Here is a 56,674-nt window from a genome sequence, read left to right as displayed (position 1 = left end):
TCGGGGCGGCCCGAGCGGAGGTTGGGCTCCGTACCGTGTCCCGTCGAGCCGTGCTCCACGGTGCCGTCGGCCGCCGTGCCCACCTGCATCAGCCAGCGGCGTCCGGTGAACGCGTCGTCCAGGCCGTACCAGGGGAACGACGCCTGCACATAGCCGTCGACCGGGCGCCGGGCGCCGGACGCGCCCGGCGGAGCGCTCCCCTCCGCGCCGACCGCCTCTCCGGCGGGTGCTCCCGCCGCCCCTGCCCGACTCGTGGTCTCCATCTGCGCGGCGCCTCCTCGTTGCCCCGTCGTGCCCGGCCGGCCCGTACCGCGGGCACCGTCAACCCGGACAAGGGGAGGATAGCCACCCCCGTCAATGGGGCACGGCAGGCGAGGCTCAGGTGGCGTCGGAGTCGAAGGGGGGCCGCTCGCCCGGCTGGAGCCGTTCCTTCTTCTTGAGCAGGTCGGGTCCGCCGGCGGAATGCGGGGCGGGCTCCGGGTCGCGGCCGTTGACGGCGTCGGTCACCTCGGCCATCTCGGACTTGAGGTCGAAGCCGTTGCGGATCTCCTTCAGGCCCAGCTCGTCCTTGTCCAGGACGTGCTTGCGGACGAAGGTCTTGGGATTGAGGTCCTCGAACTCGAAGTCCTTGAACTCCGGCCCCAGCTCGGAGCGGATGTCCTCCTTGGCGCTCTCGGAGAACTGCCGGATCTTGCGCAGGGTGCGCGACATGTCCTGGATCACCTTGGGCAGCTTGTCCGGCCCGAAGATGAGCAGAGCGAGGACGACGAGCGCGATCAGCTCGGGAAGTCCTATGTCGAGCACCTGAAGCTCCTTGATGCGGGGGCGGCCGAAGGTTCTGGCCGTCTATCACGGTACCTGGCCCGGGCGGATGCGCGGGAGACGCCCGGACCAACACCGGGCCAAGGGTCAGCCCGAGCTCGCCGACCCCAGGGTCAGCGGCACGGCCCGCTCCTTGCCGCCGCGCTCCACGGTGAGGACGAGCCGGTCCCCCGGACGGTGACTGCGGATCTTGACGATGAGCTCCCGGCCGCTGTGGACGGCCGAGGAATCGATCCTCTTGATGACGTCGCCCGGCTCGATGCCGGCCTTGTCCGCCGGGCCGCCCCGGGTCACCGGCGAGCCCCCGCCGCCCTTGGGGTTCACCCGGGCGCCGTCGCCCTGGTACGCCATGTCGAGCGAGACGCCGATCACCGGGTGGGTGGCCCTGCCCGTGTTGATCAGCTCCTCGGCGACGCGCTTGGCCTGGTTGATCGGGATGGCGAAACCCAGCCCTATGCTCCCGCCCTGGCCGCCGCCCGCCTCCGAACCGCCGGCCGAGCGGATGGCGCTGTTGATGCCGATGACCCGGGCCCGGGAGTCCACCAGCGGGCCGCCGGAGTTGCCCGGGTTGATCGGGGCGTCCGTCTGGAGCGCGTCCACGTAGCTGACGTCGCTGCCGTCCTGCTTCTTGCCGCCCGCGGTGATCGGGCGTTCCTTGGCGCTGATGATCCCCGTGGTGACCGTGCCCGCGAGGTCGAAGGGCGCGCCGATGGCCACGACGGAGTCGCCGACGTGCACGGAGTCGGAGTTTCCCAGGGCGAGCGGGGTGAGCCCCGGGACGCCCGAGACCTTCACGACGGCCAGGTCGTAGCCGCTGTCGCGGCCGATGACCGTGGCCTTGGCGGTCCGGCCGCCGTGGAAGGTCACCGCTATCCCGCCGCCGTCGCCGGCGGGCTCGACGACGTGGTTGTTGGTGAGGATGTGTCCCTTGTTGTCCAGGACGAAGCCGGTGCCGGTCCCCCGCCCGCCGCTGCCGCGCACGTGCAGGGTGACCACTCCGGGCAGCGCGCGGGCGGCGATCCCGGCGACGCTGCCCGGGTCCCGCTCGCTCCTGTCGACGGGCGCCTGCGGCAGCGTCACGTGCCGCCCGCCGCCGTCCCGCTCCAGCCAGGCCCCGATCCCGCCGCCCACGCCGCCGGCGACCAACGCCACGACGAGCGCCCCGACGACGATCTTCCGCCGCGCCACGCCCTTGCCCGCCACGGGCTCGTCCCGCCGCTCCACGGCCCAGGGGTCGTACTGCCAGGGCCCTTGCGGCCCGGCGTAGGGGGATCCGGCATAGGGGGAGGCGACGCCGAGGACGGGGGGCCGGGCGGGGGCGGGGTACGGCTGGGGGCCGTACGAGGGCGCGGGGGTGGCGGGGCCGCCGGGCCGCCCGTGGCGGGGTGCTGGAGCTGGGGGGCACCGGCCGCCGGGCCGACGGGCTGCTGCTGGAAGCCGTCCGCAACGGGGTTGTGCGGCTGCGGACACCCGCCCGCACCGGGCTCCGGCGGGTGCGGGGCGGCCGCGGCCGCCATCGGGTCGCGGTCGGCGGGGGCGGCCGGGTGCCGGACCGGCGGAGCCGGGGCCCAGGGGCCCGGGCGGCCGTACGGGGGCGTGCTGTACGGGTCCGGGCCGTGCAGCGGCGCCGGCGGTTCCCCCGCCTCGTCGGCGCTGCGGCGCGTACGGCTCCACCAGTGCGCCCTGCCCTCGTCCATCCCGGTCTCCCCCCACGATTCGTCGGGGGCCGCGGCACCGTCCCGGACGCCCGGCCCACCGGCGATTCAACCAGGTCCGACCGCAGGTGAGCAGGGCAGCCCGCGTCAGCGGGAGAGGGGGGTCTGCAGGGGCATCCGGAACGGGACGGCGACCGGCAGGGCGGGCGGGACGGCCGGCGAGGGCCGGTGGACGACGGCGTCGCGCGCCGTGCCCCCGCCCTGGGAGGAGCCGAGGGCGAGCGCCGTCGTGGACACCCGGGGATCCTCGGCCCGGGCCCGGGGCACCTCCTCGACCGACCCCAGCGGCTGGGCGCCGACCAGGGCGAAGGCCGCGATCGTGACGGCACCGGCCGCCGCGATCCCGAACCGCCGCCCGCGCGACGCCCCCCGCCCCATCTCGTGGATCCGGAAGCCGTGCTCACGGGGCGTCAGGCCGGCGAGGGGCACCAGCGCGAAGGCGTCGGCCCGGGGGTCGAGCCCGCCGCGCCACCGCGTCCGGCCCTCGTCGCCGTCGCCGTCCGCGGCGGACGCACCCGGCCCGGCAGGGCCGTCCATCCCCACGCCCGGCAGGGCCTGGAGCCGGGCCAGCAGGGCCTCCGAGAGCGGCGGAGGCGGGGCCTCGGCGAACACGCTCTTGAGCCGACGCTGGGCGTCGGCTTCCGCTTTGCACTTTCCACAGGTGGCGAGATGGGCGAGCACCCGCTCCCGCGATTCGTGTCCCAACTCCCCGTCGACCAGGGCCGCGAGGCGGTCGCCGAGATGCTGCTCGGCGGGGGACTGACCGCCTGAACCGCTCACGCGATCCCGACCTCCCCACTCAGCCGGGGGGCGGCGCCCGCCCCCCCCCCCGCGCGGTGCTCGGCCCGCGGCGCCCCCCCGGCGGGGGGGGGCCGGGGGCGGCGCGCCGTGGGCCGGGGGGGACGGCCGCGGGGGGTGGGGCGGCGGGCGGGGGCCCGCTCCCGCTATTCGTGTCCCAACTCCCCGTCGACCAGGGCCGCGTGGGGGTCGCCGATATGCTGCTCGGGGGGGGACTGACCGCCTGAACCGCTCACGCGACCCCGACCCCCCCACTCCGCGGGGGGCCGGCGCCGGCCCCCACCACGGCGCGTTGCTCGGCACGCTGCTCCGCACGGGCGGAGGGGGACCGGTGCCGGAGCGCCTTGCGCAGGTGGGAACGGCCGCGGTGGATGCGGCTGCGGACGGTGCCCAGCTTCACGCCGAGCGTCGCCGCGATCTCCTCGTAGGACAGCCCCTCGATGTCGCAGAGCACAACCGCGGCCCGGAACTCCGGGGCGAGGGTGTCCAGCGCCTGCTGGACGTCCGCGTCGAAGTGCGTGTCGTTGAAGTGCTGCTGGGGGGACGGCTCGCGGCTGGGGAGCCGCTCGGCGGCGTCGTCGCCCAGCGCGTCGAAGCGGATGCGCTGGCGGCGGCGGACCATGTCGAGGAACAGGTTGGTGGTGATGCGGTGCAGCCACCCCTCGAACGTCCCCGGGGTGTAGGTGGACAGCGAGCGGAAGACGCGGACGAAGACCTCCTGGGTGAGGTCCTCGGCGTCATGCTGGTTGCCGGTGAGGCGGTAGGCGAGACGGTAGACCCGTGCGCTGTGCGTGCTGACGATCTCCTCCCAGGTGGGAGGGGTCCACGCCTGCGAGTCCGCGTCGCTGGCGAAAGTCGCGGTTGCGGAATTCCGGGTGGCGGAACGGTCAGCGGTGTCGGTCACGGATTTCGGCTCGTCGGCGGTCCGCCGGAAGCGCCTGAGCACTCCGCGGGGGCCGCTGCACGTAGCCGCACCTCCCCTGTCGGCTCTGGTGGTGTCCAGTGGAGCCCCTACCATATCCACCTCGCCCGTTAGCTCCGGATAAGGAATTTTGACCTGCTTTTGGGTTTGATCCGTTTCCGGACCGGCCGGGGACTCCCACCGGGCCCCCACGGCCCCCTCACGCCGTCTCCTCATCGCGTCAACGCACGGTCCCATCTGCGGGTTCCCGACCGCAGCGGATACAGTCACCGTTGCGTCGACACATGGGGACAGGAGAGGGCCATTACCGGCAACCGGCAGACGAGCTGGGCGTTCGCCGATGCGTACGGCGTCGAGCACATCGACGACCCGGCACTGCTCTGGGCGCGCGACCGGGCCGACGAGGCGGGCCTGCGCTCGGTGTCCTCCGGCACCGGCTCCGCGCTGCGCCTGCTCGCCGCGGCGGTCGACGCCAAGGCCGTCGCCGAGATCGGCACCGGCACCGGGGTGTCCGGCCTGCACCTCCTGCACGGCATGCGCCCCGACGGCGTGCTGACGACGGTGGACAGCGACCCCGAGTGCCAGCAGTTCGCCCGGCAGGCGTTCCGCGCCGCGGGCTTCGCCGGCAACCGCGCCCGCTTCATCCCCGGCCGCGCCCTGGAGGTGCTGCCGCGCCTCGCGGACGGCGGCTACGACCTGGTGTTCTGCGACGGGGACCGGCTCGAGTACCTCGACTACCTAGCGGAATCGTTGCGTCTGCTGCGGCCCGGGGGCCTGGTGTGCTTCGAGGGCGTCTTCGCGGACGGCCGCACGGTGGACTCCGCCGCCCAGCCCGCCGAGGTGCTCCGGCTGCGGGAACTCCTGCGGGCCGTACGGGAGTCCAGCGTGCTGGTGCCGTCCCTGCTGCCGGTGGGCGACGGGCTGCTGTGCGCCGCCCGGCGCAGCGGCTGACCCGACGGCCGCCGAGGGCGGAATCCGGCCACCCGCCGGGCGGGAAGGGCCGGAAAAGCCCTTGCCCCAAAACACCCTTGCCCCGACAGCCGTGAGGCTGCCGGAGCAAGGGAAGTCGGCGAAGGACCGTGGTCCGTGCGTCAGACTCAGTCAGACTCAGACGACGACGTTCTTCAGGGCGTCGGCAAGAGCCGCCGCCTCGTCCGGGGTCAGCTCGACGACGAGACGACCGCCGCCCTCGAGCGGAACCCGCATGACGATGCCCCGCCCCTCCTTGGTCACCTCGAGCGGGCCGTCGCCCGTCCGCGGCTTCATGGCCGCCATGCTCGTTCCCCTTCCTGAAACCAGCTCATCGTCAGCCGACAACCCCTTTCAAAGGGCACGTGTCACCGGCATCGAACACATTGCTTCCAGGCCATTATCCCGCATCGCGCGACCCAATGACCAACATCGGTCGGCATCCCTTCGGCAACACGCTCCGGCAAAACCACCCAATTCGGGGATTGCTCCGCAGTTGCCCACCAACGTCGTACCCGTACGGACGCCCGATTCTTTGACGCAGCTCACATGCCGCCCGTCGGAGATCTGCGGCAAGCTGGCCGCGGACCGCAGCCGATCGAGGGAGGACGCACCATGGCCGACACCGTGCTGTACGAGGTGAGCGACGGGCTCGCGACGATCACCCTGAACCGGCCCGACGCCATGAACGCGCTGGACACGGACACCAAGATCGCCCTCCGCGACGCGCTGCGGCGGGCGGCGGAGGACCGGGCCGTGCGCGCCGTGCTGCTCACCGGCACGGGGCGGGCCTTCTGCGTGGGGCAGGACCTCAAGGAGCACACGGCCTCGCTGGCCGCGGACCGCGAGCGCGGGACGAACCGGACCTGGGACACGGTCCGGGACCACTACTCCCCCATCACCCTGGCCATCGCGGAGATGCCCAAGCCGGTGGTCGCGGCGGTGAACGGGGCCGCGGCCGGGGCCGGCGCGGGTTTCGCCTTCGCGGCGGACTACCGGGTCGTCGCCGACACGGCGGCCTTCAACACGGCCTTCGCGGGGGTGGGGCTCGCCGGCGACTCGGGCGTCTCGTGGACCCTCCCGCGCCTCGTCGGCCACGGACGGGCCTCCGATCTCCTGCTCTTCCCCCGCAACATCTCCGCCGAGGAGGCGCTGGAGCTGGGCATCGCGAACAAGGTCGTCCCGGCGGGGGAGCTGGCCGCGACGGCCGAGGCCGCCGCCCGGCGGCTCGCCTCGGGGCCGACGGTCGCCTACGCGGCGATCAAGAAGGCCCTGGCGTCCGGGGCGGAGCGGTCGCTGCGCGAGACGCTGGGGGTGGAGGAGGAGCTCCAGGCGGTGGCGGGGGCGTCGGAGGACCACCGGGCGGCGGTGGAGTCGTTCCTGAAGAAGGAGCGGCCGACGTTCCTGGGCCGCTGATCTTTTCTCCCCGCCCCGCCCTTTCACCGTTTCCGCGGGGCTGCGCCCCCGTACCTCCACCGGGGCTCCGCCCCGGACCCCGCATCGCGGCTCCGCCGCTCGTCCTCAAACGCCGGACAGGCTGAAGTGCGCGCCCGGCGCTTGAGAACAGCGCCCGAAGGGCGCTTCGGGGGTGCAGGGGGCGAAGCCCCCGCGTCCGGGCACGCACCGCGCGCCGCGGGGTTACGAAGGGGCGCAGCCCCTGCGGAAACGGTGAAGGGCGGGACCGGGGCACCCTCCCCACGAACAGCACCGCCCCCTACCCGCGGCCCCGCCGCACATGGCACCCGGCCAAGTGATCGTTCACCAGCCCGCACGCCTGCATCAACGCATACGCCGTCGTCGGCCCCACGAACCGGAACCCCCGCCTCTTCAACTCCTTCGCCAGCGCCGTCGACTCCGGCGTCACCGCCGGCACCTCCGCCGCCGTGCGCGGAGCGCGCCGCGCACCGGAGGCGGGGGCGAACGACCAGACGAGCTCCGTCAGTTCCCCCGGCGCCCACGCGGCGGCGACCCGCGCGTTCGACAGCGCCGCCGCGATCTTCGCCCGGTTGCGGATGATCCCGGGGTCGGCCAGCAGCCGCTCCGCGTCCGCCTCCGTGAAGGCGGCCACCTCCGCGATGGAGAATCCGGCGAAGGCCGCCCGGAAGCCCTCGCGGCGGCGCAGGATCGTCAGCCAGGACAGCCCGGACTGGAACGCCTCCAGGCATATCCGCTCGAAGAGGGCGTCGTCCCCGCGCACGGGGACGCCCCACTCCGTGTCGTGGTACGCGCGGTAGTCCGCCATGGACTCCGCCTCCAGCCCCCAGGGACAGCGCGCCAGCCCGTCCGGCCCGAGGATCGCGCCGCCGCTCACGACTCCTCCCCCTTCGCGTCCTCCGGAGCGGCGGCGTCGTCCCGCGCCGCCGCCGCGGCCGCCGCCCGTGCCCCCGCCAGCGCCGCCTCGAGCTCCGCGATCCGCGCGTCCCGCTCGGCGAGCTCCGCCGCCAGCCGGTCCAGCACGTCGTCCGTCTCCGTCATCCGGTAGCCGCGCGGCGCGACCGGCAGCCGCAGGGCCTCGACGTCGGCGCGGGCCAGCGGGCGCCCGGCGGGCAGCGGCCAGGCGATCCGGTCGGGCTCCGCCTCGGGCAGCACACCGCCCCTGCCGCCCAGCACCGCGAGCGTGACCGCGGCCACCACCACGACCAGCGCGATGAGCAAGAACCAGAACACGCCGTCTCCCCGAGAGTTTCCCGTCAGTCGATCCGTCCACCCCGATCGTGCCATGCGCCACTGACAGCTAAGGTCACTGCGGACCATGGAGAGGGAGTGCGGGAAATGCTGCGGCTGGGACGACGCGAGTTCGACGCTCACGAGCCGGTGATCATGGCGATCGTGAACCGGACACCGGATTCCTTCTACGACCAGGGCGCCACCTTCCGGGACGAGCCGGCGCTGGCCCGGGTCGAGCAGGCCGTCGCGGAGGGCGCCGCGATCATCGACATCGGCGGGGTGAAGGCCGGCCCCGGCGAGGAGGTGACGGCCGAGGAGGAGGCGCGCCGGACCGTCGGGTTCGTCGCGGAGGTGCGCCGTCGCCACCCGGACGTGGTGATCAGCGTGGACACCTGGCGGCACGAGGTCGGCGAGGCGGTGTGCGAGGCGGGCGCCGACGTGCTCAACGACGCGTGGGGCGGCGTGGACCCCCGGCTGGCCGAGGTCGCCGCCCGCCACGGGGCCGGTCTGGTCTGCACCCACGCGGGCGGCGTCGAGCCGCGCACCCGGCCGCACCGGACGGAGTACGAGGACGTGATGGCCGACGTCCTGCGGGTCACCCTGGGCCTGGCCGAGCGGGCCGTGGCCCTGGGGGTGCGCCACGACGGCATCATGATCGACCCGGGCCACGACTTCGGGAAGAACACCCGGCACTCGCTGGAGGCGACCCGTCGGCTGGACGAGATGGCCGCCACCGGCTGGCCCGTCCTGGTCTCGCTGTCGAACAAGGACTTCGTCGGCGAGACCCTCGACCGGCCGGTCAAGGAACGCGTCCTGGGCACGCTGGCCACGACGGCCGTCTCGGCCTGGCTGGGGGCCCAGGTCTACCGGGTCCACGAGGTCGCGGAGACCAAGCAGGTGCTGGACATGGTGGCGTCCATCGCAGGCCACCGACCCCCCGCAGTGGCCCGACGAGGCCTGGCCTGACGCCAGAACCACCACCCGGCGGACGGAGTCCGACGCAGTCGGCCGAAGCCGGCGAGGCGCCCGGCGCCGAACCTCGCGAGGCCGGCATCGGGAGGCACAGCCCGAGCAGGTGCTGGACATGGTGGCGTCCATCGCAGGCCACCGTGGCTGACAGGGGCTGGCCTGGCGGCGGAACCGCCACCCAATGAGGTGCCCGGCGCCGAACCTCGCGGGACCGGCATCGGGAGGCACAGCCCGAGCAGGTGCCGGACGTGGTGGCGTCCGTCGCGGGCGGCCGGCCGTCGGCCGCGGCCCGGCACAGGCCCGTGGCCGGGGCGCCGCCCCGGCCCGTCCGGGCCCGCGGGCGTCAGGCCCCGGCCTCCTTGGTGACCAGCCCGATCGCCTCTTCCACGTCGTCGGTGAGGTGGAAGAGCTGGAGGTCGTGGGCGCTGACCTTCCCCTGGGCGACCAGGGTCTCCTCGACCCAGCGCACCAGCCCGCCCCAGTACTCGGAGCCGAACAGCACGATCGGGAACCGTGTCACCTTCTTGGTCTGCACCAGGGTGAGCGCCTCGAACAGCTCGTCCAGCGTGCCCAGTCCGCCCGGCAGCACCACGAAGCCGCTCGCGTACTTCACGAACATCGTCTTGCGGACGAAGAAGTAGCGGAAGTCCACCCCGAGGTTCACATAGGGGTTGATGCCCTGCTCGAAGGGCAGCTCGATGCCGAGGCCGACGGAGACGCCGCCGGCCTCCATGGCGCCCTTGTTCGCGGCCTCCATCGCCCCGGGCCCGCCGCCGGTGATGACCGCGAAGCCGGCCTCGACCAGGCCGCGCCCGATGGCCTCGGCGGCCTCGTACTCGGGACTCTCGCGCGGGGTGCGCGCCGAGCCGAACACGCTGATCGCGGGCGGCAGTTCGGCGAGGGCGCCGAAGCCCTCGACGAACTCGGACTGGATGCGCAGCACCCGGAACGGGTCCTCGTGCACCCAGTCCGCCGTGCCCCGGGTGTCCAGCAGGTGCTGGTCCGTGGTTCCCTGCTGCATCTGGCCGTGCCGCCGCAGCACCGGCCCCCTGCGCTGCTCGCGCCTGCGCGCCCCTTCGGAATTGACCATTCCGTGCTCCCTCCGCTGCCGTTGGTGCAGTTCAGCGTAGGCTGCCCACGAAGAGCGCGATCACGCCGTGAGCCAGTTCCGCAGCCGCTCCTCGCAGTGCAGGATCCGCTCGACGACCACGTGCTCGTCCCGCTTGTGGGCGTACAGGGGGTCGCCGGGGCCGTAGTTGACCGCGGGCACGCCGAGCGCGCTGAAGCGGGAGACGTCCGTCCAGCCGAACTTGGGCTTCGCGGTGCCGCCGACGGCCGCCATGAAGGCCACCGCGGCCGGGTGCGAGAGGCCGGGCAGCGCGCCGGGCGAGTGGTCGTCCACGATCACCTCGGCGACGCCGCAGCCCTCGAACACCTCGCGGACGTGCGCGAGCGCCTCCTCCTGGGTGCGGTCCGGCGCGTAGCGGAAGTTCACCGTCACGGCGCACTCGTCCGGCACGACGTTGCCCGCCACCCCGCCGGAGATCCGCACCGCGTTGAGCCCCTCGTGGTACTCCAGGCCGTCGATGACGGGCCGTCGGGGCTCGTAGGCGGCCAGCCGGGCGAGGATCGGCGCGGCGGTGTGGATCGCGTTGGACCCCATCCAGCTCCGCGCGGAGTGGGCGCGCTCGCCCGCGGTCTTCAGGATCACCCGCAGGGTGCCCTGGCAGCCGCCCTCGACCTCGCCGTCGGACGGCTCGAGCAGGACGGCGAAGTCGCCCGCCAGCCAGTCGGGATGGGCCTCGGCGATGTGCCCGAGGCCGTTGAGGTGGGCGGCGACCTCCTCGTTGTCGTAGAAGACGAAGGTCAGGTCGCGGTTGGGGGCCGGCACGGTCGCGGCGAGGCGCAGCTGCACGGCGACGCCGGACTTCATGTCGCTGGTGCCGCACCCCCACAGCACGCCCTTGTCGTCCAGCCGGGACGGCACGTTGTCCGCGATGGGGACGGTGTCGATGTGGCCCGCGAGGACGACGCGCTCGGCATGGCCCAGATCGGTGCGGGCGACGACGTTGTTGCCGTGCCGGTCCACCGTCAGGTGCGGCAGCTTCCTCAGCTCCCGCTCGATCGCGTCGGCGAGCGGCCCCTCCGAGCCGCTGACCGAGGGGAAGTCGACCAGTTGAGCGGTCAGGGCGGCGGCGTCGAGGGACAGATCGAGTGCGGCGTGCTCCATACAGGCGACTCTAACCCCTGCCTCCGACACCCGCGCCGTCCTCGCGACGCTCCCGAACCGGCGCCCGGTCGGGGAACGGCAGTCCGTCCGCTCCGTCAAGTAACGTGGGCGCATGTCCCCGATCTTCCCTGTCCGCCGCGGGCGGCTGCTGCGCGTCGGGGCCGCCGGTGCCGTGCTGCTGGCGCTGATCGGCTACCTGGTCGCGCACTTCGTCACGGGTGGCCCGGGGGCGCCGCGCTGCACGGTGAGCGCGGACGGGGAGTCGTACTCGCTCGATCCCGAGCAGGCGGGGAACGCCTCGACGATCACCGCCGTGGGCACCTCGCGCGGGCTGCCGGAGCGGGCGGTGACCATCGCGCTGGCGACCGCGATGCAGGAGTCGGGGCTGCGCAACATCCACCACGGCGACCGCGATTCGCTGGGCCTGTTCCAGCAGCGGCCGACCCAGGGCTGGGGCACCGCCCGGCAGATCACCGATCCGGTGTACGCCACGGGCGCGTTCTACGACCACCTCGTCCGGGTGCCGGGCTATTCGCGGCTGCCGCTGACGGTGGCGGCCCAGCGGGTGCAGCGCAGCGGCTTCCCGCAGGCGTACGCGAAGCACGAGCCGGGAGCGTCGTTGCTCGCCGCGGCGCTGACCGGGCGGGCGCCTGCCGCGTTCAGCTGTTCGACCAGTCCGAGCGACGGCAAGGCCGGGGACCCGTCGGCGGTGCGGGCCGGGCTGCGGCGGGACTTCGGCCCGTCCGTCCTGCCGGCCACCGGCGTGTCGGGCGGCGGGAAGGGCGCGGCCCCGTCCCGCACCGTCTCCGTCCCGGCCCGGCCGGTGCCCACCGCCGCGGCGGACAACGGACCGCGGCGGCGCGGCTGGGAGCTGGCCTCCTGGGCGGTGGCGCACGCCGCCGAACTGCGCGTCGAGCGCGTCTCCTTCGACGGCCGGGTGTGGACCGCGGAGGATTCGCGGGACGGCTGGCGGTGGAGTGCGGGCGGGACGGACGAGGGCCCGGCCGCGGTGCGGATCACGACCGCTCAGTAGTGCGACCGCACCCCCTACCGGGGCAACCGTCGGAACCGGAGGTTGCCGTGTGTGGCCCTTGGGGCAGGGCTGCTTCCGAATTCCCGGGACCGCCCCGGCATCCCTGATGAACAAAGGGTTGTCGGCTTTTTCGGCACCTCAACGGCCGGTCCGGTTCACCCGATTGTTCATAGATCGGATCATGCGATGCATTGCCAACTCTTTACTTCTGGGCACCGCAACCTTCCTCGGGCTCGGGCGGTAGTCACAGCGTCCGCACGCCGGACAGCAACCGACTTCATCTCCGTCGAAGGAGCAACATGTCCCTCCCCCTCACGCGTCGGATCGCCCAGGCCGCCCTGATCGTCGCGGCGGGCGCCGCCTCCGCCGTCGGCGCGGCCGGCGCGGCCAACGCGGACACCCTCAAGGCCCCCGACGCCCTCGGCGCGGTGAACATGGCGGACGGCGCGCAGCTGGGCAACAAGGTCGACGCGGTCTCCCACCAGGCCGGCGCGCTGACGACGGATGCCGGGAACAAGGTTGTGCACACCACCCTGCCCGCCACCCAGCAGGCGCTGCACACCACGGGCAAGGCCAGCAAGCAGGGCCTGGACGCCACCCAGCGCACCACCGGCCAGCTCGCGGGCCAGGCGGGCCAGGCCGTCGGCGGCGCCGCGCAGGGCGTGGCCAAGAGCGGCGGCAAGGGCCTGCCCGCCGGCAACCTGGGGGGCGGCGCCACCAAGGCGCTGCCGAACCTCGGCGGCTGACCCGGCGGTCCGGAACAGGCCCGGCGCGCGAGGGCCCGGGAGGAGTTCTCCCGGGCCCTCGCGCACGTCCGTCCCCGCTAGCCGGCCAGGCGGCGGACGGCCGCCTCCACCCGCTCGTCGGTGGCGGTGAAGGCGATCCGCACGAAGCGGTCGCCCGCGGCGCCGTAGAAGTCGCCCGGCGCGACGAGGATGCCGCGCTCGGCCAGCGCGCCGACGGTGTCCCAGCAGGGCTCGTCCCGCGTGGCCCACAGGTACAGCGACGCCTCGCTGTGCTCGATGCGGAAGCCGGCGCCCTCGAAGGCCGCCCGCAGCGCCGCCCGGCGGTGGGCGTAGCGCGCGCGCTGCTCGGTGACGTGCGCGGTGTCGCCGAGGGCGGCGACGGTGGCCGCCTGCACCGGGGCGGCGACCATCATGCCGCCATGCTTGCGGATCTGGAGCAGCTCGCCCAGGACGGCGGCGTCGCCGGCGAGGAACGCGGCGCGGTAGCCCGCCAGGTTGGAGCGCTTGGACAGCGAGTGGACGGCGACGATCCCCTCGAACGAGCCGCCGCAGACGTCCGGGTGGAGCACCGAGACGGGCTCGGTCTCCCAGCCCAGCTCCAGGTAGCACTCGTCGCTGAACACCAGGACACCGTGCTCGCGCGCCCAGGCGACGGTGCGCCGCAGCTCCTCGGCGGACAGCACGCGCCCGGTCGGGTTCGACGGGGAGTTGAGCCAGAGCAGCTTGAGGCCGGTGGGGTCGAGATCCGTGGGCTCGTCGTAGACGACGGGCTCGGCGCCGGCGAGGCGGGCGCCGACCTCGTACGTCGGGTAGGCCAGGCGCGGGTAGGCGACCTTGTCGCCGGGGCCCAGGCCGAGCTGGGTGGGCAGCCAGGCCACCAGCTCCTTGGAGCCGACGACGGGCAGCACGTTGGTGTGCCCGACGCCCTTGGCGCCCAGCCGGCGCTCCACCCAGCCGGTGAGCGCGTCGCGCAGCGCGGGCGTGCCCCACACCGTGGGGTAGCCGGGGCTGTCGGCGGCGTCGGCCAGGGCTCGCTGCACGAGCGCGGGCACGGGGTCCACCGGGGTGCCGACGGAGAGGTCGACGATGCCGTCGGGGTGGGCGGCGGCGGTGGCCTTGTAGGGCTCCAGGCGGTCCCAGGGGAAGACGGGGAGTCGGGAGGAGACTGCGCTCACGCTGGACGGCTCGCTCTCTTGCGCTAGGGGTGGTCCGTGGGGCGGGTGTGCCGGGCGGGAATGCCGCGGCCCCGTACGGCGGTGAGGCTGTACGGGGCCGGGTGCGGTGCCTAGGGGCAGCTCACTGGTTCTGCGGAGGCAGCTCGGCGATGAAGGGGTGGTCGCGCTCGATCAGCCCCAGCTTGGAGGCGCCACCGGGCGAGCCGAGCTCGTCGAAGAACTCGACGTTCGCCTTGTAGTAGTCCTTCCACTCGTCCGGGGTGTCGTCCTCGTAGAAGATCGCCTCGACCGGGCAGACCGGCTCACAGGCACCGCAGTCGACACATTCGTCCGGGTGGATGTACAAGGACCGGGAGCCCTCGTAGATGCAGTCGACGGGGCACTCCTCGATGCACGCCTTGTCCTTCAAGTCGACACAAGGCTGCGCGATGACGTAGGTCACGCTGTCGTTCCTCCTCGGTAGGGGTCATCTCGCGCGGGAGCGCGGCGTCGTCGATGCCCACACCTAGTATCTCCGTTCCGGAGCACTTGACGAACAGGAGGGGCAGGGAGAGCTGTGGAATTCACCACGGGCGGGCGGCTGGAGATCCGGATTAACTCCGGCGATGTGGGGAAGAGGGTGTCGATCCGCGCCCTCAACGACCGTACGCGGTCCCCCGAACGGTTCACCGACACCGTCGGTGTGCTGGATTCCTGGGAGAACGGCGTGCTGTGCGTCACACGCCGCAACGGGATGACCGTGCGGATCGCGGAGGACGCCGTGGTCGCGGGGAAGGTCGTGCCGATGACTCCCGCCCGGCGCCGCGGGCCCGCCGCCACCGTGCGCGAGCTCCAGGAGACGGCGGCCCGCGGCTGGCCCGCCGTGGAGACCGCCCGGCTGGGCGGCTGGACGCTCCGGGCCGCCGGCGGTTTCACCGCCCGCGCCAACTCGGCCCTTCCGCTGGGCGATTCCGGACTGCCACTGCCGGCCGCGCTGGACCGGGTCACCGCCTGGTACGCGGAGCGCGGGCTGCCCGCGCGCGTCCAGGTCACCACCGGGGACCCGGACGCGGACCGGCGGCTGGACGACGAGCTGGCCGCCCGCGGCTGGACCGAGGAGCGCCACGCCCTGATGCGGACGGCCGCGCTGGCGCCGATCGCGGACGTGGATGCGGCCGTGGATGTGGATGCCGAGCGGGTACTGCTGAACCGCGAGCCGGACGACGCGTGGCTCGACGCGTACGGACGGACCGCGGAGTCCGTCAAGTACGAGGACGCGGCGCGGGCCGTGCTGACGGGCGGGCCGTCGGTGTGGTTCGCGCGCGTCCCGGGCTCTGCGGCCATAGGCCGGTGCGTGGTCGACGGCCGGTGGGCCGGCTTCGCCGCCCTGGAGGTCGGCCCGGAACACCGCCGGCAGGGGCTGGCCACTGCGCTGATGGCCCGGCTGGCCCGGCAGGCCCTGGACGAGGGCGCCTCTGCCGCATACCTCCAGGTGGAGCGGGACAACGCGGGCGCGGACGCGCTCTACGGGCGCCTCGGCTTCACCACGCACCACGCCTATCACTACCGTCGCGAGCCAGGACGTTGATCGTCGTCGCACCATAGAGGCATGACCGACACCACCGGCCGGCGGCGGTTCGCCGAGGAAGCCCGCGCGGAGCGGCCCGATCTGGCGCTGCTGTGCCTGCTGATCGCCGCCGAGGCGGACCCGGGGCTGGACGAGCGGGGCTTCGACGCCGCGCAGATCGAGCTCGACGACCTCGCCGGGCAGCTGCCCGCGCTGGACCGGCACGCCGCGCCGCGGCTGTGGGCCGAGGCGCTGGCCGGTCTGCTCGGCGGGCGGTACGGCTTCCGCGGCTCGCCCGCCGACTACCGGCGGCTGGAGTCCTCGCTGCTCGACGAGGTGCTGCGGCGCAGGCGGGGGCTGCCGATCCTGCTGTCGGTGGTGTGGCTGGAGGTGGCCCGGCGGGCCGGGGCCCCGGTCTACGGGGTGGCCCTGCCCGGCCACTTCGTCGTCGGCTTCGGCGACCCGTACGGGCCGCACGCGCTCGCCGATCCCTTCGACGGGGGCCGGGTGATCTCCGAGGAGGAGGCCGGACTCCTGGTCGCGGGCGCGACCGGCACGCCGCTGTCGGCGACGGCCTTCTCCCCCGCGGAGCCGCTGGAGATCGTGCTGCGCGTCCTCAACAACATCCGCGCCTGGGCCGCGGCGCGGCCGGAGCGGAGCGGGGTGCAGCTGTGGGCCGTGGAGCTGTCCCTGCTCCTGCCGAGCCATCCGGCGCGGTTGCGCTACGAGCGGGCGGAGTTGCTCGTGGAGCGGGGGGAATTCCAGCGGGGGGCCCGGGAGTTGGAGGAATACGCGGATGTGATCGCGCCGGTGGAGCCGGAGGCCGCGGAGACGGTGCGGCGGCAGGCGCGGGCGGCGAGGGCGTTGCTGAACTAGGGGTTTGCCCCGGACCCGCCCTTTCATCGTTTCCGCAGCAGCACGCGCGCGCTCCCCAGAGGGGGCACCCCCAGTCCTCAAACGCCGGACGGGCTGACGGGCGCCCTCACAACCACCCCTTCTCCCGCGCGATGCGGACCGCCTCCGCACGGTTCCGGGCCCCGGTCTTCTGGATGACCGTGGACAGGTAGTTGCGTACCGTCCCGGGCGACAGGCACAGCTCGCGGGCGACCTCCGCGTTCGTCGAGCCGTCCGCCGACGCCCGCAGAACCGCCCGCTCCCGCTCCGTCAGCGGATTCGCGCCCTCCGCCAGCGCCGCCGCCGCCAGCGTCGGATCGATGACCCGCTCCCCGCGGAGCACCCTCCGCACCGCGTCCGCCAGTTGCGCGGCCGGCGCGTCCTTGACGAGGAAGGCGGAGGCCCCGGCCTCCATCGCCCGGCGCAGATAGCCGGGGCGGCCGAAGGTCGTGAGGATGACGACCTTCACGTCGGGGAGTTCGCGGCCGAGCAGCCCCGCCGCGTCCAGGCCGGTCAGCCCGGGCATCTCGATGTCGAGCAGCGCGACGTCCACGCCGGACGCGCGCACCGCGTCCACCACTTCGTCCCCCCGGGAGACCTGGGCGACGACCTCGATGTCCGGCTCCAGGCCGAGCAGTGCGGCCAGGGCCTCGCGGACCATGGACTGGTCCTCCGCGAGCAGAACACGAATGGCGCTATGGGTCGTCACCGCACCAGGGTAGGCCTTGACCAGCTACGACACCGATTCCATGCGGCGGCTCAGAGGCACGTGCGCCCGCAGCCGGAAACCGCCTCCCGGTGCGCGCCCGGTCTCCAGGCGGCCGTCGGCGAGGGCCATCCGTTCGGTCAGGCCCGTCAGGCCGTTGCCGTGCGGCCCGTCGGGGCCGCGGCCGTCGTCGGTGACGGTCAGGCGGAGCTCGTCGCCGGCCTCCGTCAGCGCGACCTCGCACCGGCTCGCGCCGCTGTGCCGGACGACGTTGGTGACGGCCTCGCGCAGCGCCCAGGCGAGCGCCCCCTCCGCGTCCGGCCCGAGATCCGGGTGGCGGCCGGACGCGCGCCCGAGGTCGGCGGTGATGCCCGCGGCGGCCAGGGCGGTGCGGGCACCGGCCAGTTCGCCGTCGAGCGTGGGCCGGCGGAAGCCGCTGACCGCCTCCCGGACGTCGACCAGCGCCTGCCGGCCGACCCGTTCGATGTCGGCGACCTGCCGGGCCGCCTGCTCGGGGTGGTCCGGGAGCATGCGGCCGGCCAGTTCGCTCTTGAGCGTGATCAGGGACAGGGAGTGCCCCAGCAGGTCGTGCAGGTCGCGGGCGAGCCGCAACCGCTCCTCGTTCGCGGCGAGATGGGCGACCGTGGCCCGCGCCTCGCGCAGCTCGCGCATGGTGCGGCCCATCTGGACGACGGCCGCCATCGCCGCGCCGCCGAGCAGCGCGGCGGTGACGACCAGGACCAGCCCGCTGCCCTCCTCCCCCTTGAGCACGCCCAGGCCGAGGGCGGTGAGGCCGACCGCGGGGATCGTCCGGACCGCCCATCTGGCGGGCAGCATCACCGCGCTGGAGATGGAGACGTACACCAACAGCGTCAGCCAGGCCCCGCCCAGCGTCGCCACCAGCAGCACGGCCAGGGCGTACAGCCCGGCCAGCAGCCCGAGCTGGCGCCGGGAGACGCGGTGGCGCGGGCGCGGGCCGAAGAGCAGGAACAGGTACCCCGTCACGAAGGTGACGAGCCCGGCCCAGCCCAGGACCGTGCCGAGGGCCGAATGCCGGCCGCTCGTCAGGTCCTTGACCGCGTAGAAGAGATAGGTGAGGTAGAGGACCGACCAGCACGCCTTGGCCACGAGCTGCCGGCGGTTCTCCGGCCGCCGGCCGACCATCATGTAGCCGCTGTCCCTCTCGGGGTCCCTGTCGTCGTCCATGCCCGTGGCCCTTCCGTCCGTCCTCAGTTCTTGTGGGTGTCCCGGCGGTACAGCCAGGCCGCGGCGCCCGCGAAGAGCACCAGGTAGAAGACGAGGATGGCGGCGTCCTTCATGCCGGGCGCGTCGCCGCGCTCGATGGCCTGGCCCAGGCCCGCGTAGGCGTGCGTCGGCACGTACTCCGCGATCTTCTGGAGCCACTCGGGGAAGGCCGCGGACGGCATCCACAGGCCGCCGAGCATCGACAGTCCGAAGTAGACGACCATCACGATGGGCCGCACCGCGTCGCCCGTGGCGAGGTAGCCGATGGCCACGCCGAGCGCCGCGAAGACGCAGCTGCCGGCCCAGATCACGGCGGCCAGGGAGCCCCACTGCCAGGCTTCGAGGCGCACGCCCTTGGCGGCCGCGGCGGTGACGAAGACGACCAGGATGGACGGCAGCGACACCACGGCGGCCGAGGCGACCTTCGCCGTCACATAGCCGCGGCCCGGCAGCGCGGTCAGGCGCAGCTGGCGCACCCAGCCCTTCTCGCGCTCCTTGGCTATGCGCTCGGCGTTGCCGATGAGGACGGAGGTGATGGCGCCGAAGGTGGCCATGGAGACCATGTAGATGACCGGGAAGGTCAGTCCGGTGTCGCCGATCTTCTCGGTGTCCTTGGAGCCGGCCGCGATCAGCAGGTACAGCGCGGCCGGGTAGAGGACCGAGAAGAACATGAACTTCTTGTTGCGCAGGGTGCGCGAGATTTCGAGCTGGATCAGGGTCTTCATCGGGATTCGCCTTGCGGAACATGGCCGGGTGCGGCAGTCGGGGAGTGGTGGGGGCCGGGGGTCCGGCCCGCAGCGGGGCTGCTATGGGGTGCAGTGCTCCCCGGGAGGATCAGCATCGGATGACCGACTCCTCGGCGGTCGCGGCGTCGGTGATGGCGATGAACGCCTGCTCCAGGCCCAGCCCCGCGACCTCCAGGTTGCGGGGGTAGAGGCCGAGGCCGTAGAGCGCGTGGACGGTGGCGTCGGCGTCGCGCGACTGCATGCGCACGGTGCGGCCGGAGACCTCGACGGAGGCCAGGTACGGCAGGCCGCGCAGGGCGGCCGTCGGGACCTCCCCGTCCAGGTCGAAGACGATCCGGCGGGCCCCGGCCCGCGCCTTGATCTCTGCGGCCGAGCCGTCGGCGAGGACCCGGCCGCGGTGCAGCACGACCACGCGGTCGGCTATCGCGTCGGCCTCCTCCAGGTAGTGCGTGGCGAAGAGGACCGCGCGGCCCGCGTCCGCCTGCCGGCGCATCGTGGCCCAGAAGGTCTGACGGGACGTCACATCCATGCCGGTGGTGGGCTCGTCGAGCACGATGAGCTCGTTCTCCCCGGCCGTCGCGAGGGCGAACCGGACCCGCTGCTCCTGGCCGCCGGAGAGCTTGTTGACCACGCGGTCGGCGATCTCGGTGATGCCGGCCTGCTCCATGACCTGCTCCACGGAGTACGCCCGGGGGTGCAAGTCGCATGCCAGGCGCACCAGTTCGCGCACCCGCACGTCCTCCATCAGGCCGCCGCTCTGCAGCATGGCGCCCACCTTGCCCTGCACGACGGCCTGTTGCGGCGAGGTGCCGAAGAGCTCCACGACACCGGCGTCGGGGCGGCTCAGCCCGAGCAGCAGGTCGAGGGTGGAGGACTTGCCGGCGCCGTTGGGGCCGAGCAGGGCGACGGTCTCGCCCGGGTAGAGGTGCAGGTCGAGGTCGGCCACGGCCCGTACCGTGCCGAAGGTCTTGCTGACGTTCGCGAAGCTGACGACGGGAGCGGCTCCCGTGCGCCGGCCGTCCCCCGTGAACGTCGTCGTGGTGATGGTCATGGATCCATCGTGACGGACCGGATCCCGGCCGGGCAGTGTCGGCCGTCGTCGGAAGACCATGACAGATGTCATGCCCGGCATGACAGAGGTCCCGTGCCGGGCGACGGCACGGGACCTCTCCGCACTCCGGGCGCGATCAGCCCTTCGCCTTGATGATGCCCACGCGCTCGGCCTGGGTCTTACCGCGCAGCGCCTTGCCGAGGGCGCCCGCGACGTCCTGCGGCGTGACCTGCGTCTTGGTGCCGTTCCCGCGCTCGATGTACACCCCGTTGAACTTGGTGCCGTAGAGGGTCTTGAGCGCTTCGAGGTTGTAGTTCTCGACGAGCTTGCCGTTGACCTCCTTGACGGAGAGGATCTGCGGCAGCGAGTGGGCCGGACCGAAGTCGATGTAGTGGGCGGCATCCGCCTGGATCCTCACCAGCCCCGACATCGCCGGCTTGGCGAACTCCTCCATCTTCCGGTCGACCTCGGCGTTGTCCACCTTCGGCTGCTGGTTCGCGCTGGGCAGGGCGACCGGCTTCTCCTGGCCGGTCTCGGCGCGCTCGCGGTACGCGTCCGCGACCGCCTTGACCGCCTTGCCGGTGTCGATCCCCTGGTACGGCTTGCCGTACACCGGCACGGCCTTGCCCGGCTTGAACAGGATCGTCCCGTCCTTGGCCCCGCCGGCCTCGCCCGACAGCGCCTTGAGCGCGGCCGCGACCTTCTCCTCGTCGACGAGCACCGTCGGCTCGGCGGTGCGGCTGCCGCCGACGAGCGAGCCGACGACGGTGACGGGGTTGTAGTCCCGGCCGGAGACCGAGCGGACGGTCTCCTGGGTGTCGATGGACAGGCCCGCGACGGACGGCTTGAGCTCCGCCTGCTTGCCGCCGATCGTCACCTTCAGCGGGGCGTTCGCCCGGTTGCCGAGCTTGGCGTCGAGCTTCTGCACGGCCTGCTCCTTGGAGCTGCCGCCGATGTCGACGCCCAGCACGGTGGTGCCCTGCGGCACGTCCGAGTGGTTCATCACCAGGCCGGCGCCGTAGGCCACGCCGGCCAGGACGATCACGGCGCCGCCGAGCAGGACGAGCTTGGAGCGGCCCTTCTTCTTGGGCGCGGCCTTCGGGGCGGCCTTGGCGGCGGGCTTGGCGGACTTCCCGGCGGGCGCGGGAACACCGGCCGGAGCACCCTGCGGCGTGGGCGGCTTGGGGACGGCGGAGCCGCCGCCCGCCTTGGGCTTGGGCACGGCGATGCGCGGGGCACCGGCGTCGACCTGCTTCTTCGGCCCGCCGGCGCCGGGCACCGGGGGCATCCCGCTGACCAGCGTCTCGGCGGCCGGGTCACCGGGCCGCTGCGCCTTCGGGCCGGAGCCGGGACGCCCGCCCTGGGGGGCGCCCTTGGGGCCGCCCTTCTTTTTCTTGCCCTGCTGGACGTTCTTGCCCTGCTGCGCGCCGGGCGCGCCCGGGCCGGGCGGCGGCACGACGGGGGTGCCCGCGTGCGGGGTGTCGGTACGCCCGCCGGCCTGGCCGCCGACGGGGAACGGCAGCCGGGGGCCCTGCTGGGCCTGGCCCGCGCCGGGCGCGGGGAACTGCTGGGTGGTCTCGGGCGCGCCCGGGCCGTTCCACCGGCCGCCCGGCGCGGCGGGCGCCTGCGGCGGAGCGCCGGCGCCGGTCAGGGCGTCGGCGGTCCAGGGCGTGCCCGTGCCGCCGCCCTGGCCCTGCGGGCCGGCGAAGGGGTCGCCGGGCAGGGGCATGGAGGCGGTGGTGGAGGGGTCGTTGGACATGATGCCCATGGGGTCGCCGGGGACGGGCGTCGTCCCGGTCGTCGACATGGAGCCGCCCGGGAGGGGCCCCTGCCCCGTCGTCCCCGGGCCGCCCGGCCACGGCACGTCGGCCCCGGCGACGGGCCCCTGCGGCCCGGCGAACGGGTCGTTCAGGGCATTCGGAATGTTCGGAATGTTCGGGATGGGCATCGCGCCGGTGGTGGACGGGTCGTTCGACAGGTACGGCGCACCGCCCTGCAGCGCATCACCCTGCACCGGGCCGCCCTGCATCGGCGCCCCCGGCACGGGCGGGTTGCCGTTCATCGAAGGACCGCCGGACATCGAAGGACCGCCGGAGCCGGGCCCCTGCCCCGGGGCGGTGCCCGCGTCGCCCGGCCAGGGCTCGGCACGCCGGGCCGCCCGCCGGGCCCTGGCACTGCCGGGGTTGCCGACGCCGGAACCGCCGGAACCGCCGGAGACACCGGGCACGCCCGGACCGCCCGCGCCACCGTGACCGCCGGAGAAGGGCGCACCGCCCTGCCCGCCCGGCCGCGGCGCGTTCGCGCCGGCCATCGGGTTCGCCCCGGCGGCCGGGTTCGCGGCGGTCGTCGGGTCGCCGGGCAGCGGCGGGTGCGGCGCGGCGCCGCCGCCCGCGAGGTCGTGCCGACCGAGCGGGGCGCCGGGCGCGCCCGGTCCCTGCTGCGGCGTACGGCGCGGCAGCCCGCCGGGCGTGCCGCCCCCGGCAGGCCCGCCACCGACCGGGGCACCACCCATCGGAGCACCACTCGCCGGAGCGCCGCCCACAGGAGCACCGCCCGCCGGGGCGCCACCGGCCGGCGTGCCGCCCGGCGGCGTCGCGGAGCCGCCCGACGACTTGCGGGGCGCGAACCAGTCGCTGGTCTTCTCGGCCGGGCGCTCGGGCTCCGGCGCGGGTGCGGGCGCCGCGGCCGCGGGCCGCTCGCTCTCCGCGCGCGGCGCACCGTCGCCCTCGGACGCCTCGTCACCGACGGGCGTCCGCATGACGACCGGCGGGATGGGGCGCGAGCCCGGGATGTTGATGCGGATCCGGGTCGTCAGCGTGGTCTCGGTCTTCGGTGCGTCCGGTGCGCCGCCGGCCGGCGGCCGCCCGTCGCCCGCGGGCCCGTACGGCGAGGAGCCCGAGGGGTACGCGGCACCCCCGCGCCCCTGGGGCCCGGAGGACGGACTGTCAGATTCACGGCTCAAAGCAGGTTCTCCCGGTTATTCTCCGCCGCCCTCTGACCTCACTGGTGGTCGCCCATGCCCACGGTCAGGGGGGCTCGGCGGCGGCACCACCATACTGGGCACCGCGGACACGCACTTGACGACCGCCGCATACCCCCGGGGACCGGGAGTGCGACGTACGCCCGTGCGCCATCCACGAGCCGAGCGACATCAGGGAAATGTCCGGCGAAACACCGGACAAAACAGTCGTCTCACCCGTCAAGTCGGTCGGCGGGACGGCCTGGTTGCGGCTTTTTCGCGAGCGTGGCGCAGATCACAGCGATGGCCATCCCGCCCAGCATGAAGACGTAGGAGCCGACGCCCGCCTCGAAAAGGAAGTCACCCTCGGGGCGGTTGAGCGAGAGCAGCAGCACGGCGAGCAGCCAGCCGATGCCGCCCGCGGCGCCCCCGGCCCGGCCGCCGGTCACGGCCGCCCCGCCGTAGCACAGGGCGGCGACGCCCAGCAGCGCGAGCAGCAACCCGCCCGGCGCCCAGCCCGATTGCACGAGCGAACCGGCGACCCCGACGAGGAACCCGAGGACGACGAGCCCCAGATGGGCCGCGACCTTCCCGGCGGTGAGCGTCCCGGTCAGCATGCCGTCTCCCCGGGCTCGGACGCGGACCCGGCCCCGGACCCGGACCCGGATTCCAGCCCGGCGAAGAGGTCGTCCTCGCGCTCCGGCCCGCCCGCCCGGCCGCGCACGAGCTTGTAGTACTCGTCGGCGAACAGCGGCTGGCTCAGTTCGTTGGAGAGCGCGAAGAAGTGGCCGTCCACCACCACCTGGGTGGCGTGCGCCCGCATCGCCGCCGCCTTCGCGGCCACGTGGGCGGCGGTGCGCGGCGCAGCCGTCACCTCCTCGTCGGGCACGACGCCCGGCACGTCGTCGAGGGCCGCGACGCCGGGGTACGGCACCGCGGCGCCCGCCTCGGCCGCCTCCCGCAGCCGGGCGAAGCCCTCCTCCGCGACGGAGCGGGGCACGCAGTTCCAGTAGACCTTGGCGATCTCGTACGGGTCCCCGAGGTCCCGGCGGAAGGCCTGCTCCGCGGCCAGTTCCACCGCGCGCATCGCCACGCGGTGCGCCTGGATGTGGTCGGGGTGCCCGTAGCCGCCGTCCGGGTCGTAGGTGACCAGGACCTGCGGGCGCACCTCGCGAATCACCTCAACGAGGTACGCGGCGGCCTCGTCGACGTCGGCCCGCCAGAAGCAGTTGGGGCGCTCGTTCTGCGGGGCGCCCATCATTCCCGAGTCACGGTAGTGCCCGGCGCCGCCGAGGAAGCGGTGGTCGGTGACGCCCAGCTCCCTCATCGCGGCGGCCAGTTCGTCCGTGCGGTGGCCGCCCAGGGCGTCGTCCCGGTCCGCGGCCAGATGGGCCAGGCCGGGCGGGATCACCTCGCCCTCCTCGCCGAGGGTGCAGGTCACCAGCGTGACGAGGGCGCCCTCGGCGGCGTACTTGGCCATGGTCGCGCCGTTGTTGATCGATTCGTCGTCCGGGTGCGCGTGCACCAGGAGCAGCCGGCGGCCTGGAAGGTCGGTCATGGGGACAGCCTACGAGCCGGGCGGCCCCACCGGGGAGCCGACCGCGCGCCATCGCCGGCGCACACCGCCCGTCGGGCACGGCCCCCGTCGGCAGCGGCCGCCGTCAGCAGCAGCGCGCCGTCACCAGCGGCCGCCCGTCAGAACTTGATGCCGCCGATCATCGCGGTGATGCTCTTGGTGAACTGGTTGAGCGTGGGGGCCACGGTCGAGCTCGCGAGATAGAAGCCCAGCAGCACGCAGATGGCGGCGTGGCCCGCTTTCAGTCCCGACTTCCGGACCAGCAGGATGACGATGATCGCCAGCAGCACCACCGCCGAAATCGAGAGTGCCACAGCGGTTCACCTCCAGGGACGCGGTCGAACGGACGACAGGACGGACGACGCGCGCATGCCCTTCAGGCACGCGGGCGGGTCACGGAAGACTTACCCACTATGCGTGAGCGATCATAACTTTCCGCGCCCGCCCTTGACTCGGTGCACGGGAGCAAACCCGGGGCGCACGGCGACTTCTCGCCGACCGTAGGCGGCGGGCCCGTGCCGACCCGTCGCGCACGCCCTAGGCTCGGCCGCATGACCGGACAGCTCTCGTTCCCCCGCCAGTACGCCCGGACGCAGCGCTACTCGCTCGGCGCACCGCGGTCGTTCACCGTGGCGCCGGACGGCTCGCGCGTCGTCTTCCTGCGCTCCCGCTCCGGAACCGACCGCTCCCACGTGCTGTGGACGCTCGACCTCGACGACGGCCGCACGCGTCCGGCGGCCGACCCGGACGTGCTGCTGGGCGGCGCGCAGGAGGAGTTGTCCGCCGAGGAGCGCGCGCGGCGCGAACGGACGCGGGAGGGCTCCGCCGGGGTGGTGGGCTACGCGGTGGACGCCGCCTGCGAGTTGGCGGCGTTCGTCCTGTCGGGCCGGCTGTTCGTGGCGGAGCTGCGCGGCGGCACCACCGCCGAACTCCCCGTCCCCGGGCCGGTGGCGGACCCGCGCCCGTCCCCCGACGGACGGCACGTCGCCTACGTGGCGGACGGCGCGCTGCGCGTGGTGGCGGCCGACGGCACCGGCGACCACGCGCTGGCGGGCCCCGAAGAGGACGACGTGACCTGGGGCCTGGCCGAGTTCGCCGCGGCGGAGGAGATGGACCGGCACCGCGGCTTCTGGTGGTCGCCGACCGGTGACGCCCTGCTGGCCGCGCGGGTGGACAACGCGCCCGTCCACCGGTGGTGGATCGCCGACCCGGCCAACCCGGCGAGTGCCCCGGCCGAGGTCACCTACCCGGCCGCCGGGACGCCGAACGCCCGGGTGACGCTGGCCCTGCTGGGGCTGGACGGCTCGCGCACCGACGTCGTGTGGGACCGCGCCCGCTTCCCCTACCTGGCCCGCGTGCACTGGTCGGCCGGCGGCCCGCCGCTGCTGCTGGTGCAGGCGCGCGACCAGCGCACCCAGGTCTGCCTGGAGGTGAACACCGCCACCGGCGCCACCCGCGTGCTCCACACCGAGGAGGACCCGGCGAAATGGCTTGAACTGTTCCCCGGTGTCCCCGCCTGGACACCGGACGGCCGGCTGGTGCGGGTGGCCGACGAGGACGGGGCACGGGTGCTCGTGGTGGGCGACCGGACGCTGACGGGGCCGGAGTTGTTCGTCCACGCGGTCCTGGACGTCGCCGACGACGACGTCCTCGTGTCCGCCTCCGCCGGACCCGCGGCCGCGGACCCGGAGACCGGCGAGTCCCATGTCTACCGCGTCAACGAGCGCGGCGCCGAACGGATTTCGCGGAACCCCGGCCGCCACTCGGCGGTGCGCGGCGGCGGCGTGACCGTCCTGGCGTCCGCGGCGGCGGACCGGCACGGCACGGAGACGGCGGTGTTCCGCCACGGCGACGAGAAGCCCGTCGCCACCGTGGCCTCCCTGGCCGAGACGCCGGTGATCACGGCCCGTCCGCGGTTCGCCCGGGCGGGCGCGCGCCACATCCCCAGCGCCGTGCTGCTGCCCGCCGGGTACCGCGACGGCGACGGCCCGCTGCCCGTCCTCATGGACCCCTACGGCGGTCCGCACGGTGCCCGCGTGGTGGCCGCGCAGCAGGCCCACCTGACCTCGCAGTGGTTCGCGGACCAGGGCTTCGCCGTGATCGTCGCCGACGGGCGCGGCACCCCGCACACGTCCCCGGAATGGGTGAAGGCGGTCCGTGACGACTTCGCCGGGGCCACCCTCGACGACCAGGTCGAGGCGCTGCGGGCGCTGGCCGGGGAGTACCCGCTGGACCTGGGCCGGGTCGCCATCCGCGGCTGGTCGTACGGCGGTTACCTCGCGGCGCTCGCCGTGCTGCGCCGCCCCGACGTCTTCCACGCGGGCATCGCGGGCGCCCCGGTGACCGACTGGCGGCTGTACGACACCCACTACACCGAGCGCTATCTCGGCCTGCCGGACGAGCAGCCGGACGTTTACGACCGCAACTCCCTGGTCACGGAACGGGGGTTGGCGGAGGCGGCCGGGCGGCACCGGCCCCTGATGGTCGTCCACGGGCTGGCCGACGACAACGTGGTCGCCGCGCACACCCTGCGGCTCTCCTCGGCGCTGCTGGCCGCCGGCCGCCCGCACGAGGTGCTGCCGCTGTCCGGGGTGACCCACATGACCCCGCAGGAACAGGTCGCCGAGAATCTGCTCCTGCTCCAGGTGGACTTCCTCCGGCGGTCCCTGGGCTAGGGCGTGTCCGATGGGTCAGCACGGGCCCTGCGGCGTCTGGTGCGGTGCATCGCAAGGCGGAGCATCACCCGCGTACTGGGCGTACTCGGGTGATGCGACAACGCGGCGAGGTGCCGTGCCAGGCGTCGCAGGGCCCGCGCTGACCCATCGGACACGCCCTGGGCCGTCCCGGGGCGGTACGAGGGCGCGGCGTGCCCGGCCGGACTGTCAAGCACGCCGCCACCTCGATCCGCACAACCTTCGCTCAAGATGCGCCAATCCGGGGCATCTTCCACGGCAGCCCCCTTGACTGCGCGGTAACGCCGTTGCGACAGTCCCGTGCAACCCGGTGTGTTCGGCGGATCACTCCCGGGCACACCGGAGGTCCACCGGATACATGGCAGGGGCTGTACGCGATGACGAGTCCTTCCCTGGCCGCGGAGAACGCGGTGACCGCGCGCCCGGAGCCGGCGGGCCGCTCACCGGGCCAGTTGATGTGGCGGCGCTTCAGACGCGACCGCGCGGGGGTCGCCGCGGCCTGCGTGGTCGCCTTCTTCTTCCTGGTCGCCCTCGCCGCGCCGCTGATCTCGTGGGCGTACGGGAAGGACCCGTACACCACCTACGGGCTCGACGAGGCCGGTCTGCTCAACGAGTTCGGCTACCCGGTCGCCCCCAACGGGGGGATCTCCGGCCGGTTCTGGTTCGGTATCGAACCGACGCTGGGCCGGGACGTGCTGACCCAGCTCGTCCACGGCATCCGCACCTCGCTGCTGATCGCCGCCGCGGCCACCGTGCTGTGCGTGCTGACGGGCATCGTCGTCGGGGTGACGGCCGGCTACGCGGGCGGGCGGACCGACTACTTCCTGGGCCGGTTCATCGACCTCCTGCTGGCCTTTCCCCAGCAGTTGTCGTTCGTCGCGTTCACCCCGGTCGTCTACGCGCTGTTCGTCAGCCCCGGGAAGGAGACGCCCACCTATCTGCGGGTGATCACGCTGATCATCGTGCTGTGGGTGCTGGGCTGGATGGGACTGGCGCGACTGCTGCGCGGACAGGTACTGAGCCTGCGGGAACGGGAGTTCGTGGAGGCGGCGAAGGTGACCGGGGCCTCGCCGTGGCGCGTCATCACCCGGGAGCTGCTGCCCAACCTGTGGACGCCGATCCTGGTCCAGGCCACCCTGATGCTGCCCGCCCTGGTGACCACCGAGGCGGGGCTCTCCTTCATCGGGGTCGGCATCGTCGAGCCCACGCCCGACTGGGGCCGGATGTTCGCCAACGGGGCCAAGTTCTACGAGAGCGACATCACGTACATCTTCTTCCCCGGGATCGCCATGATCCTCTTCGTCGTGGCCTTCAACCTCCTCGGGGACTCCGTCCGGGACGCCTTCGACCCCCGGACCAAGCGCTGAGCACGACCCGCCCCGCACTCCCCCCTTCGGACAGGCAGGTGCTCCCCATGTTCCCCTCCACGGCCTTCCCGCGCAGAGCCGTCCACCCCGTGGCCGCCCTGGCCGCCGGCGCCCTGGCGCTCACCGCGTGCAGCAGCGGCGGCGGGGGCGGCAGCGGCGGTACGAAGAGCGAAGGGCCCGGCTCCGACAAGAACGTGTCCGCCAACTACTCGCTGGGCACCGCCGCCGATTCGAAGGGCCCCGCGCCCGAAGTCCCCGGCGCGAAGAAGGGCGGCACGGTCACCGTCCTCCAGCGGGACGCCTTCCGCCACCTCGACCCGGGGCAGATCTTCTACTCCGACATGCTGACCAACCAGATGCTCTACAACCGCACCCTCACCACGTACAGGACCGACGAGAAGGGCCGGGTCAAGCTGGTCGGCGACCTCGCCACCGACACCGGGACGCCGTCCGACGGCGGGCGGACCTGGAAGTTCACCCTCAAGGACGGCATCAAGTTCGAGGACGGCTCCCCGATCACGTCCAAGGACATCCGCTGGGGCGTCGAGCGGCTCTACGCCTCCTTCGAGACCGACGGCCCGCAGTACATCCAGCAGTGGCTCTCCGGCGGGGGCAGCTCGTACCGCAAGGCGCTCCCGGACGGCCCGTACGAGGGGCGGCACCTGCCGTCCTCGGTGCTGGACACCCCGGACGACAGGACCGTGATCTTCCACTTCCGGCAGCCGCACGCGGACGCCCCGTTCGCCACCGCCATGCCCAGCATCGGGCCGGTCAAGGCCGAGAAGGACACCCGGCAGAAGTACGACAACGCCCCCTTCTCCAGCGGCCCTTACAAGGTCGGTGACCACAAGGCCGGCAAGTCCCTCACGCTGGTCCGCAACGAGCACTGGGACCCGGGGACCGACCCCGTCCGCCACCAGTACGTCGACCGCTTCGAGATCAGCTTCGGGCACCAGTTCGGCGACTCCACGCGCCGCTTCCTGGCCGCCCAGGGCAACGACAGGAACGGCATGTCCTTCTCCAACGCCGTCGCCCCGGAGATGACCGAGAAGGTGCTGAGCGACGCGGGCACCAAGGGGCGCCGCTTCGACGAGATCCAGCCCTACCTGGACGTCATGGTGATCAACACCAGCCGGATCAAGGATGTCAGGGTGCGCAAGGCACTCGTCCACGCCATGCCCAACGCGCAGATCGTCCAGCAGATGGGCGGCGCCACGGCGGCCCAGCTGGCCACCGGCCTCCTCTCCCCCTCCATCGACGGGTACCGGCCGACCGACCCGTTCGGCAAGAAGGCCAAGCCCAACGGCGACCCCGAGAAGGCGAGGGCGCTGCTCAAGGAGGCCGGCAAGGAGGGCCAGGAGATCGTCTACGCCTACGCCAACACCGACATCCAGCAGAAGGTCTCGGTCGTCGTCACCCGGGCGCTGGAGCGGGCCGGCTTCACGGTGCAGAAGAAGGAGATCGACTCCAACAACTGGTCCAGCGCGATCGGGGAGGTGAAGAACGGCTTCGACATCTACCGCAACGGCTGGGGCGCGGACTGGCCGGTCGCCTCGACCGTCATCCCGCAGCTCTACGACGGCCGGGTGATCGCCGACGGCGCCGCGAACTACTCCCACCTCGACAACCCCGCCGTCAACGCCGAGATCGACCGCATCAACGCCATCGCCGACGTGAAGAAGGCGGCGCCCGAGTGGCAGAAGCTGGCCGACCGGATCCTCACCGAGGACGTCCCGGCCGTGCCCACCTTCGCCAATCTCCAGTTCTCGCTGTGGGGTCCGAACCTCGGCGGGGTCAAGTACATGCCCGTCTACGGCAACCCCGACCCGACCGGCGTCTTCGTGAAGTGACCTGCGTGAAGTGAAGTGATCTGCCGCCCATGCTGAGATTCCTGGCCCGCCGCTCCGCCGGCGCCCTCGTCATCATCCTGCTGATCAGCGCGATCACGTTCTTCCTCTTCTTCGCGCTGCCGTCCCAGCCGGCCCTGATGTCCTGCGGCAAGAACTGCACGCCGGACGCCCTGGCCGTCATCAACAAGAACCTGGGCCTCGACGACCCGGTCCCCCTCCAGTACTGGCACTACATCACCGGCGTCTTCGCGGGGCGGGACCTGACCGTCGGGCACTGCCCCGCACCCTGCCTCGGCTACTCGTTCTCCAACCAGCAGCCGGTCTGGGACACGATCGTGGACCGCTTCCCGACCACGCTGTCGATCACGCTGGGGGCGTCGGTGGTCTTCCTGGTGGTGGGTGTCGGCCTGGGCATGATCGCCGCCGCCTTCCGCGGCACCTGGGTCGACAAGCTCTTCACCTCGCTTTCCCTGCTGGGGAATTCGCTCCAGGTGTACTTCGTGGGGGTGGTGGCGCTGGCGGTGCTGGTGAGCGGGCTGCACTGGCTGGACAATCCGGCGTACCACCCGATCACGGAGGATCCGGTGAAGTGGTTCACCGGCATGCTCATCCCATGGCTGGTCCTCTCCATCATCTTCATCGCCAACTACAGCCGGATGACGCGCTCCCAGATGATCGAGCAGCTGGCGGAGGACCATGTGCGCACGGCCCGCGCGAAGGGGCTGAGCCGCCGGACGGTCTTCTTCCGCTACGCCTGGCGGGGCGCGATGACGCCGATCGTGACGCTGTTCGGCATCGACCTGGGCTCGCTCTTCGGCGGCGCGATCATCACGGAGACGACGTTCAGCCTGCACGGGCTGGGGAGGCTGGCGGTGACGTCGGTGAGCGAGACGGATCTGCCGACGTTGATGGCGGTGATGTTGGTGGGGTGTACGGCGATTGTGGTGGCGAACATTGTGGTGGATGCGGCGTATGCGGTGATCGATCCTCGGGTGCGGCTCGCTTAGCCCTGGGGGGAGTTGTGCCCCAACCCCGCCCTTTCACCGTTTCTTCCGGAGCTCCGCCCCGGGGGGCCCGGCACCGCGCTCCGCGCGGTGGGTGCGGGGGCTTCGCCCCCTGCACCCCCACCGGGGCTGCGCCCCTGGCCCCCCTTGCGGGGCTGCGCCCCTGCGCCCCGCTTCGGGGCTCCGCCCCGGACCCGTATCGCGGCTCCGCCGCTCGTCCCGCCTCCCTCAGCGCAGCTTGGGGTCGAGGGCGTCGCGCACCGCGTCGCCGAGCATGATGAACGCGAGCACGGTGATGCTCAGCGCGCCCGCGGGCCACAGCAGCATGTGGGGCGCGTTGCGGATCTGGTTCGAGGCGTTGGAGATGTCGATCCCCCAGGAGACGGTGGGCGGTTTGAGGCCGACGCCGATGAAGGAGAGCGTCGCCTCCAGGGCGATGTAGGTGCCCAGCGCGATGGTGGCGACGACGATGACGGGGGCCACCGCGTTGGGCGCGATGTGGCGCAGCAGCAGCCGGGCGTTGCCGGCGCCGAGGGCGCGGGCGGCCTGGACGTAGTCGTGCTGCTTGGCGGCGACGACGGCGCCGCGCGCGATGCGGGAGATCTGCGGCCAGCCGAGCAGGACGATAAAGCCGACGACGGGCCAGACGGAGCCGCTGGTGACGACGGAGAGGAAGACCAGGCCGCCGAGGATGATGGGGATGCCGAAGAAAACGTCGGCGAGGCGGGAGAGGAGCGCGTCCCACCAGCCGCCGTAGAACCCGGCGAGCCCGCCCAGCACGCTGCCGAGCAGGGCGGCCCCGGCGGTGGCGCAGACGCCGACGGTGATGGAGGCGCGCGCGCCGTGCACGGTGCGGGTGAAGACGTCGCAGCCCTGGGCGTCGAAGCCGAAGGGGTGGCCGGACTGGGGGCCCTCCTGGGACTTGGCGAGGTCGCACTGGAGCGGGTTGCCGCCCGCGACGAGCCCGGGCCACACCGCGATCAGCAGCAGGAACAGAATGACCAGGGCGGAGAGCACGAAGACCGGATTGCGCCGCAGGTCGTGCCAGGCGTCCGTCCACAGGCTGCGGGCCTTGGCGCTGGCGGCGGTGCCGGGGACGGGTCCGCCCTCCAGGGTCTCGGCCTCGCGGATGGCCAGGCTGGCGGCCCCGCCGTCGCCGGGGCTGACGGTGTCCCGCGGCTCGCGGGGGTACGGGTCCAGGGGCTCAGACATGTCGGATCCTCGGGTCGAGCACGGCGTAGAGGAGGTCGACGACCAGGTTGGCGACGAGGAAGACCAGGACGAGGACGGTCACGAAGCCGACGACGGTGGGCGAGTTCTGCCGCAGGATGCCCTGGTAGAGCTGGTAGCCGACGCCGTGGATGTTGAAGATCCGCTCGGTGACGATGGCGCCGCCCATGAGCGCGCCGATGTCGGCGCCGATGAAGGTGACCACCGGGATGAGGGAGTTGCGCAGCAGGTGCCGCACGACGATCCGGTGCCGGGGCAGTCCCTTGGCGACGGCGGTGCGGATGTAGTCGGCGCGGGCGTTCTCGGCGAGCGAGGTACGCGTCAGACGCGTCACGTAGGCGAGCGAGACCAGCCCCAACACGACTCCCGGGAGCAGGAGTTCGGCGAAGCCGGCCTCGGGCGAGACGGTCGGCGGGACGAGGTTCCACTTGACTCCGAAGAGGTACTGGAGGACGTAGCCGCTGACGAAGGTCGGCACGGAGACGACGATGAGCGTGAGCATGAGCACGGTCGTGTCGACGGGCCGGCCGCGCCGCAGCCCCCCGGCGACGCCGAGCGCGATGCCGACGACGACCTCGAAGAGGACGGCGACGACCGTCAGCCGGATGGTGACGGGAAAGGCGTCCACCATCAGCTCCAGGACCGGCTGCCCGGTGAAGGCCGTGCCGAAGTCGCCGGTCAGCACCTGCCCCATGTAGTGCAGGTACTGCTTCCACAGCGGCTGGTCGAGGTAGAGCTCCTGGCGGATGCGGGCGGCGACGGCGGGGTCGGGGGCCTTGTCGCCGAAGAGCGCGGCGACGGGGTCGCCGAGCGCGTAGACCATGAAGAAGATCAGGAAGGTGCTGCCCACGAACACCGGGATCATCTGGAGCAGCCGCCGGATCACATACCGCCCCATGGCGACCTCACTTGACCTTGATCTGCTCGTAGACGGGCACGCTGAACTGGTTGAGCGTCACGTCGGAGAGTTCGGCCGAGTAGCCGGCGTTCCCGTTCTGGTACCAGAGCGGAATGGCCGGCATCTTCTGGGCGAGGAGCCGCTCCGCGTCCTGGAATTTCCCGACGGCCTTGCCGGTGTCGGACTCGGCGTTGGCCTCGTCCACGAGTTTGTCGAAGCCCCGGTCGCTGAACTTCCCGTAATTCGACGAGGCGTTGGTGTAGTACTGCGGCTGGAGGAAGTTCTGGATCAGCGGGTAGTCCATCTGCCAGCCGGACCGGAACATTCCGTTCATGCCCTGCTGGGCGATCCGGCTGCGGAAGTCCGCGAAGGTCCCGATGGGATTGACGGTGCAGGCCCGGTCGTCCCCCAGCACATTGTTGATGCTGTTGCAGACGGCGTCCATCCACACCCGGTGGGAACCGCTGTCGACGTTGGAGGTGAGGGTGACCCGCCCGCCCGGCAGCCCGCCGCCCTCCTGGATCAGCCGCTTGGCCCGCCCCGGATCGTACGTACAGGCGTCCCCGCACAGCCCGGCCTTGTAACCGCCCTTCTCCCCCAGCACCGGAGACGTCCAGTCGCTCGCCGGCGTACGGGTGTCCCGGTAGATCTGGCCGGTGATCTGCGGCCGGTTGATCGCCATGGACAGCCCCCTGCGCACCTTCTCGGCGCCGGGCCCGTTCCATTTCGCGTCGTACAGCGGGAAGGCGGCGGTCTGGATGATGCCGGCGGGCTGGTTGATGTACCGGTCGTCCAGGTCCTTCCGAACATTCCGGAGCTGGGTGCTGGGAATGTCGTCGACGAGGTCGATGTTGCCGGCCTGGAGGTCGGCGTACGCGGTGTTGTTGTCGGTGTAGACGCGCAGCTCGACCCCCTTGTTCTCGGCCTTGTCCGCCCCCGGATACCCGTCCCACCGACTGAGCCGCATCGCGGAGCCGCGAGTGTAGGAGTCGATGGCGTAAGGCCCGTTGCCGACGGGCCTCTTGAGCCACGCGGCGTGGTCGTCGAAGAACGCCCTGGGCAGCGGGGCGAAGGCCGGGTACCCGAGGGTCCCGGGCCAGGTGGAGAACTTCGTCCGCAGCTTGACGGTGAAGGTCCGGGCGTCCTTGAGAACGAGCCCGGAAAGCGTCTTGGCGGTGGCTTCCCCGGATTCCGGATGCACTTTGCCGTAACCGTCGATATAAGCGAAGAACGAAGCGTTCCGCTGCTTGTTGTCGACGAGCGCCGCGTAATTCCACGCATCGACGAACGAACGCGCCGTGACCGGCTCACCATTGCTGAAGCTCCAGCCCCCCTTCACCTTGACGGTGAAGTTCTGCGCGTCCGACGACTCGATCTTCTCGGCCAGCATGTCGACGGCGGCACCGGTCCTGGGGTCGTACTTCTTCAGCCCCCGAAAGATGAGATCGAGCACCTTCCCGCCCTGCACCTCATTGGTATTGGCCGGCTCCAGCGGATTCTGCGGATCCCCCCAGGAGGCCCGCACGACCCCGGGCTGCCGCGCCCCCGCACCGCCGCCGCAGGCCGCGGCGACGGCCACCAGGAGAACGGCGAGGACGGCGGCGACGACCCGGCCGGTCCGCGTCCGCACGCCTCCTCGCATGGGCTGCCTCCTGGGGTGCCGGGGATCGGGTACGGCGGGTGTACGACCTGGGTGGTACGGCCTGGGTGGTACGGCCTGGGGTACGGCCTGGGGTACGGCCAAATATCACCGATCCGGTCATGCGACGCATCGCCATGAGCGCTGATTGAGCATTTCCGGTCGGAGAATCCGCCCATATGCGGGATCCCTTCAGGGGAATGCCCCGATCGGGTGAATGCCACCTTGTCCGGCCACAAAGCCGAGATCCGGTCCATAGCGTCAACGCTATGAACCGGGGTGCCGTCGAGCTCGAACCGGAGGTCGAACCATGGCTGAACAAGCTGCCCGACGCACAGTGGGCGCAGGCCGTCATGCACCTGGATCTCCTGGAGGCGAGAGGCGTCCACCTGGGTGAGCCCTACACTCGGCAACTGGACGGCAAACTCCGGGAGTTGCGGTTCTACTGTGGAGGTCTGCGCTTTCGGGTCACCTACTGGATCGCACCCGAGCGACGCATCGTCATGCTCACCGTGTTCGCCAAGACGCGCATGAAGGAGACCGCCGAAGTGGAACGAGCGCGGCAAGCGCTCAGGCGCTGCCGGCAGGAGGGCCACACCATGGACGAGGAGTGCACATGGCACAACGACCCGGGCGTCCCACTCTCGCCCAGGCCCGGAAAGCCCGCCCCATCACCCCGGAGATCCAGGAGGAGTGCGCGGCCGTACGGCTGCGCTTCGAGCTCGGCGAGGCGGTCCGCACCCGACGTCTCGCTCTCAACCTGTCCCAGGGAGAGCTCGGACAACGCGCTCGCATGACCCAGTCGGCCGTCGCGCGCTTCGAGAACGGTGGCACCGTACCCACCATCCCCGTCCTCGACCGGCTGGCCCGAGCCCTCGATCTCGACCTTCGCGTCGAACTCGCACCGCATGCGGAGAGCGCCTGACCAGGGGAAACGTGCTCGGATAGAGGGTGGCACACCGACTCGTACACTGCCGCCACAATCCGTGCCGTACGCGCGGCGAGCGGCTGCGCGACACCCAAGAGGCGCTGCGGGCGTACGAACGGGCGGCACCCGGCGAGGGCGGCGACGCGTTGCGCCGGGTCCTCGACGCGCTCACCGCCGACCGGGGGCCAATCCGCCCGTCCAGATGGACCTGGGTATCGACGCGGACGTGCCCCTGCCCCAGCCGTCGCCGAGGAGGCCCGCACCTACGCCGGCGTTGTGGACCGTCTCCCCGCCCCGGGCGACCCTGCCCCACCCACATGCGCGACTACCGCGACGGCACCCTCTCCGGGCCGACCGACACCGCACGGCGCAAGGAGATCGCCGAGCTGACGCAGGAGGCCTTGGCGGCCGAGGACGGTCCGAGCGTGGTTCACCCGTTCGAGGAGAACGTGCGATACAAGGCGCCCCGATCACACACTCGGGCGCCCCAGTCACAGACATCCGGACAACGTTATCCACGTACACACTGGACAGATGCCATCGATCACTTACTCCATCACCGAAGTGCCGGACAAACTCGGCGACTTGGCCCGCCGGGCCGCCACCCGGCGAGAGCACATCATCCTCACCGACCGCGGCATCCCCACGGCAGCCCTCATCTCCCCCGCCGAACTCGAAGACCTTGAGGACGCTCTCGCCCTTGCCCGCCTCCAGCGCGACCGCGCCCTGGGGCACGTCAGTGCGCCCGTCCCACAACACGAGGCACACCGCGCCCTCCTGGGAGTCGTACAGAAGGGACCTGCCCAGCGCCACCCGTTGGGTGCTCCATAGAAAGGCCAGTGTCTCAACGTGCTTCTGCCGCCTTCTTCAATGCGTCGCGGTGCTCCCATGTCCATGGGGCGTTCCGCAGTTCAGGAGGCAGCCCCGCCAGTCCCGCCGTGATGTGTTCCACTGCATCCGCGTACCGGGCGAGCCCGAGGTTCGCCAGGCCCATGTTCAGGCGGTTGAATTCGGGTGTCAGCCAGTAGGCCGTCTCCGGGGGCGGTAGTGCCGCAGCGGCGTCCGCCAGCCCTTCCGCGGTCCCGACCATGCGAAGGGCATCGTCCCTCGCGCCCAGCTCCGCAAGGCCGGCGGCCGCCTGGAGCATGTCCCCGAGGCGTTGAGCGGGGTGCGCACCTGGCGTATGGGCGGCAGCGGAGAACCAGCGGGCAATCCCCTGCGGACGCCCCTGCTGGCGTGCGAGGTACCCCTTGAAGTTGAGTGCCTGTGCGGCCAGCGTGCCGTTACCCACTTCATCCGCCAGCTCGACCGCTTCGTTCAGCAGTTGTACCGCCTCGCCGTCGCGCCGTTCCTGGGCAAGCAGCCACCCGCCGAACTGGACGAACTCCGAGGCGACTCCCGCCAGCCGGTCTCGGTGGGGACCACGTGCCTGCCTGAGCAGGCGGACAACCTCCCTCATCTGTGCCAGGGCCGCCGGGATCACCGACTGCGGCCTGACCACGTCGTCCAGGCGCCTGTACGCGGCAAGAAGACCGGCCCACGCGTCCACGGTGCCCGCGTCCAGCCGAGAGGGGTTGGCGATGCTGCGGGTCGCCCGGGACCGGTCATCGGCTTCCGGCACGATCAGGGCCAGAGCACCACCGGTTCCGAGCAGATCGTCAAGCGACCGGGCCAACTTGGGCGACGGTTGCTGCTTCCCGTTGAGCACCCGGGAGAGATATGCGAGGTCGTAGTTGATCGCCCGCGCAGCAGCTCGCATCGAATAGCCACCGTCCCGCAGAGCTCGCCGGGCAATGTCGGCGAAATCATCGTCACGCATCGTGAACCTCAGTGGGGTTGACCGACTGGGTCCCCACTGTAGTCAAGGCCGGTCAACTGCCGTGTGGGCTGTCCGCGCCCCGACCATGGCTGTCATGAACGACCCGACCCGACGCAGCCCCGCGCCGGTTGAGCTGCTGTTGCGTACGAACCCGGAGCCGAGCCCCGTGGTGGCTGTCGGCGCCGACAGCCACCACGTGTTCGTCGTCGGCCAGAGCGACACCGGCACCCTGAGGGAGCGCTGATGAGCAACTACCCCTTCCCCAGACCGCTCTTGGGCTTGCCCATACTGCCGCCTCACACCCGGGGTCCGCTGTTGTATCCCACCTATGGCGAGTGCCCGCAATGTCGGTCGTGGGAGCTCGGGATCAGAAAGGCCGCACGGTTCGAGAACGGCGGTCTTGTCACCGAGTTCAGCACCGAGTTGGAGGCACATCGGAAAGCCGTACCGCACAAGAGCGGAACGCAGTGACCTGCCCGGGCCACCCGCACCATGGCACGGGGATGGACTCCGTGCCTGCACGCTCACCGACGAAGCCGTTGACACCATCAAGGTCCAGGCCGGGATCGGTCTCGTCTGACACAGAACTGCCGGGCAGGGCACGACGAGCGTGCCCAGCCCGGCAGACTCGAAGTGGGGGGGGGGGGGCCCCCCCCCCCCCCCCCCCCCCCGCCCCCCCCCCGGCCCCCCCCCCCCCCCCCCCCCCCCCCCCCCCCCCCCCCCCCGGGCCCCCCCCAGGCCCCCCCCCCAACCCCCCCCCCCCCCCCCCCGCGGCGGCCCCCGCCCCCCCCGGGGGGGGGGGGGGGGGGGGGGGGGCGGGGGGGCCCCCCGGGCGGGCCGGGCGGGGGGCCGCCGGGGGGGGCGCCCCCCCCCCCCCACCCCGCCGGGGGGGGCGCCCCCCCCCCCCCCACCACCTGCTTCTCCTCCGCGAAGTGGCACGCCGACTCGTGCGCCGCCGGCGACTTCCGGCCCGTGAACACCTCCGGCACCGCCAGCAGCGGCACCTCCTCCGCGCACTTGTCCTGCGCCTTCCAGCAGCGCGTGCGGAAGCGGCAGCCGGACGGCGGGTTGGCGGGCGACGGGACGTCCCCGGTCAGGATGATGCGCTCGCGGCCCTCGCGCGCGTCCGGGTCCGGGACCGGGACGGCGGAGAGCAGCGCCTGCGTGTACGGGTGCGTCGGGTGGTCGTAGATCTCGACGTCCGTGCCGATCTCGGCCATCTTGCCGAGGTACATCACGCCGACCCGGTCGGAGATGTGCCGCACGATGGACAGGTCGTGCGCGATGAAGATGTAGGACAGGTTGAACTCGTCCTGGAGCTTCTCCATCAGGTTGACGACCTGCGCCTGGACGGACACGTCCAGCGCCGACACCGGCTCGTCGCAGATGATGATCTCGGGGTTGAGGGCGAGCCCGCGCGCGATGCCGATGCGCTGCCGCTGACCGCCGGAGAACTGGTGCGGATAGCGGTTGATGTACTCCGGGTTGAGGCCGACGACGTCCAGGAGCTCCTGGACCCGCTTGCGGCGGTCGCCCTTCGGGGCCGCCTCGGGGTGGATCTCGAAGGGCTCGCCGATGATGTCGCCCACCGTCATACGGGGGTTGAGCGACGTGTACGGGTCCTGGAAGACCATCTGGATGTTGCGGCGGACGGCCTTCAGTGCGCGCCCGGACAGCTTGGTGATGTCCTGGCCCTTGTAGAAGACCTCGCCGGCGGTCGCCTTCTCCAGGGTCATCAGCAGCTTGGCGACGGTCGACTTGCCGCAGCCGGACTCGCCGACGATGCCCAGCGTCTCGCCCTGGTAGAGGTCGAAGGAGACCCCGTCCACGGCCTTGACCGCGCCGACCTGCTTCTTGAACAGGATGCCCTGGGTCAGCGGGAAGTGCTTGACGAGGTTGCGGACCTGGAGGATCGGCTCGCCGCGCTCGACGGGGGCGTCGAGGACGGCCTCGACCTCGGCGGTCGTGCTCGCGTCGCTGACCTCGACGTCGGAGACGTTGGGCGTCGCATCGGCCACGGCCTCGTCCTTCTTGCCGGTCTCAGCCATGGATCGTCTCCTTCCAGAAGTGGCAGGCGCTCCGCCGGCCCGGCATCGCCGCGCCGTCCTGCTCGGCCACGTCGTGCAGCGCCGGGATCTCCGTACGGCAGATGTCCTGCGCCTTGGGGCAGCGGGGGCTGAAGGCGCAACCGGCCGGGATGTTCAGCAGGTTGGGCGGCAGGCCCTTGATCGCGTAGAGCTCCTGGCCCTTCTGGTCCAGACGCGGGATCGAGTCGAGCAGGCCGCGGGTGTACGGGTGCGCCGGGCGCTTGTAGAGCTCGTGCACGGGGGCGGTCTCGACGATCCGTCCCGCGTACATCACCGCGATCTTGTCGGCGACGTCCGCGACGACGCCCAGGTCGTGGGTGATGAGGATGAGGCCCATGTTGAACTCGCGCTGCAACTCCGCGAGCAGATCCATGACCTGGGCCTGGACGGTCACGTCGAGGGCGGTCGTCGGCTCGTCCGCGATGATCAGGTCGCCTCCCTCAGCGCAGCTTGGGGTCGAGGGCGTCGCGCACCGCGTCGCCGAGCAGGATGAACGCGAGCACGGTGAGGCTCAGGAAGCCGGCCGGCATGAGCAGGGCGTGCGGTCCGTCGCGCAGGTCCTTCTGGCTGGCGGAGATGTCCACGCCCCAGGAGACCGTCGGGTCCTTCAGGCCGATGCCCAGGTAGGACAGCGTCGCCTCGGTGGCGATGTAGCCGCCGAGCGCGATGGTGGCGACGACGATGACCGGGCCGAGGACGTTGGGCAGGATGTGCCGGAAGAGGATCCGGCCGGTTCCGGCGCCCAGCGCCCGGGCCGCCGTGACGAAGTCGGCCTGCTTCTGGGTGATGACGGCACCGCGCATGACACGGGCGATCTGCATCCAGCCGAAGGCGGCCAGCGCGAACGTCACCGTCCAGATCGTGCGGTTGGTGAACGCCTGGAGCAGCACCAGACCGCCGAGGAGCAGCGGGATGCCGAAGAAGATGTCCGTGATGCGGGAGAGGAGCGTGTCGACCCAGCCGCCGAAGTACCCGGCGATCATGCCGACGATGCCGCCGAGGACGGTGACGGCGAGGGTCACACAGACGCCGACGATGATCGAGGCACGGGCACCGTGGACGGTACGCGCGTAGACACTCTGCCCCTGGACGTTGTAGCCGAACCAGTCCTCCTGGAAGAAGTGCGACCACTGGGGCGCGCCCAGGTAGTGGTTGCGCAGGTCGGCCTGGCGCGGATCGACGTCGGTGAAGAGCGTCGGCCACGCGGCCATGAGGATCAGCAGGACCAGCAGGATGCCGGACGTCCAGAAGAGCCAGCTGCGGCGCAGCTCGCGCCAGGCGTCCTGGCCGAGGCTGCGGGCCTTTTCGGTGGACGTCTGCTTGCCCGCCTCCAGGGCGAGTTCGGCGGCGGCCGCCACACTGGCGGCGGAGGTGTCCACGGGACCGCCGGACGCACCGGGACCGGCACCCGCGACGCTGCTGGGGGTCACCTGGGGGGTCTTGTTGTCAGGCATAGCGGATCCTCGGGTCCAGGACTGCGTAGAGCAGGTCGACGACCAGGCTGCTCACGAGGTAGACGAGCACCAGCACGGTCACGACGCCGACCACGGTGGGGCCTTCGGTGGTGATGACGGCCTGGTAGAGGGTGTTGCCCACGCCGGGGACGTTGAAGATGCCCTCGGTGACGATGGCGCCGCCCATGAGCATGCCGAGGTCGGTGCCGAGGAACGTGACGACGGGGATGAGCGAGTTGCGCATCAGGTGGACCCCGACGACCCGGCGCCGGGGCAGGCCCTTGGCGACCGCGGTGCGGATGTAGTCGGCGCGGAGGTTCTCCGCCACGGTCGTCCGCGTCAGCCGGGTGACGTACGCCAGCGAGAGGAGCGCGAGCACGACCGCCGGGAGGATCAACTGGCTCAGGTCCTGCGAGTCCTTGACGGTCGGTGACACCAGTTTCCACTTCACACCGATCACGAACTGGGCCAGGTTGCCCAGCACGAAGACCGGGATGGACACCACGATCAGCGTGAAGATCAGCACGGCCTGGTCCAGGAACCTGCCGCGACGCAGGCCGGTGAGCACACCGAGTCCGATGCCGAAGACCAGCTCGATGGCGAAGGCGAAGAGCGCCAGCCGGATGGTCACCGGGAAGGCGTCGGCCATCAGGTCGGCCACGGGCCGGCCGGTGAAGCTCTGCCCGAAGTCACCCTTGAAGAGACCGGAGAGGTAGTTCCAGTACTGCTGGATCAGGGGCTGGTCCAGCCCGTATTCATGGCGCAGTTTCGCAACTGTCGCCGGGTCGGCCGCCTTTGAGCCGAACATCGCCTTGACGGGGTCGCCCGGCAGCGAATACACCATCAAGAAAATAAGCAGCGTGGTCCCGATGAACACCGGGATCATCTGGAGCAGTCGCCTCGCGACAAAGCGCCCCATCGTTCCTCCTGTCGCCGACGGGCCCAGCGGCCGCCGGTTCCTTGTGGGAGGGCGGTCGCTGGGCCTGCGTCACTGCAAGCGTCCCGGTGTTACTTCTTGACCTCGACCTCGGTCCAGACGGCCTGGCGCTGGTAGTCGATCTTCACGTTCTGCACGCGCTTGGAGTGGCCCGCGACGGTGTGGTCGGTGAAGAGCGGGATGGCCGGCATCTGGTCCTGCATGATCTTCTTCTCGGCCTCGAAGTAGCCCTTGTTGGCCGCGTCCTCGGTCTTGGCCTCGTCCGCCTTGTTCATCAGCTCGTCGACGTTCTTGTCGCTGAAGCCCATGTCGTTGGCGCCGGCACCGGTGCGGAACTGCTCGGTGACGAAGTTGGCGATGTTCGGGAAGTCCATCACCCAGGCCATGCGGAACGGGTTGCTGAGCTTCTTCTCGGTGATCAGATCGCGCGACTCCTGGAAGGTGGGCTTCGCGTCGGTCACGCACTCGACGCCGGCGTTCTGCCGGATGTCGTTGCAGACCGCGTCCACCCACTCCTTGTTGGCGCCGTCGGCGTTGTAGGTGATCGTGACCTTGTTGCCCGGGACGCCGCCGCCCTGCTTGATGAGGTCCTTGGCCTTGGCCGGGTCGAACTTGCAGAGGTCGCCACAGGCGCCGTCCTGCCAGCCCGGGATGCCCTTCGGCGTGAAGCCGGTGGCCGCGTCCTTGCTGCCCTTGAGCGCGGTCTTGGCGATGGTCTCGCGGTCGATCGCCATGGACAGGCCCTGGCGGACCTTGACCTTCTCGGGCTTGCCCCACTCCTTGTCGTAGAGCGGGAAGGCGATGTTGGTGTTGCCGCCGTACGGCTGGCTGATGGCGCGCTTGCCCAGGTCGTCCTTGAACTTGGCCACCTGGGAGTTGGGCACCTGGTACATGATGTCGATCTTGTCCGACAGCAGGTCCGCGTAGGCCGCGTCGTCCTTGCTGTAGAACTTGAAGTCGATGCCGCCGTTCTTGGGCTTGTCGTCGCCCTTGTAGTCGGCGAACTTACGGACCTTCAGCTCGACCTTGTGCGCCCACGAACCCTCCATCTTGTAGGGGCCGTTGCCGATGGGGTGCTCGCCGAAAGCCTTGGGGTCCTTGTAGAACGCCTCGGGGAGCGGGAAGAAGGCGTCGTAGTACAGCCGCTCCTTGAAGGTGGAGACCGGACGCGAGAGCTCGATGGTGAACTCGTTGTCGTTGACGACCTTCAGGCCCGACATCGTGTCGCCCTTGGGGTCGCCCTTCTCCGGGTGGACGTCCTCGTAGCCCTTGATGGCCTCGAACCAGGAGGAGTTGAGCTGGGCGTTCTTGGCGTTGGCGGCCCAGTTCCAGGCCTTCACGAAGGAGTTCGCGGTGACCGTCTCGCCGTTGTGGAACTTCCAGCCCGGCTTCAGCTTGACGGTGAAGAGCTTGTTGTCAGTGGTGTCGACGCTCTGCGCCTGGGCCATCTGCAGCTTGTTGTTGATGTCGAAGGTGACCAGGCCGCGGAACATGTTGGCCATCATGTAGTGGCCGCCGACCTCATTGGTGTTGGTCGGGATGAGCCCACGCTGCGGCTCGGTGTTGTAGTAGCTGAACACGCCGTTGGGATCAACGGCCGCGTTCCCCTCGTCATCGCTGCTGCCACCGCCACAGGCCGTCGCGGCCATCGCCACGACTATCGCGCCCACGACCCACTTGGCGCTCTTGGCACCGCGCATGGGTATCCCTCCTCAGGAGTCCACTGTCACCAGATAGGAGGAACCGGTCCCCGCAGCGCTGACACCCCTGACAGCACGGCAGGAACCGGAACCCCCGAGTGTGCTCGTGAGTCGGCGCGCTCCCCACAGCGCGTAGACCCATTGACCCGAGCTAATGGACCCAACTATTGGGTACAGCCGCTCCTTAAACCACACTTACTGGGTCTCGCTTTGGTCACATCGATCACCGCCATATGCCTCATACATGGACAAAAGCGGCCCAGACAGACACGCATGAATCGGGCTCTTGACACAACATTCGGATCCGGCCGTCCGCTCACCGAACGCAGCGGCAGCGAACTGACACTTAGTCAGATCGCTGCACCCCCGCCCGAAAACGCCGAGGCCCGGAACTGCCGCATATCACGCGGCAGTTCCGGGCCTCAACCAAGAACCGGTAAACCGGTCAATCCATCAGCCGTGCTTGGCGCGCGAGGCGCTGCGGCCGCGCTCCTTCTGGTCCAGGACGACCTTGCGGATGCGGACCGCCTCCGGGGTGACCTCGACGCACTCGTCGTCGCGGCAGAACTCCAGGGACTGCTCCAGCGACAGCTTGCGCGGCGGGACGATCGCCTCGAAGGAGTCGGCGGAGGAGGAGCGCATGTTGGTGAGCTTCTTCTCCTTGGTGATGTTGACGTCCATGTCGTCGGCGCGCGAGTTCTCGCCGACGATCATGCCCTCGTACACCTCGGTGCCCGGGTCGGTGAAGAGCACGCCGCGCTCCTGGAGGTTCGTCATCGCGAAGGCGGTGACGGCACCGGCGCGGTCGGCGACCAGGGAGCCGTTGTTACGGGTCTTGAGCTCGCCGAACCACGGCTCGTGGCCCTCGTGGATGGAGTGGGCGATGCCCGTGCCGCGGGTGTTCGTCAGGAACTCCGTACGGAAGCCGATCAGGCCGCGGGACGGGACGACGAACTCCATGCGGACCCAGCCGGAGCCGTGGTTGGACATGTTGTCCATCCGGCCCTTGCGGGTGCCCATGAGCTGCGTGACCGCGCCCATGTGCTCCTCGGGCACGTCGATCGTGATGCGCTCGACCGGCTCGTAGGTCTTGCCGTCGACCTGCTTGGTGACGACCTGCGGCTTGCCGATGGTCATCTCGAAGCCCTCGCGGCGCATCTGCTCGACCAGGATGGCCAGCGCCAGCTCGCCGCGGCCCTGCACCTCCCAGGCGTCGGGGCGCTCGGTGTCCAGGACGCGGAGCGAGACGTTACCGATCAGCTCGCGGTCCAGGCGGTCCTTGACCTGGCGGGCGGTGACCTTGCGGTCCTTGACCGCGGCCTTGGCGTCCGCGCCCTTGCCCGTGCCGCCGCGGCCGACCAGCGGCGAGGTGTTGGTGCCGATGGTCATGGAGATCGCGGGCTCGTCGACCGTGATCAGCGGCAGCGCGACCGGGTTCTCCGGGTCGGCCAGGGTCTCGCCGATCATGATGTCGGGGATACCGGCGACGGCGCAGATGTCACCGGGGCCGGCCACCTCGGCCGGCTTGCGGGTGAGGGCCTCGGTCATCATCAGCTCGGTGATGCGGACGTTGGAGATCGAGCCGTCGCGCTTGATCCAGGCCACGGTCTGGCCCTTGCGCAGCTCGCCCTGCTCGACGCGGAGCAGCGCGATGCGGCCGAGGAAGTTGTCGGCGTCGAGGTTGGTGACGTGGGCCTGGAGCGGCGCGTCCTCCTCGAACGCCGGGGCCGGGACGTGCTCCAGGATGGTGGAGAAGAACGGCTCCAGGTTGGTGGAGTCGGCCGGGACGGTGCCGTCCTCCGGCTTGGTCAGCGAGGCGATGCCGTCGCGGCCGCAGGCGTAGACGATCGGGAACTCGATCTGGTCCTCGTCGGCGTCCAGGTCCAGGAACAGGTCGTACGTCTCGTTGACGACCTCGTCGATCCGGGAGTCCGGGCGGTCCGTCTTGTTGATGCAGAGGATGACCGGCTTCCGCTGCTGGAGCGCCTTGCGGAGCACGAAGCGGGTCTGCGGCAGCGGGCCCTCGGAGGCGTCGACGAGCAGGACGACCGCGTCCACCATCGACAGACCGCGCTCGACCTCGCCACCGAAATCGGCGTGGCCGGGGGTGTCGATGATGTTGATCGTGATGGGCGCCCCGCCGTCCTTGGGGTGATACTTCACCGCCGTGTTCTTGGCGAGGATCGTGATGCCCTTCTCACGCTCCAGGTCGTTCGAGTCCATGACGCGGTCGTCGACGGACTCGAGCTGGTGCGCGGCGAAGGCGCCGGCCTGCTTGAGCATGGCGTCGACGATGGTCGTCTTGCCGTGGTCGACGTGGGCGACGATGGCGACGTTACGAATGTCGTGGCGCGTGGGCATACTTGCGGCGCTTCTCCCGGAATCGTGGATGGCGGCGCGTACGGTCCGGTACGCGTGCCTGCCGGGCGGATCAAGCCACGGCCTCACTCCATGGTACGGGGAAGTGGCGGATTGGGCGGCCCGGGGCCGGGATTACCCCATCTGACCTGGTGTTTCTTCCCCGAACCCGCCCTTCCACCATTCCTTTTCCGGGGCTCCGCCCCGGACCCGGCACCGCGCTCCGCGCGATGTGCGGGGGCCATGCCCCCTCGACCCCCGAACCGCCCTCCGGGCGATCTCCGGGGACTCCGCCCCCCCTGGCCCCCCGAAACCGCGCTCCGCGCGTTCGTCCTCAAACGCCGGACGCGGCGAAGCCGCGTTGCGGGCCCCGGGGCCGAGCCCCGAAAGGGGCCCAGGGGCGAAGCCCCGGGCCCGGCAGGGGTGCAAGGGGCGCAGCCCCCGCCCACCGCGCCCCGGAGCCGCGCCCGGGCCCCGGGGCTCCGCCCCGGAGGAAACGGTGAAAGGGCGGGCTCGGGGAAAGAAACCCCGCCCCCGCCCCCACCCTCATCGCAGGAACCCCACATCCTGATACCTCGGGCTCGCCAGCCCGAACGCCCCCGCGTTCGCCACCGGCCGCCGCACCGCCACCAGCTCCGGCCGCTGGTACAGCGGGATCGCCGCGGCCGCCGCCCAGATCCGCGCGTCCGCCCGCAGCACCAGATCCCGGGCCGCGTCCGCGTCCAGCTCCGTCGACGCCTGGTCGAAGAGCCGGTCGATCTGGTCCGTCCCCACCCGGGTGTAGTTCTGCTCGACCTGGAGCGAGCCGTCCGCCGCCGGCTGCGGCTTGGCGAAGATCGGCCGGGCGTCGGTGGCGGGGAAGGCGCTGGCGGGCCAGGAGTAGAGGGCCAGGTCGAAGTCGCCGGAGGCGACGTGGTCCTTGAAGAAGCCCGCGTCCTCGACCCTGATGATCTCCGTGCGGATGCCCACCGCCTCCAGCCGCCGGGCGATCCGCGCCCCGACCTCCCGCAGCGGCTCGGACCCCGCCCCCTTCGGCAGGACGAAGCGGAGGGCCAGCTTCTTGCCGTCCTTGAAGCGGACCGGGGCGAATCCGCCCTTGCCCCCGTCGGATCCCTTGTCGTCCTCGGGCGGCTGTACGTCCCCGCCGAACTCCGGCTCCGGCCTCGCCTCCGCCGGCAGGAGCCCGTCCCCGCCGTCCGGCCGGCCGCCCTGCTGCTGCGGACCCGCCTGCGCCGGCCGGCGCCGCGGCGGCTCGCCCTTGCCCTCCTTCCAGCCCGCGTCGGCCAGCAGGTCCCGGGCCGCCCCGGGGTCGGGGGCGCCGAGGGCGTCGCTGTTGTCCTCGTAGCCCGGCTGCCCGGCCACCAGGACGTGGCTGCCGAGCGGGTCGGCGGGCAGGCCCAGGGGCGCCAGGACGAACTCGGCGAGCGCCTTGCGGTCGATCGCCCGCGCCACGGCGCGCCGCACCCGTTCGTCGGAGAGCGGCCCGGAGGCGCCGTTGAGCGCGAGCTGGGTGTAGGCGGGCTCCAGCGCGCGGTGCACGGTCAGGTCACGGAACCCGGCGGGCGCACCCGGCGCGGGCGCGGTAGGCGCAGCAGACGTGGCAGACGTGGCAGGCGCGGCAGACGCGGCAGACGCGGCAGACGCGGCGGCCCCCGAAGCCGCCGCGCGCTTGTTGGCGTCGTCGCCCTTCCGCCGGACCGGCTGGTTCGCCTTGACGATCCGGTCGGCCGCGGCGGGGGTGACCTCCGCGACGTCGAGCCCGCCGTTGGCCAGCGCGTCGGCCCGCTCCCCGCGCGGTACGGCGCGCAGCACCAGCCGGTCGAGCTTGGCCCGGTCGCCCCACCACCGCGGGTTGCGGACGAGCGCCAGCGTGCCCTGCGCGTCGTCGCGCCCGGCCACCTGGAACGGGCCCGCCGAGAATGTGAGGCCCTTGCGCATCGAGTCGTTGAAGGCGTTGCCGGTGCCCATCGCCGCCCGGGGGTAGAGCGGGGTGAAGAGTCCGGCCCAGTCGGCGTAGGGCCTGGCGAAGGTGACCTTGACCTCGTGGGCGTCCGCGCCGCGTTCGACCCGCTCGATCCGGTCGTATCCGGCGTTCCCCGTCGTCCAGAAGGCGCTGTCCTTGCCGCGCAGGGCCTTCCACTGGGCCTCGAAGTCGGCGGCACTCACGGGTGTGCCGTCGCTCCACACGGCGCGGGGGTTGAGGCGGTAGAGCACGACCTGCTTCGGCTCGTGCCCGACGACGTCGGCGGCGGTCAGGTAGTCGGGGTCGCGCTGCGGGCGGCCGTGGACGTCCAGGGTGAACAGGGTGGGCAGCACGGCCGCGGCCACCCGCTGCGAGGTGGCGTCGACGTCCGACTGGAAGACGTTGTAGGTGGCCGGCAGGGCATCGACGGCCCAGGTCAGGGCGCCCTTGTCGGCGACTTTCGACCGGGGTGCGGCCGCGATGTCCTGGGTGGCGTCCGGCACGTCGGCGCCGGCCGTGCCGCCACCGCCGCAGCCGGCCAGGACGGACAGTGGGAGCAGGAGCCCCGCGGTGAGCAGGGCGGCGGGACGGCGCGGGCGCGAGTGCGTGCGGATGGACATGGGTGACAACCTCCGCCGTACGGGGCCGGATCCTTCGGATCACTCGGGGATCGCTCAGTCGGCGTATTGCGCGGCTGATCCGATCTTCTCCGCCCACTGAAGGCGACGGTCCGGGCGAAGGCGCGCCGACACGGCGCCGCCGCCCCGCACGCCACCCACCTGGACGAACGTTTGAGCAGCGGCAGGCCGCGCGAGGAATGCGCTCCCGCGAAGGTGCAATCGGGGCGGCTATCTTCCCCTGAAGGGGTGTGACGCGCGACACTCTCTGTCGCATCACCGTCGCCACCCGCAACCGCCGATCGCGGAAGTGAGGGCAAACCGTGTCCCTGAACGACGATTTGACTGCTGTTCAGCGCTGCCTGGGCGAACTCGACCGGGCCCTCGGGCGGCTGGAACGACAGCTGGGCAGCGACGGTCCGGAGCTGCGGCGGATGCGCTCCGACGCGGGTCATCTGCGGGACAGCTTCTCGCTGTTGCGCGAGACCCAGCCGCCGGAGCGCCCCCGCCCGGCCATGGTGACGATCCCCGACACCCCGTACGACGCCTCGCTGTGGCGGGACGCCGACGAGGAGGGGATCGGCTCCCGGGACCGCCGCGCCCCCTAGCGGCCGTCCGGCACCCGCCACCCCTACACCCCAGCTCCTCCCGGAGTCCCCCTTGTCAACTGGCACCGATCCCCGGCCGTCCACCGGCTCCGATCCCCGACCGGCCGCCCCCGCCCCCGCGGCGGGCGGCGGCGTCCACCACTCCTCGCGGGCCGCGATCCCGGCCCGCCACCTGCGCCGCGACCGGTGGTGGCTGGCGCCCGCCGGCACCACCGTGGGCCTGCTGCTCTTCGTCGTCTACGCCACCTGGCGGGCCTTCGCCGACGAGCGCTACTACGCGGCGCCCTATGTCTCGCCGTTCTACTCGCCGTGCTTCGCCACCCGCTGCGTCCCGATGAAGGAGGGCGCCTCCTGGGGGCTGTTCGGCGACTGGTGGGCCCTCTCCCCCGCCCTGCTGGTGCTGATCTTCCCGCTGGGTTTCCGGCTGACCTGCTACTACTACCGCAAGGCCTACTACCGGGGCTTCTGGGCCTCGCCCCCGGCCTGCGCGGTCGCCGAGCCGCACAAGAAGTACACCGGCGAGACCCGCTTCCCGCTGGTCCTGCAGAACATCCACCGGTACTTCTTCTACGCCGCGCTGCTCGTGGCGGCCGTCCTCTCGTACGACGCCGTCATCGCCTTCCGCGACGAGCACGAGCGGTGGGGCCACATGGGCCTGGGCACCCTCGTCCTCGTCGCCAACGCCCTGCTGATCCTGGCGTACACGCTCTCCTGCCACTCGTGCCGGCACTTCGTCGGCGGGCGCCTGCGCAACTTCTCCAAGCACCCGGTCCGCTACCGCATGTGGACCTGGGTGAGCCGGCTCAACGCCCATCACATGGCGCTCGCCTGGGCTTCGCTGGTGAGCGTCGCGCTGGCCGACCTGTACGTGTACCTGGTCGCCGGCGGCGTGTTCGACGACCCGAGCTTCTTCTAGGGAAGACAAGGGGAGACATTCGATGACACGGGTGGACCGGCAGTCCTGGGACGTGGTCGTGGTGGGCGCGGGGGGCGCCGGGCTGCGGGCCGCGATCGAGGCCAGGGAGCAGGGGCTGCGCTGCGCGGTGATCTGCAAGTCGCTGTTCGGCAAGGCGCACACCGTCATGGCCGAGGGCGGCATCGCGGCCTGCATGGGCAACGTCAACGCGCACGACAACTGGCAGGTGCACTACCGCGACACGCTCCGCGGCGGCAAGTTCCTCAACAACTGGCGGATGGCCGAACTGCTCGCCCGCGAGGCCCCGCAGCGCGTGTGGGAGCTGGAGACCTGGGGGGCGGTCTTCGACCGCACGCCCGACGGGCGGATCTCGCAGCGCAACTTCGGCGGTCACGAGTACCCGCGGCTGGCGCACGTCGGCGACCGCACCGGGCTGGAGCTGATCCGCACGCTCCAGCAGAAGGTCGTCGCCCTCCAGCAGGAGGACAAGCGGGAGTTCGGGGACTACGAGGCCCGGCTGAAGGTCTTCCAGGAGTGCACGGTCACGCGGGTGCTGAAGAACCGTTCCGGGCCGAACGGCCGGGTCTCGGGCGTCTTCGGCTACGAGCGGGAGTCCGGGCGGTTCTTCGTCCTGGAGGCGCCGGCCGTGGTGCTGGCCACGGGCGGCATCGGCAAGTCGTTCAAGGTGACCTCCAACTCCTGGGAGTACACGGGCGACGGGCACGCGCTGGCGCTGCTGGCCGGAGCCCGGCTGGTCAACATGGAGTTCGTCCAGTTCCATCCCACGGGCATGGTCTGGCCGCCGTCCGTCAAGGGCATCCTCGTCACCGAGTCGGTGCGCGGCGACGGCGGCGTACTGCGCAACAGCGACGGCAAGCGGTTCATGTTCGACTACATCCCCGAGGTCTTCAAGGAGAAGTACGCCGAGACCGAGGCCGAGGGCGACCGCTGGTACTCCGACCCGGAGCACAACCGCCGTCCGCCGGAGCTGCTGCCGCGCGACGAGGTCGCCCGGGCCATCAACGCCGAGGTGAAGGCGGGCCGCGGCTCGCCGCACGGCGGGGTGTTCCTGGACGTGTCCACCCGGATGCCGGCGGACGCGATCCGGCGCAAACTCCCGTCCATGCACCACCAGTTCAAGGAGCTGGCGGATGTCGACATCACCGCCGAGGCGATGGAGGTCGGCCCCACCTGCCACTATGTGATGGGCGGCGTCGAGGTGGAGCCGGACACCGCCGCGGCGGCCGGCGTGCCGGGGCTGTTCGCGGCCGGCGAGGTGGCGGGCGGCCTGCACGGCTCCAACCGGCTCGGCGGCAACTCCCTCTCCGATCTGCTGGTGTTCGGGCGGCGCGCGGGCCTGCACGCGGCGCGGTACGCGGCGGAGCTCGGCCCGGCGGAACGGCCGGCGGTCTCGGACGCGGACATCGCCTCGGCCGAGGCGGAGGCGCTCCGTCCGTTCGGCGCCGAGGAGACGGGTGACGCGGAGAACCCGTACACCCTGCATCAGGAGCTCCAGCAGTCGATGAACGACCTGGTCGGCATCATCCGCAAGGCGCCCGAGATGGAGGAGGCGCTGCGCCGGCTGTCCGGGCTGCGGGCCCGGGCCCGCCGGGCGGCGGTCGAGGGGCACCGGCAGTTCAACCCGGGCTGGCACCTGTCCCTGGACCTGCGCAACATGCTGCTGGTCAGCGAGTGCGTGGCGCGCGCCGCGCTGGAGCGCGCGGAGAGCCGGGGCGGGCACACCCGCGACGACCACCCGGGGATGGACCGGCGGTGGCGGCGGGTCAACCTGGTGTGCCGGCTGGCCGACGACAGCGCGGAGCCGGCCGTCGAGGACCCGGCGCTCGGCCGCATCCGGCTGGAGCGGCAGGACGCTCCCCCGATGCGTCCCGATCTGCTGGAGCTCTTCGAGAAGGACGAGTTGAAGAAGTACCTGACGGACGAGGAGCTCACCCGATGAGTTATCAGGCGCACTTCAAGGTGTGGCGGGGTGACGCGGACGGGGGCGGCCTCGGCGACTACGAGGTCACCGTCAACGAGGGCGAGGTCGTCCTCGACGTCATCCACCGGCTCCAGGCCACCGCCGCCCCGGACCTGGCCGTCCGCTGGAACTGCAAGGCGGGCAAGTGCGGTTCGTGCAGCGCGGAGATCAACGGCCGGCCGCGGCTGATGTGCATGACCCGGATGTCCGTCTTCGACCCGGCCGAGACGGTCACGGTCACCCCGATGCGCGCCTTCCCCGTCGTCCGGGACCTGGTCACCGACGTCTCGTACAACTACGCCAAGGCGCGCGAGGTGGCCGCCTTCACGCCGCCGCCGGACCTGGAGCCGGGCGAGTACCGGATGAAGCAGCAGGACGTGGACCGGGTCCAGGAGTTCCGCAAGTGCATCGAGTGCTTCCTGTGCCAGGACACCTGCCACGTGGTGCGTGACCACGAGGAGAACAAGACGGCCTTCGCCGGGCCGCGCTTCCTGATGCGGGTGGCCGAGCTGGACATGCACCCGCTGGACGCGGCCGCCGAGGCCGGCCTGGACCGCCAGGCCGCGGCCCGCGAGGACCACGGGCTCGGCTACTGCAACATCACCAAGTGCTGCACCGAGGTCTGCCCCGAACAGATCAAGATCACCGACAACGCCCTGATCCCCCTGAAGGAGCGGGTCGTGGACCGCTCGTACGACCCACTGGTCTGGCTGGGGAGCAAGATCCGCCGCCGGGGCGCGGACCACGGAGCGTAATACCACACGTGCTCCGGGTAGCGGCTTTGACAAACCGGTCATACGCTCCGAAGTGTGACGCGGCTTCTGAGGCGGTACGGGCCCGGGGCGCCGGGGTGGGCCATGCTCGGCGCACTCTTCGCCCTGTACGGCGCGCTGCTCCTCGCGACGCCGCCCGCCGCCCGCGCGGAGACCCCGCTCGACCTGGAGGCCGGCGGCCGCGTCACCGACACCGTGGGTGCCCTCGGCCGCCGCCGCTCCCAGGTCGAGGCCGCCCTCGCCCGGCTCGCCGCCCAGCGCGTCCAGCTGTACGTCACCTACGTCCGCGACTTCTCCGGGCGCGCGGGGCACGACTGGGCCGACGCCACCGCCGACCGCAACGGCCTCGGCCCGCACGACGTGCTGCTCGCCATCGCCACCTACCCGCGGCAGTTCGCGGTCTCCGCCGCCCAGGATTCGGGCTTCCGCGCCGAACAGCTCGCCCAGGTCGCCTCCGTCGCCATCGCGCCCGCCCTCAAGGAGCACGACTGGGCCGGGGCCGCGATCGGCGCCGCCGACGGCTACCGCTCCGTCCTGTCCGGGCAGCCCGTGCGCACGCCGGTCATCGTCCCCGGCCGCAGCGACCCGGGCGGCAGCGGACTGCTCCCCGGCGACCGGCGGTTCTGGATCCCGGCGGCCTGCGGGACGCTGCTGATCCTGGCCGGTCTGTACCTGCGCGGCCGACGGGCCCGCCGCCGTCCCCGCCCCGCGCTCCCTCCCCCCGACCCGCCGCTGGTCGCCACCACCACCCCGCCGGGGCTGGCCCGCATGGTCCAGCCGCTCACGCCGCTCCCGGAGCTGGACGCGGAGGCGGCGCGGGGTCTCGTCGGGACGGACGACGCGGTGCGCACCAGCGCGGAGGAGCTGCCGTTCGCCCTCGCCCAGCTCGGCGAGGACGCGGTGCGGCCGTTCGCCGAGGCCGTCGCCTACGCCCGTCAGGAACTCGCCGGCGCGTTCCGGCTGCGGCAGCGGCTGGACGACGCGCCCGTGCGCGACGACGACTTCCGCCGGCACGCCCTGGACGAGATCTGCTCCCGCTGCACCAGCGCCAACCGGCGGCTGGACGCGGAGGCGGCCGCCTTCGACCGGCTGCGCGGCCTCACGGCGCACGCGACGCTGGTGCTCGACCGCGCCGAGGCCGTCGCCCGGTCCCTGGCGCCGCGCATCGACACGGCCCGGGCCGCGCTCGACGCGGTCGCCGGCCGCTGCACGCCGGCCGCGCTGGCCCCCGCCGAGGGGTACCCCGCGGAGGCCCGCGACCGGCTGGCCTTCGCCGAGGCCGCCCTCGCCGAGGCGCACGCCGCGCTCGACGGGGGCGAGCCGGAGCGGGCCGCGGTCTCGGTCCGCGCGGCCGAGGGCGCGCTGTCCCAGGCCCGCACCCTGGCCACCGCCGCGCTGCGGCACGCGTACGAACTGGGCGGTGCGGCGCGGCGGATGGCCTCCGCCCTGGTGGACGCCGAGGCGGCGGCCGCGGTCTCCGACGGGCCCGGCGCCCGGCTGCTCGCCGCCGCGCGGCGGGAGGCGGCCTGCGAACGGATCGACCCGCGGGCGGTGTTGCGGCGGATCGACGAGGCGGCGGCCGCGCTGGACGAGGCGTGTCCGGGCACGGACGGCGAGCGTGCCGCCCGGGCGCGGGCGCGGGCCGGCCGCGCGGTGCTCGCGGCGCGGGGGGAGGTGGCCGGGGCGCGGGACTTCGTCGCCACCCACCGCGGCGCGGTTGGCAGCCGGGCCCGCACCCGGCTGGCGGAGGCCGAACGCCATCTGTCCCTGGCCCGGCCCCCGGACGGTTCGCTCCCGCCGTCCGCCGCGGCGGACGCGGAGCGCGCCGAGGCGCTGGCCCGGGCGGCGCGGCGGCTGGCCGAGCGCGACGTGGACGCGTACGGCGTCCCGCCGGAGCCGGAGAGCCCGTCGCGGGCGCTCGGGGGCGCGCTCCTCGGGGGCATCGTGCTGGCGGGCCTGCTGCCGGCGACGTTCGGCGGCGGAGCGACGAGGGGCCGCCTGGCGGCGCGGGGGGAGTGAGCTTGCCCCTGCCCCGCCCTTTCACCGTTTCCTCCGGGGAGACCCCGGACCCCGTCCGCCCTTCGGGCGGAGTCCTCAAGCGCCGGACAGGCTGGACAGGCGCGCCATTTCAGCCCGTCCGGCGCTTGAGGACGAACGCGGCGCAGCCGCGTTGCGGCCGAGGGGCGGAGCCCCGGAAGAAACGGTGAAAGGGCGGGGCAGGGGCACTCTCCAAGGCGGCACCCACCCGTCGCGCACACCCTTCAGTACAGGCTCATCAACGCCTCCACCGCATCAGGCGCAGCCGACTCCCCGTCCGGCAGCGCCAGCTCGAACCACACCGTCTTCCCGTCCGGAATCCTCCGGCTCCCCCACGCCGCGCTGAGCAGCCCCACCAACTGCAGCCCCCGCCCGCCCTCGTCCGTGTCCCGCGCCCGCCGCCGCCGCGGCTGCACGAAGCCCCCGTCCCAGACCTCGCAGACCAGCGTCCGGTCCAGCAGCAACCGCAGCCGGATGTCGCCCTCGCCGTACCGCAGCGCGTTCGTCACCAGCTCGCTCACCAGCAGCTCGGTGGTGTCCACCAGGGCCTCCAGCCCCCACTGCGGGAGCAGTTCGCGGGCCAGCTCGCGCGCGCGGGCGACCGAGCGCGGCTCGGGCGGGAGCGTCCAGTCGCCGACGTGCCCGGGCGGGAGCCCGCGCAGCCGGGCCATGAGCAGGGCGATGTCGTCCTCGCCGTGGTGGGTGTCCAGGGCCGAGAGGACGTGGTCGCAGACGTCCTCCAGCGGCCGCGCCGGATCCGTGAGCGCGTCCTGGAACGCCTGGAGGCCCTCGTCCAGCGGATGGTCGCGGGACTCGACCAGGCCGTCCGTGTAGAGCGCGAGCAGCGCCCCGTCCGGCAGCTCGATCACCGTCTCCTCGAAGAGCTCGCCGCCCACGCCGAGCGGCATGCCCGGCTGCACCTCCAGCAGCCGGGCGGGGCGCCCCCCCCCCCCCCCGCCCGGGGGGCCGGGGGCCGCGGGGGGGGCGGGGGCCCCCCCGGGGGCGGGGGGGGGCCCCGCCGGGCCGCCCCCCCCCCGGGGGCCCCC

47 protein-coding genes and 5 pseudogenes (1 of these 52 cut by a window edge) are annotated in these 56,674 nt (G+C 72.3%); 20 read left to right on the top strand and 32 right to left on the bottom strand.

Going from position 1 to position 56,674, the window contains the following annotated elements; translation table 11 throughout:
• The 5 genes and pseudogenes from I5Q34_RS15530 to sigE all read right to left on the bottom strand — a co-directional run.
• A protein-coding gene (locus tag I5Q34_RS15530; protein WP_199892764.1) for a hypothetical protein crosses the window boundary here: on the bottom strand, positions 1–263 show its 5' end (the start). It extends 451 nt beyond the left edge of the window; only the first 263 of its 714 coding nucleotides appear in the window; its start codon is at positions 261–263; its stop codon lies off the left edge, out of view.
• 115 nt (positions 264–378) lie between these two features.
• The gene (locus I5Q34_RS15525; RefSeq protein WP_199892763.1) at positions 379–804 is read right to left on the bottom strand and encodes a sec-independent translocase; all 426 of its coding nucleotides are present in this window, start codon (positions 802–804) and stop codon (positions 379–381) included.
• 105 nt (positions 805–909) lie between these two features.
• Positions 910–2,046 (bottom strand): S1C family serine protease, encoded by a 1,137-nt coding sequence (locus tag I5Q34_RS15520; protein ID WP_374193015.1) that lies wholly within the window; start codon positions 2,044–2,046, stop codon positions 910–912.
• 986 nt (positions 2,047–3,032) lie between these two features.
• Positions 3,033–3,257 (bottom strand): annotated as a pseudogene (locus I5Q34_RS36045) (anti-sigma factor); the annotation flags it as partial.
• A 310-nt stretch (positions 3,258–3,567) separates the two neighbouring features.
• Positions 3,568–4,353, bottom strand: a complete 786-nt coding sequence (gene sigE / locus I5Q34_RS15510) for an RNA polymerase sigma factor SigE (RefSeq protein ID WP_199892761.1) — start codon at positions 4,351–4,353, stop codon at positions 3,568–3,570.
• A gap of 141 nt (positions 4,354–4,494) precedes the next feature.
• Between sigE and I5Q34_RS15505 the strand changes: the two genes are divergently transcribed.
• A complete protein-coding gene (locus I5Q34_RS15505) occupies positions 4,495–5,208 on the top strand; it encodes an O-methyltransferase (protein ID WP_199892974.1) in 714 nt (237 codons plus the stop codon).
• 156 nt (positions 5,209–5,364) lie between these two features.
• Here I5Q34_RS15505 and I5Q34_RS15500 read toward each other — a convergent pair whose 3' ends face one another.
• A complete protein-coding gene (locus I5Q34_RS15500) occupies positions 5,365–5,532 on the bottom strand; it encodes a DUF3117 domain-containing protein (protein WP_004950282.1) in 168 nt (55 codons plus the stop codon).
• A 309-nt stretch (positions 5,533–5,841) separates the two neighbouring features.
• Here I5Q34_RS15500 and I5Q34_RS15495 point away from each other — a divergent pair, with 309 nt between their 5' ends.
• Entirely contained in the window at positions 5,842–6,642 is an 801-nt protein-coding gene (locus I5Q34_RS15495) for an enoyl-CoA hydratase/isomerase family protein (protein WP_199892760.1), read from the top strand.
• 298 nt (positions 6,643–6,940) lie between these two features.
• On the opposite strand, the gene I5Q34_RS15490 is transcribed toward I5Q34_RS15495, so the two are convergent.
• Both I5Q34_RS15490 and I5Q34_RS15485 read right to left on the bottom strand, forming a co-directional pair.
• Entirely contained in the window at positions 6,941–7,537 is a 597-nt protein-coding gene (locus I5Q34_RS15490) for a DNA-3-methyladenine glycosylase I (RefSeq protein WP_199892759.1), read from the bottom strand.
• Positions 7,534–7,893 (bottom strand): DivIVA domain-containing protein, encoded by a 360-nt coding sequence (locus tag I5Q34_RS15485; RefSeq protein ID WP_199892758.1) that lies wholly within the window; start codon positions 7,891–7,893, stop codon positions 7,534–7,536. The genes I5Q34_RS15490 and I5Q34_RS15485 overlap by 4 nt, the downstream gene beginning before the upstream one ends.
• 105 nt (positions 7,894–7,998) lie before the next feature.
• On the opposite strand from I5Q34_RS15485, the gene folP reads away from it, so the two are divergent.
• Positions 7,999–8,859: a dihydropteroate synthase gene (gene folP, locus I5Q34_RS15480; RefSeq protein WP_199892973.1), complete on the top strand. Its 861-nt coding sequence runs from the start codon at positions 7,999–8,001 to the stop codon at positions 8,857–8,859.
• A gap of 346 nt (positions 8,860–9,205) precedes the next feature.
• Here the strand turns inward: folP and I5Q34_RS15475 are convergent, their stop codons facing one another.
• Complete coding sequence (locus I5Q34_RS15475; protein WP_199892757.1) at positions 9,206–9,952, bottom strand: TIGR00730 family Rossman fold protein; 747 nt, start codon at positions 9,950–9,952, stop codon at positions 9,206–9,208.
• A 60-nt stretch (positions 9,953–10,012) separates the two neighbouring features.
• The gene (gene dapE / locus I5Q34_RS15470; protein ID WP_199892756.1) at positions 10,013–11,092 is read right to left on the bottom strand and encodes a succinyl-diaminopimelate desuccinylase; all 1,080 of its coding nucleotides are present in this window, start codon (positions 11,090–11,092) and stop codon (positions 10,013–10,015) included.
• A 112-nt stretch (positions 11,093–11,204) separates the two neighbouring features.
• On the opposite strand from dapE, the gene I5Q34_RS15465 reads away from it, so the two are divergent.
• Positions 11,205–12,125: a hypothetical protein gene (locus I5Q34_RS15465; RefSeq protein WP_199892755.1), complete on the top strand. Its 921-nt coding sequence runs from the start codon at positions 11,205–11,207 to the stop codon at positions 12,123–12,125.
• A gap of 299 nt (positions 12,126–12,424) precedes the next feature.
• Positions 12,425–12,871, top strand: coding sequence for an ATP-binding protein (locus tag I5Q34_RS15460; RefSeq protein ID WP_199892754.1), 447 nt, complete (start codon positions 12,425–12,427; stop codon positions 12,869–12,871).
• 77 nt (positions 12,872–12,948) lie between these two features.
• Here I5Q34_RS15460 and dapC read toward each other — a convergent pair whose 3' ends face one another.
• Together dapC and fdxA are read right to left on the bottom strand one after the other, a co-directional pair.
• Entirely contained in the window at positions 12,949–14,046 is a 1,098-nt protein-coding gene (gene dapC / locus I5Q34_RS15455) for a succinyldiaminopimelate transaminase (protein WP_199892753.1), read from the bottom strand.
• Between the two features lie 121 nt (positions 14,047–14,167).
• Positions 14,168–14,488 carry a ferredoxin gene (fdxA, locus tag I5Q34_RS15450; RefSeq protein WP_199892752.1) on the bottom strand — a complete coding sequence of 107 codons (321 nt, stop codon included), beginning with the start codon at positions 14,486–14,488 and terminating at the stop codon, positions 14,168–14,170.
• A 114-nt stretch (positions 14,489–14,602) separates the two neighbouring features.
• On the opposite strand from fdxA, the gene I5Q34_RS15445 reads away from it, so the two are divergent.
• Both I5Q34_RS15445 and I5Q34_RS15440 read left to right on the top strand, forming a co-directional pair.
• Positions 14,603–15,613 carry a GNAT family N-acetyltransferase gene (locus I5Q34_RS15445; RefSeq protein WP_199892751.1) on the top strand — a complete coding sequence of 337 codons (1,011 nt, stop codon included), beginning with the start codon at positions 14,603–14,605 and terminating at the stop codon, positions 15,611–15,613.
• Positions 15,614–15,634: 21 nt separating this feature from the next.
• Entirely contained in the window at positions 15,635–16,468 is an 834-nt protein-coding gene (locus I5Q34_RS15440) for a transglutaminase-like domain-containing protein (protein ID WP_199892750.1), read from the top strand.
• Positions 16,469–16,574: 106 nt separating this feature from the next.
• On the opposite strand, the gene I5Q34_RS15435 is transcribed toward I5Q34_RS15440, so the two are convergent.
• The 8 genes from I5Q34_RS15435 to I5Q34_RS15400 all read right to left on the bottom strand — a co-directional run bounded on the left by I5Q34_RS15435 (position 16,575) and on the right by I5Q34_RS15400 (position 25,083).
• Positions 16,575–17,147 carry a response regulator transcription factor gene (locus tag I5Q34_RS15435; RefSeq protein ID WP_199892972.1) on the bottom strand — a complete coding sequence of 191 codons (573 nt, stop codon included), beginning with the start codon at positions 17,145–17,147 and terminating at the stop codon, positions 16,575–16,577.
• 72 nt (positions 17,148–17,219) lie between these two features.
• On the bottom strand, positions 17,220–18,398 hold the full coding sequence (locus tag I5Q34_RS15430) for a sensor histidine kinase (RefSeq protein ID WP_234428773.1): 1,179 nt from the start codon (positions 18,396–18,398) through the stop codon (positions 17,220–17,222).
• A gap of 23 nt (positions 18,399–18,421) precedes the next feature.
• On the bottom strand, positions 18,422–19,162 hold the full coding sequence (locus I5Q34_RS15425) for an ABC transporter permease (protein ID WP_199892749.1): 741 nt from the start codon (positions 19,160–19,162) through the stop codon (positions 18,422–18,424).
• A 109-nt stretch (positions 19,163–19,271) separates the two neighbouring features.
• Complete coding sequence (locus tag I5Q34_RS15420) at positions 19,272–20,234, bottom strand: ABC transporter ATP-binding protein (protein ID WP_199892748.1); 963 nt, start codon at positions 20,232–20,234, stop codon at positions 19,272–19,274.
• Positions 20,235–20,370: 136 nt separating this feature from the next.
• A complete protein-coding gene (locus I5Q34_RS15415) occupies positions 20,371–23,196 on the bottom strand; it encodes a hypothetical protein (RefSeq protein ID WP_199892747.1) in 2,826 nt (941 codons plus the stop codon).
• A 230-nt stretch (positions 23,197–23,426) separates the two neighbouring features.
• Positions 23,427–23,810, bottom strand: coding sequence for a DUF6113 family protein (locus tag I5Q34_RS15410; protein WP_199892746.1), 384 nt, complete (start codon positions 23,808–23,810; stop codon positions 23,427–23,429).
• Positions 23,804–24,751 carry an N-acetyl-1-D-myo-inositol-2-amino-2-deoxy-alpha-D-glucopyranoside deacetylase gene (gene mshB, locus I5Q34_RS15405; protein WP_199892745.1) on the bottom strand — a complete coding sequence of 316 codons (948 nt, stop codon included), beginning with the start codon at positions 24,749–24,751 and terminating at the stop codon, positions 23,804–23,806. Before mshB ends, I5Q34_RS15410 begins: the two co-directional genes overlap by 7 nt.
• A 137-nt stretch (positions 24,752–24,888) precedes the next feature.
• A complete protein-coding gene (locus I5Q34_RS15400) occupies positions 24,889–25,083 on the bottom strand; it encodes a hypothetical protein (protein ID WP_199892744.1) in 195 nt (64 codons plus the stop codon).
• 237 nt (positions 25,084–25,320) lie between these two features.
• On the opposite strand from I5Q34_RS15400, the gene I5Q34_RS15395 reads away from it, so the two are divergent.
• The 4 genes from I5Q34_RS15395 (at position 25,321) to I5Q34_RS15380 (ending at position 31,686) form a co-directional block, all read left to right on the top strand.
• Complete coding sequence (locus I5Q34_RS15395) at positions 25,321–27,444, top strand: S9 family peptidase (RefSeq protein WP_199892743.1); 2,124 nt, start codon at positions 25,321–25,323, stop codon at positions 27,442–27,444.
• A 395-nt stretch (positions 27,445–27,839) separates the two neighbouring features.
• Entirely contained in the window at positions 27,840–28,829 is a 990-nt protein-coding gene (locus I5Q34_RS15390; protein WP_199892742.1) for an ABC transporter permease, read from the top strand.
• A gap of 47 nt (positions 28,830–28,876) precedes the next feature.
• On the top strand, positions 28,877–30,679 hold the full coding sequence (locus I5Q34_RS15385; RefSeq protein ID WP_199892741.1) for an ABC transporter substrate-binding protein: 1,803 nt from the start codon (positions 28,877–28,879) through the stop codon (positions 30,677–30,679).
• 29 nt (positions 30,680–30,708) lie between these two features.
• Complete coding sequence (locus tag I5Q34_RS15380; RefSeq protein ID WP_199892740.1) at positions 30,709–31,686, top strand: ABC transporter permease; 978 nt, start codon at positions 30,709–30,711, stop codon at positions 31,684–31,686.
• A gap of 225 nt (positions 31,687–31,911) precedes the next feature.
• On the opposite strand, the gene I5Q34_RS15375 is transcribed toward I5Q34_RS15380, so the two are convergent.
• Genes I5Q34_RS15375 through I5Q34_RS15365 form a run of 3 tightly spaced genes read right to left on the bottom strand, consistent with a single transcriptional unit; the run spans position 31,912 to position 35,453 of the window.
• Positions 31,912–32,895 carry an ABC transporter permease gene (locus I5Q34_RS15375; RefSeq protein WP_199892739.1) on the bottom strand — a complete coding sequence of 328 codons (984 nt, stop codon included), beginning with the start codon at positions 32,893–32,895 and terminating at the stop codon, positions 31,912–31,914.
• Complete coding sequence (locus I5Q34_RS15370) at positions 32,888–33,811, bottom strand: ABC transporter permease (RefSeq protein ID WP_199892738.1); 924 nt, start codon at positions 33,809–33,811, stop codon at positions 32,888–32,890. Before I5Q34_RS15370 ends, I5Q34_RS15375 begins: the two co-directional genes overlap by 8 nt.
• 7 nt (positions 33,812–33,818) lie before the next feature.
• Entirely contained in the window at positions 33,819–35,453 is a 1,635-nt protein-coding gene (locus I5Q34_RS15365) for an ABC transporter substrate-binding protein (RefSeq protein ID WP_199892737.1), read from the bottom strand.
• A gap of 176 nt (positions 35,454–35,629) precedes the next feature.
• Here I5Q34_RS15365 and I5Q34_RS36040 point away from each other — a divergent pair.
• The 3 genes and pseudogenes from I5Q34_RS36040 to I5Q34_RS15355 all read left to right on the top strand — a co-directional run.
• Positions 35,630–36,004 (top strand): annotated as a pseudogene (locus tag I5Q34_RS36040) (type II toxin-antitoxin system RelE/ParE family toxin); the annotation flags it as partial.
• 62 nt (positions 36,005–36,066) lie between these two features.
• On the top strand, positions 36,067–36,375 hold the full coding sequence (locus I5Q34_RS34715; RefSeq protein ID WP_234428772.1) for a helix-turn-helix transcriptional regulator: 309 nt from the start codon (positions 36,067–36,069) through the stop codon (positions 36,373–36,375).
• A gap of 537 nt (positions 36,376–36,912) precedes the next feature.
• Positions 36,913–37,209, top strand: a complete 297-nt coding sequence (locus tag I5Q34_RS15355) for a type II toxin-antitoxin system Phd/YefM family antitoxin (protein ID WP_199892735.1) — start codon at positions 36,913–36,915, stop codon at positions 37,207–37,209.
• Between the two features lie 13 nt (positions 37,210–37,222).
• Here I5Q34_RS15355 and I5Q34_RS15350 read toward each other — a convergent pair whose 3' ends face one another.
• Positions 37,223–38,197, bottom strand: coding sequence for a helix-turn-helix transcriptional regulator (locus tag I5Q34_RS15350; protein ID WP_199892734.1), 975 nt, complete (start codon positions 38,195–38,197; stop codon positions 37,223–37,225).
• A gap of 94 nt (positions 38,198–38,291) precedes the next feature.
• Here I5Q34_RS15350 and I5Q34_RS15345 point away from each other — a divergent pair, with 94 nt between their 5' ends.
• Positions 38,292–38,441, top strand: a complete 150-nt coding sequence (locus I5Q34_RS15345; protein ID WP_199892733.1) for a hypothetical protein — start codon at positions 38,292–38,294, stop codon at positions 38,439–38,441.
• 664 nt (positions 38,442–39,105) lie between these two features.
• Here I5Q34_RS15345 and I5Q34_RS15335 read toward each other — a convergent pair.
• From I5Q34_RS15335 to I5Q34_RS15305, 7 genes and pseudogenes are all read right to left on the bottom strand, one after another.
• Positions 39,106–40,245 (bottom strand): annotated as a pseudogene (locus tag I5Q34_RS15335) (ABC transporter ATP-binding protein); the annotation flags it as partial.
• Positions 40,238–40,717 (bottom strand): annotated as a pseudogene (locus I5Q34_RS15330) (oligopeptide/dipeptide ABC transporter ATP-binding protein); the annotation flags it as partial. The pseudogenes I5Q34_RS15335 and I5Q34_RS15330, both read right to left, overlap by 8 nt.
• Positions 40,718–40,724: 7 nt before the next feature.
• Positions 40,725–41,738, bottom strand: coding sequence for an ABC transporter permease (locus I5Q34_RS15325; RefSeq protein WP_199892732.1), 1,014 nt, complete (start codon positions 41,736–41,738; stop codon positions 40,725–40,727).
• Entirely contained in the window at positions 41,731–42,657 is a 927-nt protein-coding gene (locus tag I5Q34_RS15320) for an ABC transporter permease (RefSeq protein ID WP_199892731.1), read from the bottom strand. Before I5Q34_RS15320 ends, I5Q34_RS15325 begins: the two co-directional genes overlap by 8 nt.
• Before the next feature lie 89 nt (positions 42,658–42,746).
• Entirely contained in the window at positions 42,747–44,375 is a 1,629-nt protein-coding gene (locus I5Q34_RS15315) for an ABC transporter substrate-binding protein (RefSeq protein ID WP_199892730.1), read from the bottom strand.
• Positions 44,376–44,828: 453 nt separating this feature from the next.
• Positions 44,829–46,736, bottom strand: coding sequence for a translational GTPase TypA (gene typA / locus I5Q34_RS15310; protein WP_199892729.1), 1,908 nt, complete (start codon positions 46,734–46,736; stop codon positions 44,829–44,831).
• A 543-nt stretch (positions 46,737–47,279) separates the two neighbouring features.
• Positions 47,280–49,316 (bottom strand): ABC transporter family substrate-binding protein, encoded by a 2,037-nt coding sequence (locus I5Q34_RS15305; RefSeq protein WP_199892728.1) that lies wholly within the window; start codon positions 49,314–49,316, stop codon positions 47,280–47,282.
• 320 nt (positions 49,317–49,636) lie between these two features.
• Here I5Q34_RS15305 and I5Q34_RS15300 point away from each other — a divergent pair, with 320 nt between their 5' ends.
• The 5 genes from I5Q34_RS15300 to I5Q34_RS15280 are packed head-to-tail and all read left to right on the top strand — an operon-like array spanning position 49,637 to position 55,610.
• Complete coding sequence (locus I5Q34_RS15300) at positions 49,637–49,921, top strand: hypothetical protein (RefSeq protein ID WP_199892727.1); 285 nt, start codon at positions 49,637–49,639, stop codon at positions 49,919–49,921.
• Positions 49,922–49,973: 52 nt separating this feature from the next.
• A complete protein-coding gene (locus tag I5Q34_RS15295) occupies positions 49,974–50,837 on the top strand; it encodes a hypothetical protein (RefSeq protein ID WP_199892726.1) in 864 nt (287 codons plus the stop codon).
• 22 nt (positions 50,838–50,859) lie between these two features.
• The gene (locus I5Q34_RS15290; protein WP_199892725.1) at positions 50,860–52,797 is read left to right on the top strand and encodes a fumarate reductase/succinate dehydrogenase flavoprotein subunit; all 1,938 of its coding nucleotides are present in this window, start codon (positions 50,860–50,862) and stop codon (positions 52,795–52,797) included.
• A complete protein-coding gene (locus I5Q34_RS15285; RefSeq protein WP_199892724.1) occupies positions 52,794–53,573 on the top strand; it encodes a succinate dehydrogenase/fumarate reductase iron-sulfur subunit in 780 nt (259 codons plus the stop codon). The genes I5Q34_RS15290 and I5Q34_RS15285 overlap by 4 nt, the downstream gene beginning before the upstream one ends.
• 54 nt (positions 53,574–53,627) lie before the next feature.
• The gene (locus tag I5Q34_RS15280) at positions 53,628–55,610 is read left to right on the top strand and encodes a TPM domain-containing protein (RefSeq protein WP_199892723.1); all 1,983 of its coding nucleotides are present in this window, start codon (positions 53,628–53,630) and stop codon (positions 55,608–55,610) included.
• A 242-nt stretch (positions 55,611–55,852) separates the two neighbouring features.
• Here I5Q34_RS15280 and I5Q34_RS15275 read toward each other — a convergent pair.
• Positions 55,853–56,557 (bottom strand): annotated as a pseudogene (locus I5Q34_RS15275) (SpoIIE family protein phosphatase); the annotation flags it as partial.
• Positions 56,558–56,674 lie beyond the last annotated feature (117 nt).

Source organism: Streptomyces sp. AV19 (assembly GCF_015999245.1).
Lineage (GTDB): Bacteria > Actinomycetota > Actinomycetes > Streptomycetales > Streptomycetaceae > Streptomyces.
The sequence above is the reverse complement of the archived record's forward strand: the minus strand, read 5'-3'. Positions and strand labels throughout refer to the sequence as shown.

What these genes read in the sequence shown, in the direction of transcription:
- I5Q34_RS15390 (WP_199892742.1), top strand. Translation starts at nt 27,840, where the DNA reads ATGACGAGTCCTTCCCTGGCCGCGGAGAACGCGGTGACCGCGCGCCCG.
- sigE (WP_199892761.1), bottom strand. Translation starts at nt 4,353, where the DNA reads ATGGTAGGGGCTCCACTGGACACCACCAGAGCCGACAGGGGAGGTGCG.
- dapE (WP_199892756.1), bottom strand. Translation starts at nt 11,092, where the DNA reads ATGGAGCACGCCGCACTCGATCTGTCCCTCGACGCCGCCGCCCTGACC.
- I5Q34_RS15475 (WP_199892757.1), bottom strand. Translation starts at nt 9,952, where the DNA reads ATGGTCAATTCCGAAGGGGCGCGCAGGCGCGAGCAGCGCAGGGGGCCG.
- I5Q34_RS15355 (WP_199892735.1), top strand. Translation starts at nt 36,913, where the DNA reads ATGCCATCGATCACTTACTCCATCACCGAAGTGCCGGACAAACTCGGC.
- I5Q34_RS15320 (WP_199892731.1), bottom strand. Translation starts at nt 42,657, where the DNA reads ATGGGGCGCTTTGTCGCGAGGCGACTGCTCCAGATGATCCCGGTGTTC.
- I5Q34_RS15285 (WP_199892724.1), top strand. Translation starts at nt 52,794, where the DNA reads ATGAGTTATCAGGCGCACTTCAAGGTGTGGCGGGGTGACGCGGACGGG.
- I5Q34_RS15420 (WP_199892748.1), bottom strand. Translation starts at nt 20,234, where the DNA reads ATGACCATCACCACGACGACGTTCACGGGGGACGGCCGGCGCACGGGA.
- I5Q34_RS15365 (WP_199892737.1), bottom strand. Translation starts at nt 35,453, where the DNA reads ATGCGAGGAGGCGTGCGGACGCGGACCGGCCGGGTCGTCGCCGCCGTC.
- I5Q34_RS15345 (WP_199892733.1), top strand. Translation starts at nt 38,292, where the DNA reads ATGAACGACCCGACCCGACGCAGCCCCGCGCCGGTTGAGCTGCTGTTG.
- I5Q34_RS15430 (WP_234428773.1), bottom strand. Translation starts at nt 18,398, where the DNA reads ATGGACGACGACAGGGACCCCGAGAGGGACAGCGGCTACATGATGGTC.
- I5Q34_RS15315 (WP_199892730.1), bottom strand. Translation starts at nt 44,375, where the DNA reads ATGCGCGGTGCCAAGAGCGCCAAGTGGGTCGTGGGCGCGATAGTCGTG.
- I5Q34_RS15350 (WP_199892734.1), bottom strand. Translation starts at nt 38,197, where the DNA reads ATGCGTGACGATGATTTCGCCGACATTGCCCGGCGAGCTCTGCGGGAC.
- I5Q34_RS15460 (WP_199892754.1), top strand. Translation starts at nt 12,425, where the DNA reads ATGTCCCTCCCCCTCACGCGTCGGATCGCCCAGGCCGCCCTGATCGTC.
- I5Q34_RS15325 (WP_199892732.1), bottom strand. Translation starts at nt 41,738, where the DNA reads ATGCCTGACAACAAGACCCCCCAGGTGACCCCCAGCAGCGTCGCGGGT.
- I5Q34_RS15435 (WP_199892972.1), bottom strand. Translation starts at nt 17,147, where the DNA reads ATGGTCCGCGAGGCCCTGGCCGCACTGCTCGGCCTGGAGCCGGACATC.
- I5Q34_RS15370 (WP_199892738.1), bottom strand. Translation starts at nt 33,811, where the DNA reads ATGGGGCGGTATGTGATCCGGCGGCTGCTCCAGATGATCCCGGTGTTC.
- I5Q34_RS15290 (WP_199892725.1), top strand. Translation starts at nt 50,860, where the DNA reads ATGACACGGGTGGACCGGCAGTCCTGGGACGTGGTCGTGGTGGGCGCG.
- I5Q34_RS15385 (WP_199892741.1), top strand. Translation starts at nt 28,877, where the DNA reads ATGTTCCCCTCCACGGCCTTCCCGCGCAGAGCCGTCCACCCCGTGGCC.
- folP (WP_199892973.1), top strand. Translation starts at nt 7,999, where the DNA reads ATGCTGCGGCTGGGACGACGCGAGTTCGACGCTCACGAGCCGGTGATC.
- I5Q34_RS15465 (WP_199892755.1), top strand. Translation starts at nt 11,205, where the DNA reads ATGTCCCCGATCTTCCCTGTCCGCCGCGGGCGGCTGCTGCGCGTCGGG.
- I5Q34_RS15305 (WP_199892728.1), bottom strand. Translation starts at nt 49,316, where the DNA reads ATGTCCATCCGCACGCACTCGCGCCCGCGCCGTCCCGCCGCCCTGCTC.
- I5Q34_RS15500 (WP_004950282.1), bottom strand. Translation starts at nt 5,532, where the DNA reads ATGGCGGCCATGAAGCCGCGGACGGGCGACGGCCCGCTCGAGGTGACC.
- I5Q34_RS15380 (WP_199892740.1), top strand. Translation starts at nt 30,709, where the DNA reads ATGCTGAGATTCCTGGCCCGCCGCTCCGCCGGCGCCCTCGTCATCATC.
- I5Q34_RS15440 (WP_199892750.1), top strand. Translation starts at nt 15,635, where the DNA reads ATGACCGACACCACCGGCCGGCGGCGGTTCGCCGAGGAAGCCCGCGCG.
- I5Q34_RS15410 (WP_199892746.1), bottom strand. Translation starts at nt 23,810, where the DNA reads ATGCTGACCGGGACGCTCACCGCCGGGAAGGTCGCGGCCCATCTGGGG.
- I5Q34_RS15425 (WP_199892749.1), bottom strand. Translation starts at nt 19,162, where the DNA reads ATGAAGACCCTGATCCAGCTCGAAATCTCGCGCACCCTGCGCAACAAG.
- I5Q34_RS15395 (WP_199892743.1), top strand. Translation starts at nt 25,321, where the DNA reads ATGACCGGACAGCTCTCGTTCCCCCGCCAGTACGCCCGGACGCAGCGC.
- I5Q34_RS34715 (WP_234428772.1), top strand. Translation starts at nt 36,067, where the DNA reads ATGGCACAACGACCCGGGCGTCCCACTCTCGCCCAGGCCCGGAAAGCC.
- I5Q34_RS15495 (WP_199892760.1), top strand. Translation starts at nt 5,842, where the DNA reads ATGGCCGACACCGTGCTGTACGAGGTGAGCGACGGGCTCGCGACGATC.
- I5Q34_RS15375 (WP_199892739.1), bottom strand. Translation starts at nt 32,895, where the DNA reads ATGTCTGAGCCCCTGGACCCGTACCCCCGCGAGCCGCGGGACACCGTC.
- typA (WP_199892729.1), bottom strand. Translation starts at nt 46,736, where the DNA reads ATGCCCACGCGCCACGACATTCGTAACGTCGCCATCGTCGCCCACGTC.
- mshB (WP_199892745.1), bottom strand. Translation starts at nt 24,751, where the DNA reads ATGACCGACCTTCCAGGCCGCCGGCTGCTCCTGGTGCACGCGCACCCG.